This window comes from Bacteroidota bacterium (assembly GCA_016195025.1).
Classification (GTDB): Bacteria; Bacteroidota; Bacteroidia; order Palsa-948; family Palsa-948; genus Palsa-948.
In genome coordinates, this window is sequence record JACQAL010000041.1 from 1 (window position 1) to 57,671 (window position 57,671).

The 57,671-nt window shown below is 40.5% G+C and carries 46 protein-coding genes and 3 tRNA genes (1 of these 49 running past the window's edge); 24 read left to right on the top strand and 25 right to left on the bottom strand.

Features of this window, described 5'->3' with window-relative positions; translation table 11 throughout:
- Positions 1 to 89 precede the first annotated feature (89 nt).
- The 9 genes from cas4 to HY063_08370 form a co-directional block, all read right to left on the bottom strand.
- Complete coding sequence (cas4, locus tag HY063_08330; protein ID MBI3501788.1) at positions 90 to 896, bottom strand: CRISPR-associated protein Cas4; 807 nt, start codon at positions 894 to 896, stop codon at positions 90 to 92.
- Positions 897 to 900: 4 nt separating this feature from the next.
- Positions 901 to 2,304: a hypothetical protein gene (locus tag HY063_08335; protein MBI3501789.1), complete on the bottom strand. Its 1,404-nt coding sequence runs from the start codon at positions 2,302 to 2,304 to the stop codon at positions 901 to 903.
- Positions 2,305 to 2,544: 240 nt separating this feature from the next.
- Positions 2,545 to 3,471 carry a site-specific integrase gene (locus tag HY063_08340; GenBank protein ID MBI3501790.1) on the bottom strand — a complete coding sequence of 309 codons (927 nt, stop codon included), beginning with the start codon at positions 3,469 to 3,471 and terminating at the stop codon, positions 2,545 to 2,547.
- A gap of 218 nt (positions 3,472 to 3,689) precedes the next feature.
- Positions 3,690 to 4,004 (bottom strand): sigma-70 region 4 domain-containing protein, encoded by a 315-nt coding sequence (locus HY063_08345; GenBank protein MBI3501791.1) that lies wholly within the window; start codon positions 4,002 to 4,004, stop codon positions 3,690 to 3,692.
- Positions 4,001 to 4,573 (bottom strand): hypothetical protein, encoded by a 573-nt coding sequence (locus HY063_08350; protein MBI3501792.1) that lies wholly within the window; start codon positions 4,571 to 4,573, stop codon positions 4,001 to 4,003. The genes HY063_08345 and HY063_08350 overlap by 4 nt, the downstream gene beginning before the upstream one ends.
- A gap of 62 nt (positions 4,574 to 4,635) precedes the next feature.
- A complete protein-coding gene (locus HY063_08355) occupies positions 4,636 to 5,064 on the bottom strand; it encodes a hypothetical protein (protein ID MBI3501793.1) in 429 nt (142 codons plus the stop codon).
- A gap of 29 nt (positions 5,065 to 5,093) precedes the next feature.
- Positions 5,094 to 5,270: a hypothetical protein gene (locus HY063_08360; protein MBI3501794.1), complete on the bottom strand. Its 177-nt coding sequence runs from the start codon at positions 5,268 to 5,270 to the stop codon at positions 5,094 to 5,096.
- Positions 5,271 to 5,541: 271 nt separating this feature from the next.
- Positions 5,542 to 6,738 (bottom strand): site-specific integrase, encoded by a 1,197-nt coding sequence (locus HY063_08365; protein MBI3501795.1) that lies wholly within the window; start codon positions 6,736 to 6,738, stop codon positions 5,542 to 5,544.
- Positions 6,739 to 6,917: 179 nt separating this feature from the next.
- Positions 6,918 to 6,990, bottom strand: a tRNA-Gln gene (locus HY063_08370).
- Between the two features lie 104 nt (positions 6,991 to 7,094).
- On the opposite strand from HY063_08370, the gene HY063_08375 reads away from it, so the two are divergent.
- From HY063_08375 to HY063_08385, 3 genes are all read left to right on the top strand, one after another.
- A complete protein-coding gene (locus HY063_08375; protein MBI3501796.1) occupies positions 7,095 to 10,364 on the top strand; it encodes a DUF2723 domain-containing protein in 3,270 nt (1,089 codons plus the stop codon).
- 9 nt (positions 10,365 to 10,373) lie between these two features.
- Positions 10,374 to 11,036 (top strand): polysaccharide deacetylase family protein, encoded by a 663-nt coding sequence (locus tag HY063_08380; protein ID MBI3501797.1) that lies wholly within the window; start codon positions 10,374 to 10,376, stop codon positions 11,034 to 11,036.
- 79 nt (positions 11,037 to 11,115) lie between these two features.
- Positions 11,116 to 17,982 (top strand): gliding motility-associated C-terminal domain-containing protein, encoded by a 6,867-nt coding sequence (locus tag HY063_08385; protein ID MBI3501798.1) that lies wholly within the window; start codon positions 11,116 to 11,118, stop codon positions 17,980 to 17,982.
- Here the strand turns inward: HY063_08385 and HY063_08390 are convergent, their stop codons facing one another.
- Positions 17,983 to 19,257 carry an insulinase family protein gene (locus HY063_08390; protein MBI3501799.1) on the bottom strand — a complete coding sequence of 425 codons (1,275 nt, stop codon included), beginning with the start codon at positions 19,255 to 19,257 and terminating at the stop codon, positions 17,983 to 17,985.
- A 109-nt stretch (positions 19,258 to 19,366) separates the two neighbouring features.
- Between HY063_08390 and HY063_08395 the strand changes: the two genes are divergently transcribed.
- The 3 genes from HY063_08395 to HY063_08405 all read left to right on the top strand — a co-directional run bounded on the left by HY063_08395 (position 19,367) and on the right by HY063_08405 (position 24,796).
- Complete coding sequence (locus HY063_08395) at positions 19,367 to 21,742, top strand: 3-hydroxyacyl-CoA dehydrogenase/enoyl-CoA hydratase family protein (protein MBI3501800.1); 2,376 nt, start codon at positions 19,367 to 19,369, stop codon at positions 21,740 to 21,742.
- A 4-nt stretch (positions 21,743 to 21,746) separates the two neighbouring features.
- Entirely contained in the window at positions 21,747 to 22,925 is a 1,179-nt protein-coding gene (locus HY063_08400) for an acetyl-CoA C-acyltransferase (GenBank protein MBI3501801.1), read from the top strand.
- A gap of 77 nt (positions 22,926 to 23,002) precedes the next feature.
- Entirely contained in the window at positions 23,003 to 24,796 is a 1,794-nt protein-coding gene (locus HY063_08405; GenBank protein MBI3501802.1) for an acyl-CoA dehydrogenase family protein, read from the top strand.
- On the opposite strand, the gene HY063_08410 is transcribed toward HY063_08405, so the two are convergent.
- The gene (locus tag HY063_08410) at positions 24,793 to 25,092 is read right to left on the bottom strand and encodes a hypothetical protein (protein ID MBI3501803.1); all 300 of its coding nucleotides are present in this window, start codon (positions 25,090 to 25,092) and stop codon (positions 24,793 to 24,795) included. The genes HY063_08405 and HY063_08410 overlap by 4 nt on opposite strands.
- Before the next feature lie 163 nt (positions 25,093 to 25,255).
- Between HY063_08410 and HY063_08415 the strand changes: the two genes are divergently transcribed.
- The 4 genes from HY063_08415 to HY063_08430 all read left to right on the top strand — a co-directional run bounded on the left by HY063_08415 (position 25,256) and on the right by HY063_08430 (position 27,521).
- Positions 25,256 to 26,119: a PD40 domain-containing protein gene (locus HY063_08415; GenBank protein ID MBI3501804.1), complete on the top strand. Its 864-nt coding sequence runs from the start codon at positions 25,256 to 25,258 to the stop codon at positions 26,117 to 26,119.
- 6 nt (positions 26,120 to 26,125) lie between these two features.
- Positions 26,126 to 26,467 (top strand): hypothetical protein, encoded by a 342-nt coding sequence (locus tag HY063_08420; protein ID MBI3501805.1) that lies wholly within the window; start codon positions 26,126 to 26,128, stop codon positions 26,465 to 26,467.
- A 10-nt stretch (positions 26,468 to 26,477) separates the two neighbouring features.
- Positions 26,478 to 27,119 (top strand): O-methyltransferase, encoded by a 642-nt coding sequence (locus HY063_08425; protein MBI3501806.1) that lies wholly within the window; start codon positions 26,478 to 26,480, stop codon positions 27,117 to 27,119.
- A gap of 138 nt (positions 27,120 to 27,257) precedes the next feature.
- Entirely contained in the window at positions 27,258 to 27,521 is a 264-nt protein-coding gene (locus HY063_08430) for an SWIB/MDM2 domain-containing protein (GenBank protein MBI3501807.1), read from the top strand.
- A gap of 124 nt (positions 27,522 to 27,645) precedes the next feature.
- Here the strand turns inward: HY063_08430 and HY063_08435 are convergent, their stop codons facing one another.
- Positions 27,646 to 28,596: a T9SS type A sorting domain-containing protein gene (locus tag HY063_08435; protein ID MBI3501808.1), complete on the bottom strand. Its 951-nt coding sequence runs from the start codon at positions 28,594 to 28,596 to the stop codon at positions 27,646 to 27,648.
- A gap of 147 nt (positions 28,597 to 28,743) precedes the next feature.
- Between HY063_08435 and HY063_08440 the strand changes: the two genes are divergently transcribed.
- The 3 genes from HY063_08440 (at position 28,744) to HY063_08450 (ending at position 33,027) form a co-directional block, all read left to right on the top strand.
- The gene (locus HY063_08440) at positions 28,744 to 29,463 is read left to right on the top strand and encodes a hypothetical protein (GenBank protein ID MBI3501809.1); all 720 of its coding nucleotides are present in this window, start codon (positions 28,744 to 28,746) and stop codon (positions 29,461 to 29,463) included.
- A 142-nt stretch (positions 29,464 to 29,605) separates the two neighbouring features.
- Positions 29,606 to 32,296: a DNA translocase FtsK gene (locus HY063_08445; protein ID MBI3501810.1), complete on the top strand. Its 2,691-nt coding sequence runs from the start codon at positions 29,606 to 29,608 to the stop codon at positions 32,294 to 32,296.
- Between the two features lie 26 nt (positions 32,297 to 32,322).
- Positions 32,323 to 33,027 carry an outer membrane lipoprotein carrier protein LolA gene (locus tag HY063_08450; protein MBI3501811.1) on the top strand — a complete coding sequence of 235 codons (705 nt, stop codon included), beginning with the start codon at positions 32,323 to 32,325 and terminating at the stop codon, positions 33,025 to 33,027.
- Positions 33,028 to 33,126: 99 nt separating this feature from the next.
- On the opposite strand, the gene HY063_08455 is transcribed toward HY063_08450, so the two are convergent.
- The 5 genes from HY063_08455 to dnaG form a co-directional block, all read right to left on the bottom strand.
- A complete protein-coding gene (locus tag HY063_08455; protein MBI3501812.1) occupies positions 33,127 to 33,348 on the bottom strand; it encodes a DUF2795 domain-containing protein in 222 nt (73 codons plus the stop codon).
- A 111-nt stretch (positions 33,349 to 33,459) separates the two neighbouring features.
- Complete coding sequence (locus HY063_08460; GenBank protein MBI3501813.1) at positions 33,460 to 34,005, bottom strand: cob(I)yrinic acid a,c-diamide adenosyltransferase; 546 nt, start codon at positions 34,003 to 34,005, stop codon at positions 33,460 to 33,462.
- A 4-nt stretch (positions 34,006 to 34,009) separates the two neighbouring features.
- A tRNA-Val gene (locus HY063_08465) sits at positions 34,010 to 34,084 on the bottom strand.
- A gap of 51 nt (positions 34,085 to 34,135) precedes the next feature.
- Positions 34,136 to 35,359 (bottom strand): bifunctional folylpolyglutamate synthase/dihydrofolate synthase, encoded by a 1,224-nt coding sequence (locus HY063_08470; protein MBI3501814.1) that lies wholly within the window; start codon positions 35,357 to 35,359, stop codon positions 34,136 to 34,138.
- Positions 35,356 to 37,314, bottom strand: a complete 1,959-nt coding sequence (gene dnaG / locus HY063_08475) for a DNA primase (protein ID MBI3501815.1) — start codon at positions 37,312 to 37,314, stop codon at positions 35,356 to 35,358. Before dnaG ends, HY063_08470 begins: the two co-directional genes overlap by 4 nt.
- Positions 37,315 to 37,478: 164 nt before the next feature.
- On the opposite strand from dnaG, the gene HY063_08480 reads away from it, so the two are divergent.
- Positions 37,479 to 37,553, top strand: a tRNA-Val gene (locus HY063_08480).
- A gap of 17 nt (positions 37,554 to 37,570) precedes the next feature.
- Here HY063_08480 and HY063_08485 read toward each other — a convergent pair.
- Positions 37,571 to 38,623 (bottom strand): isoaspartyl peptidase/L-asparaginase, encoded by a 1,053-nt coding sequence (locus tag HY063_08485; protein ID MBI3501816.1) that lies wholly within the window; start codon positions 38,621 to 38,623, stop codon positions 37,571 to 37,573.
- Positions 38,624 to 38,686: 63 nt separating this feature from the next.
- Between HY063_08485 and HY063_08490 the strand changes: the two genes are divergently transcribed.
- Together HY063_08490 and HY063_08495 are read left to right on the top strand one after the other, a co-directional pair.
- Positions 38,687 to 39,466: a class I SAM-dependent methyltransferase gene (locus HY063_08490; protein MBI3501817.1), complete on the top strand. Its 780-nt coding sequence runs from the start codon at positions 38,687 to 38,689 to the stop codon at positions 39,464 to 39,466.
- 30 nt (positions 39,467 to 39,496) lie between these two features.
- Positions 39,497 to 40,216, top strand: coding sequence for an ABC transporter ATP-binding protein (locus HY063_08495; protein ID MBI3501818.1), 720 nt, complete (start codon positions 39,497 to 39,499; stop codon positions 40,214 to 40,216).
- On the opposite strand, the gene HY063_08500 is transcribed toward HY063_08495, so the two are convergent.
- The 3 genes from HY063_08500 to rlmN form a co-directional block, all read right to left on the bottom strand.
- Complete coding sequence (locus HY063_08500; GenBank protein MBI3501819.1) at positions 40,217 to 40,672, bottom strand: hypothetical protein; 456 nt, start codon at positions 40,670 to 40,672, stop codon at positions 40,217 to 40,219. It abuts the gene before it with no gap.
- A gap of 4 nt (positions 40,673 to 40,676) precedes the next feature.
- Positions 40,677 to 41,651 (bottom strand): polyprenyl synthetase family protein, encoded by a 975-nt coding sequence (locus tag HY063_08505; protein ID MBI3501820.1) that lies wholly within the window; start codon positions 41,649 to 41,651, stop codon positions 40,677 to 40,679.
- Between the two features lie 162 nt (positions 41,652 to 41,813).
- Positions 41,814 to 42,866, bottom strand: a complete 1,053-nt coding sequence (rlmN, locus tag HY063_08510; GenBank protein MBI3501821.1) for a 23S rRNA (adenine(2503)-C(2))-methyltransferase RlmN — start codon at positions 42,864 to 42,866, stop codon at positions 41,814 to 41,816.
- Between the two features lie 87 nt (positions 42,867 to 42,953).
- Here rlmN and HY063_08515 point away from each other — a divergent pair, with 87 nt between their 5' ends.
- Positions 42,954 to 44,117, top strand: coding sequence for an amidohydrolase family protein (locus HY063_08515; GenBank protein ID MBI3501822.1), 1,164 nt, complete (start codon positions 42,954 to 42,956; stop codon positions 44,115 to 44,117).
- Here the strand turns inward: HY063_08515 and HY063_08520 are convergent.
- The gene (locus HY063_08520; GenBank protein ID MBI3501823.1) at positions 44,114 to 44,875 is read right to left on the bottom strand and encodes a 2-C-methyl-D-erythritol 4-phosphate cytidylyltransferase; all 762 of its coding nucleotides are present in this window, start codon (positions 44,873 to 44,875) and stop codon (positions 44,114 to 44,116) included. The genes HY063_08515 and HY063_08520 overlap by 4 nt on opposite strands.
- A 142-nt stretch (positions 44,876 to 45,017) precedes the next feature.
- Entirely contained in the window at positions 45,018 to 46,778 is a 1,761-nt protein-coding gene (locus tag HY063_08525; GenBank protein MBI3501824.1) for a long-chain fatty acid--CoA ligase, read from the bottom strand.
- A gap of 81 nt (positions 46,779 to 46,859) precedes the next feature.
- On the opposite strand from HY063_08525, the gene HY063_08530 reads away from it, so the two are divergent.
- From HY063_08530 to HY063_08540, 3 genes are read left to right on the top strand one after another with little or no spacing between them, the layout of a single operon-like run.
- Entirely contained in the window at positions 46,860 to 47,294 is a 435-nt protein-coding gene (locus HY063_08530; protein ID MBI3501825.1) for a DUF1761 domain-containing protein, read from the top strand.
- A 49-nt stretch (positions 47,295 to 47,343) separates the two neighbouring features.
- Positions 47,344 to 48,186, top strand: a complete 843-nt coding sequence (locus tag HY063_08535; GenBank protein MBI3501826.1) for a hypothetical protein — start codon at positions 47,344 to 47,346, stop codon at positions 48,184 to 48,186.
- Between the two features lie 15 nt (positions 48,187 to 48,201).
- Positions 48,202 to 48,648 (top strand): hypothetical protein, encoded by a 447-nt coding sequence (locus tag HY063_08540; GenBank protein ID MBI3501827.1) that lies wholly within the window; start codon positions 48,202 to 48,204, stop codon positions 48,646 to 48,648.
- 27 nt (positions 48,649 to 48,675) lie between these two features.
- Here the strand turns inward: HY063_08540 and HY063_08545 are convergent, their stop codons facing one another.
- Together HY063_08545 and HY063_08550 are read right to left on the bottom strand one after the other, a co-directional pair.
- Positions 48,676 to 50,433 carry an arginine--tRNA ligase gene (locus HY063_08545; protein MBI3501828.1) on the bottom strand — a complete coding sequence of 586 codons (1,758 nt, stop codon included), beginning with the start codon at positions 50,431 to 50,433 and terminating at the stop codon, positions 48,676 to 48,678.
- 16 nt (positions 50,434 to 50,449) lie between these two features.
- A complete protein-coding gene (locus HY063_08550) occupies positions 50,450 to 51,403 on the bottom strand; it encodes an arginase (GenBank protein MBI3501829.1) in 954 nt (317 codons plus the stop codon).
- A 486-nt stretch (positions 51,404 to 51,889) separates the two neighbouring features.
- Between HY063_08550 and HY063_08555 the strand changes: the two genes are divergently transcribed.
- The 4 genes from HY063_08555 to HY063_08570 form a co-directional block, all read left to right on the top strand.
- Complete coding sequence (locus tag HY063_08555; GenBank protein ID MBI3501830.1) at positions 51,890 to 53,287, top strand: arginine decarboxylase; 1,398 nt, start codon at positions 51,890 to 51,892, stop codon at positions 53,285 to 53,287.
- A gap of 261 nt (positions 53,288 to 53,548) precedes the next feature.
- Positions 53,549 to 53,692, top strand: coding sequence for a hypothetical protein (locus tag HY063_08560; protein MBI3501831.1), 144 nt, complete (start codon positions 53,549 to 53,551; stop codon positions 53,690 to 53,692).
- 60 nt (positions 53,693 to 53,752) lie between these two features.
- Positions 53,753 to 57,373: a gliding motility-associated C-terminal domain-containing protein gene (locus HY063_08565; protein MBI3501832.1), complete on the top strand. Its 3,621-nt coding sequence runs from the start codon at positions 53,753 to 53,755 to the stop codon at positions 57,371 to 57,373.
- Positions 57,374 to 57,472: 99 nt separating this feature from the next.
- Positions 57,473 to 57,671, top strand: partial view of a T9SS type A sorting domain-containing protein gene (locus HY063_08570; protein ID MBI3501833.1) — the 5' end (the start) only. It continues 1,679 nt past the right edge of the window; only the first 199 of its 1,878 coding nucleotides appear in the window; it begins with the start codon at positions 57,473 to 57,475; its stop codon lies beyond the right edge, outside the window.

A 57,671-nucleotide genomic window follows, 5' to 3' on the forward strand; every position in this document is an offset into this window, starting at 1 on the left:
AATGATGATGTAGTGTTAATGTTCGGTAATAACTCGCCACGAGTTATTCTGAACATTAATACTGTTGCTCTAAAACAAAAAATGTAACTTTAAACTCTAAACCAAAAATCGCCTTGTTGCGCTAAGGCCTTGAATGCACCCCAGTTAATATTCTTCCTGGTTTGATTTTCATAAGCTAAAGCGTATCCTGCACACGTCAATTGATATTTCATTTCAAACTTTTCACCAGTTTTAATGTCACCCACTATTGCAAATTCTGGTATCATAAAATCAGGTGTGGTTTGCTCGCTAATACCAATCTCTAGGGTATTTGGTTTGAGAGCCTCCTCAATTTTGACATCCGAAACATCTATATACCGAGATTGATTTAATATTGAATGTATCAACCTTGCTGCCAATTCGGCTCTACCCGCACTATTCAGTATCTTTAACAGCCATTTTGTATCGCCCTCCTTAGAACGATAAGAAGTAAGTTCAAGCTTGAGCAGTTCTTCAATAGCGGATTTTTCAGCATTAAAATATTCCTCGCTAAATTTTTTGCCGTCAGTATTTACCCCCTCATACTTTTTTTTATTAAAATCCACTGCGTAATCGTTGAGCTTATAAAAAAATCCTTCTGCAAATGTTCCAGTACGCCTGCCCCAATTTGTTGTGTCTTTAGCTTTAACCGCATTTGACCCCTTTTTAAAGTATAAGTCTCTTCTAGTCGGACAAATCCTATCGGCTATATTGCCAACTGATAAGGATTTAACCTTTTTCTCTTTCAATATATTGCTAAATTCTCCCGTTAAAAAGGAAAATTCGCCACTATATCCCCGATGAGTGATTCCATCAATAAAATCTGTTATTGATTCATCCGGGCGCGACAGATTCCACTTTGTGATTACTTCAAGCAAGTAATTATTTTTTTAATATTATAATATACTCGTTCTTTATAAGACCTCCTGTCCCATGCCTATTACTCATCATGCTTCTTTGTCTAATCCTATCTTTTAAAGTAACCACTTCATTAAATCCTAAACTTTCAGCTAAATCAGTAAGCAGGCGATAAGTTTTTGTTTGTTTACCAAGAACAATATTGTCTCCCATAATAAATATTGCATAGCCGCCTTTTTTCAAAACTCTGAATAATTCAATCAGAACTAGTTTCATATTTTCAAAATACTTGCTAACCATCACTCCTCTTCTTGCAGATTTACCATGAGCATACTTAACCAATGCATCTATTGACCTGATTTTAAAATGATCTATTGCAATGCTTTCTCCAAACATTTCCGAACCAACGGTAGCTTTTTCAAATACTGACAACTCGTTGTTAGAATAACCAAGCCACAATAATTCCAATTTGGTTGACCGAATATATTTTTGTGCGGTGAGATAAGGCGGTGAAGTAAGCACTAAACCTATACTTCCATTTGGCATTTTCTTAGCTCTGTCACTCTTGATATGGACAGACCCATTAGTAGAATATCTTATTGCTCTCGCATCATCCCAAATAATTTTTGCTTTAAGGTCATCGTGTTTAATTTCATCGATGAAATTAAGAATAGTCAACTTACTATTTTCCGATACTATTCTTTCAAAAAGTTGCCATACATCCGGCTTCTCAATATAACGCAAATATTTTTTTAATTTTTTATACTGACTTACATTGCGTTTATATTTATAAAGCTTTAAAAATACAGGAGGCGGAATATTAGGGTCTGCCTTAGATACCTTTCTAATTACTTTTGAAAAACATAACAAGAAAAAATCCTTATAATCTTGAGAAATATCTACTTTATTAAGTACATGTTTTAGTTTTGATAATTGATAAATTGCACTTCTTGAAAACCATAATCTGCTATTAATAAAATTATGTGTTATAAAACTTCCAGGTTTAGTATTGTGGTAAATCCTATCAATCAATAAAAGTGATTCGTTTAATTTTCTATTATCCAGTGGCGTGGTTTTTACTTTTGATATTAACCTTGCTAGTGGATTTATTTCAACACCAACAGCTGACCTTCTAACGAAAGGATTTATTATTGATTCTAATAATATTGTTCCGCTTCCTGCAAAAGGGTCAAGAACATTTCCTTTGTGGGATTCAAAATCTTTTAATGATAAAAGATAAAATGCAATATGAGGAGAAACTCTTCCGGGATAAGCATGTATATAGTGTATAGATTTATCTCTATACGCATATCCATTTAACGATTGCCTTGTGTTTTTTCTAAAATCAAAATAAACAGGATTTTTTCCCTGTCTTATATATTGCTTCGATAAATTTTTTAACTGGTATTCTCTAACTATATCAGACATGATACAAACAATTAATATATTTCAGAAAATACACTTGATAAAAAGGGCAAATACATCCACCATAATCAGATGATATTTTGCCCGTCCGAGAGCGAAGTTAAGAGAAAAATGAAAACAGAAGATTTATACATATTCCCCCTAATATTTCTTTAAGTAGCATTAAAAATTCAACTCGTTTCATAATCCCGTAAACATTTTCACAGATTAAACACTTTCATCTTGACATTAAGCCCCCAAAACCTACGTAATTTTAAAAGAAGAAAATGTTTGATAATAGTTAGGGAGCTGCTTCTCCATTTCTATATCATCATTATATGTCTGAAGCATCTCAAGAGATTTATGGCGGGTAAAATTTGCAACTGTAAGTAAATTTCCATTATATGCTTTTATTAATTCAGTAGTGAAGAAATGACGGAAGCCGTGTGTAGATTTGCGTATGGCAAGTTCTTTCAACATGTTTCCGACAACGAAGCGAATACCGCGTGTACTGATTCCTTTGTTGAAATTGCTGAAGCTGTAGCTTAATATCAGCACACCGTCTTTTAATTTGTGCAATTGTAAATACTCTTTTGTTGCATGGACTGTGAATGGATGAAGGTGAATTTTATCTTTATCTTCTTGTCCCTTCCCAAGTATATATGCAATGGAATGTATTAAATCAATATCACCAATTTCAAGACGAGAAATTTCTATTTCCCGAAGACCTTGAATTGCAAGCAAGCAAAATAGAACTTTAAGACGGGAATTTTCTTTGTTAATAGGAAGAGATAACAGGTGTTTATGAATCACCATAGCTTCATCAGGGGAAATCCCAAATTTTTTATGCCTTTTCCCCTGCTTGAATCCTTTAATATTGGCTGTTATGTCTGTTGGTATTAATCCTCTCTTAAATAACTCACGCAAAAATATTCTTGCAACAGCAAGATATTTATTCTTTGTGGATAGTTTAATGTCTATCCTTTTTTCCAAATGACGTTTAAAATGCAAGAACGTATCAGGAGTTATTTCTTTACCACCCAAATATTCTAAAAACATTCCGATACGGGATTTATAATCCTTTCGGGTGTTTTCATCAGCATCAATAAGATCAAGTATTTCCTCTGCCTTTTTTTTCAATTCACCTGCTGGCAGAGAAACTGGAACTATGGTTGAATTATTAATTATCATTAACCTTCTATTGTCGTCTTTTTCAAGGACGATTGTCCAAATGCTTTTTTTGTATCGTTTATTCGGATCTATTGGACATTCGTTTTTGTCCTTTGTCCAATTGTTTTAATTGCGGCTAGTTATTTTTTAGTTTCAATACAATGAACAAGTATCAAAATTTGCTCGTCCCAGCGTCCCAGACGTACCATTTACTCTGATTTTTAAGTTTTGTCCAATCCTTACATAAATTGTCCCGCTTTCTTTGCAGGATAGCCAAATATGAAATAAAATAAAAAAATCAGAATTAAAATATTTACTGCAACTATGAGCCATTGTCCCGGGGAGTTTTTAGCAACATTATTTGCAGGATTAGCAAGTGATTTTTTATCATCTGAATAATTTTCTTCTTCAATAGTTTCCCGGCTGTCTTCCATTTCTTTTGCAAGAGATATTTTTCTTGCGACTGAAGATTTTGGAATGCCTGTTTTTTGGCTGATCTCCCGTAAAGAAAATCCATCCTCATGCAGTTTTACTATTTCCTCTTGTTCATTCATGCCGCTTTTCTTTTGCAAAATGGAAAGTGATTTTCATCAGAAAGATAATTGCCGCACGTGGCTTTTACCTCATCACTAGAAAGTTCTTTCCGCGATAATAATTTTAAAGCAACTTTAGCAGCAGCAGCGCAAATGTTTTTGTTGGTGCTGCCATCCGGTCGGGTAAACAACTCTTCTGCTTTCGTCAAAAAAAGTTTTCTGTATAACCGCTGTTGTTTGGGGCTTTCAGAAAGGATACTGATTAATTGAGTTGCCAAATCGAAGTCATATTGAGATCCTCTGCTATTCTCTGTACCGGTAAACTTTTTTTCCGCACAAAAGCCGGCATACAAAACGGTGAGAAAATTTTCCAATCTATTTTTTTGGAATGGAGTTGTAAGACATCTCTCCGGAGTTTTAATAAACCAAATTGAATTTGCAAACTGTTCAGAAATCCGAACTTCGCCATTAGAAAAATATTTTTTCTCTATATTAACAGAATCAAATGGGACATTTAACAAAAGAGAAGAAACAGCATGCCCGCTTTCATGAAACGCTGTGCTTACCGTACTCTTGTTTTCGCAAAACATTGAATGGCTTTTCTTTTAGAATTGAATGGATCGAAATAAAGGAACATTAAAAACTTGTTTTCTTACTCAAAGTCATTTTCGCGAACTTTTCGTTTCAATGACGTATATTCTCCAATGGGGTTTTTGAAAATTTGGTACAACGACATTTTACTTGTATTGTTAAATGTTTTTTTTACTTCATCAGCAGGACAAAAATAATGTAGTTTGTCTGTAAAAATGCATTCACGTCCGGCATTTCTTTCCCATTTATGATGATTGCCTGAAGAGCGAACGAAGCACTCTCCAATGAATGAGCTGAGTAAATTTATTGTCCCGTCAGATAATTGCCCATTTCTACTCGGACATTTTTGGAGAAAGGAGATGTAACTATCGGCAGTAAGAATTCCAGCACTATCAAAATCTACCGGACGCTCATAGAAATATTCTAATAGCTCTTTTCCTCGGGATGCCCAAGGTTCTTTTAATTTTTCTATCTGTAATAGTTTTTTCATGGTAAATAATTTTTAATTGTTATTGTTGTTTATTCGCTTTGTCCAGATTCAGAAATTGGATTATCTCTTTCGCCCCGTTCGGCAATTTGTTTGACTACTTCCTTGATGAAAGAAATATCTTCCACCAATTCCAGTAATGTTGTTTGAGGAATTAAGTAATACTTCTGATTAATTTTTACTTTAACTGCGGTGAATTTTTTTTTCATGGTTAAGCGTTTTTGGGATTAGTATTTTTCTTCAGCAACAAATGTCATGAACGGATTCCATTGGAAAATTCAAAAAGCCTAATTTGTTTGCTATTTATTTATCACACTTTTTTTGCATGCGATTTTGCCATGTACGGAGAGCAAAGAGATAAAATAAAGAAATATCTTAATAAATTAGAAACATATGATAGACATATCTGGATAGGGTGAAGATTTGTATATCCAGCATTTTACTTACAAAACGCTCAGCTAATATTTGGTGGGCTATATTTTATTCCCAGTCTATTTTTAGTAGCCCATGTTCCACCATTTCTTTGTTAAGGTGAACGTATCGCATTGTTGTTTTAATATCTGAATGCTGCATAAGTGCCATTAATTTAAATGGTGCAATTTTCCCTGCAAGTATCGTCCCGAATGTATGACGGGCATACTCAAAAGTTAAGTTCATTTTTAATCCGCACGACAACGCTATACCCTTCAAGTTTTCATTAATATAACTTTCTGATAATTTTGGAAAAACTAACTCTTTATTCACATCATAATATTTTATTAAAATTATTTCTGGTCTTGAATACTTTGTCTCTTTTTCTGGAAATAACTTACTGAGTGGAAGTAAGGCGTGTTTCTTGGGTTTGTAAGTAATAAAATCCAAAATGAAATTTTCACCGTCCTTTCTTACATCTTTTGGCGATAGACGAGTTGCATCAGAAATACGAAGTCCGGTATAACAAGCAAATAAAAACATATCTCGCACAATAGATATTTTACTCTCAACCATACTTAAATCCAAAGCTTCGACACTGCGAATATCTTCAATAGTTAAAACCTCCATCTTTCTAGCCGGTATCTTTATTTTGATCCCGTTGCATGGATTGGGTTTTAGATAAATCCCTTTTCGTATGGCAACATTAATATTTCGTCTGATGTTTCGCTTGCATTTGTCTATGGTCGCAGGAGCTTTAATATCTTTTCTCAAATAATTCATGAATCCATCCATAAATGAATAAGAAAGATCTGAAAACATAATCTCTTTGTCATTGTTATAACTTTTAAACTTTACCATCGTGTTTCTGTGACTTACTTTTGTTTTTTCAGAAATTGAAAAATCATTTTCCATTTCAGTTTTTACAAAACCGGAAAATGAAAGCATTACATCTTCATCGTTACGGTACAACTCATTCAATCGAGTAAGTGAAATTGTTTCGTTCCGTTTAAAAAAAAGAGTTGCAATTCCGTCAAGTTTTTTCCACTCGTTTTTTATTTTTTGATTCAGGGTTACACTCTCCGGATGAATATCTTTAACGGAATTATGCTTTCCATCCCAGTGATTCGGTTGAACAAGAACTCCAGTAGAAAAATATTTTCTCTTTCTATGGAAGTAAGCAACGATTTCAACAGGAGCTTCCTTTCTATCGTTAAGTGTTTTTTTTCTGTTGTGAATAATTGAAAGTTGTATTTCTTTTTTCATAGGGTAAAGTATTTTGTGTTCCTTATGAATTACAAGGAACACATTAGGAACAAAAATATAAGTAAAAAAGGTAAACTACCCTAGGAAGATACCAGCAACGTACTAACAAAATAGCTATGAGATTCTTTACTTCTCATAGCTAAATGTGGGATTTGGTTGGATTTGTTTTACTACTTATGTTGGCCCGCCTGGGGTCGAACCAGGACTCTTCTGAACCAAAATCAGACGTGTTGCCAGTTACACCACGGGCCAAAGGGACGCAAAAATAAAAATAATACTCAAAGTTAAAGTTTGTTAAAGCAATTCTCAGGGAAAAATATTTTATACATTCGCCCGTTCAATTCTAAAATTTCCCTGTGGAACAAAAATATCAGAAGTTCAATAACATTCTCGGCTGGCTAATTTTCATTGCTGCATCTATTGTTTATCTCTCCACTATTGAACCCACCGCGAGTTTTTGGGATTGCGGTGAATACATCGCGTGTTCCTATAAATTAGAAGTCGGTCATCCTCCGGGCGCTCCACTTTTTATTTTGCTCGGAAGAATTTTTTCTCTTCTCTCTTTTGGAGATGTAAGTAAAGTTCCCTACATGGTGAATACGATGTCCGGCTTAATGAGCGCTGGAACAATTTTATTTTTATTCTGGACAATTACGGCTTTTACAAAAAGAATTATTGCCAATACTGCTGAAGAAATAACCGATGGAAAAATATTTGCTATTCTCGGAAGCGGATTAGTTGGTGCAATGGCGTATTGCTTTTCCGATTCATTTTGGTTTTCAGCCGTGGAAGGTGAAGTATACGCCTCTTCTTCATTTTTCACAGCAGTAATTTTTTGGGCAGTGCTTAAATGGGAAACAGTTGCAGACGAACCGCGTTCTGACCGCTGGATAATTTTAGTTTTCTTTTTGCTCGGGCTTGCCATCGGAGTTCATCTTCTCGGAATTCTTGTAATTCCTCCGCTGGTTTTTGTTTACTATTTCAAAAAATATAAAGTCACAAGAAAAAGTTTCATCATTGCCGGAATTATTTCTGTCGGAGTTTTAGGAATAGTTCAAAGCATAATAATTCCCTGGGTGGTTGAACTTTCTGCCAAGTTTGAATTATTGTTTGTGAATTCATTCGGACTTCCTTTCAACTCGGGAACCATAATTTATTTCATTGCTCTCATCGGAGCAATTTATTGGGGATTGCGCTATACGCAGAAGAAGAAAAAAGTTTTTTGGAACACCATGATTCTTTGCTTCACCGCACTGCTCATTGGCTATTCTTCTTTCTTCGTTCTCATCATTCGTTCCAAAGCAAATCCTCCTATTGATGAAAATAATCCGGAGAATGCAATTTCACTTCTCTCGTATCTGAAGCGCGAGCAGTATGGCGACTGGCCCATTCTTTACGGACAATATTTCAATGCTCCGCTCTACTATGGAAAAGATGTTGACCCGAATGCCGAACCGCTTTATAGCATTGACCGCGATGACCCCACTCCGCATTATGTGGATGGCGACCCGGTTTATGACCGCGATGAGAAGGCGGGAAAATATGTGGTGGTGGATGACCGCAAAGATTCCAAACCGAATTATGATAAACGCTTCTGCACTTTTTTTCCGCGTATGTGGAGCCAGCAAAGCAACCATGAGCGCGCATACAAAACATGGGCGGATATAAAAGGAATTCCCATCGCAATCAGAAATCCAAGTACGGGTGAGCCGGAAACGCTGATGAAGCCAACCTTTTGGGAAAACCTAAAATATTTTTGGAGTTACCAGGTAGTGCACATGTATTTGCGATACTTCATGTGGAATTACGCGGGAAGGCAAAACGATGTGCAGGGCCACGGCATTGAATATTCCAGCCGCATAGAAGGCAACTGGATTAGCGGAATTTCTTTTCTGGATGAACTTCGTTTGGGTCCGCAGGATAAATTGCCTGAAAGCGTTTCGCAAAGCAAAGCCAATAACAAACTTTATTTTCTTCCGCTTCTTCTCGGATTAATCGGGTTGCTTTATCACTATAAAAAAGATAAAGAGAACTGGTTTGTTGTGATGTTATTATTTTTACTTACAGGAATTGCCATTGTAATTTATCTGAATCAATATCCGTATCAGCCGCGCGAACGTGATTACGCCTATGCGGGCTCTACGTATGCTTTCGCCATCTGGATTGGAATGGGAGTTGCCGCCATCTGGGAATTTCTCGGAAAGAAAATGCAGAATGAAAAATTGCGCGCAATACTTACAACTTCACTTTGTTTTCTTCTTGTTCCTGTTATCATGGGAAAGGAAGAATGGAATGACCATAGCCGCGCGAGAAGATATACATGCAGAGATTTTGCTGCCGACTATTTAAACTCCTGTGCGCCCAACGCAATTCTTTTCACCAATGGCGATAACGATACATTTCCGCTCTGGTACGTGCAGGAAGTGGAAGGCATCCGCACCGATGTGCGTGTAATAAATCTTTCGCTGGCAAACACCGATTGGTACATTGCGCAGTTGCGAAGAAAACAATACGATTCGGATGTGATTCCGCTTTTGCTTGACCAAAGCAAATACGCGCAGGGTAACCGCGATTTTGTTCCCATTCGTTCGCGCCCCGAACTCAAAGACCAGTTTGTGAATTTGAAAGAAATGGTAACGCTGGTGGGAAGCGAAGATGCGCGCGCAAAAATTTCGTGGGGAGAAAAACCAATTAATTATTTGCCGACTACAAAATTCCGTTTGCCCGTTGACTCTTCAAACTTTTTGAAAACGCTTCAGAAAAAAATTGATAATCCCGCTACGCAAAATCCGAAAAATGATTCTTCGCTCACAAAAGAAATTTCCGGTTCCACTATTGCCCGCCATCCAAAAATTCTTCCCGCCATTGAATGGGACATGGGCAAGAAAGGATATATAATGAAAAATGATTTGCTCGTGCTCGACATTCTTGCGGCAAACAATTGGACTCGTCCGGTTTATTTTGCAGTTACGGTTGGACCTGATGCCTTTGTCGGACTTGAAAAATATTTTCAGATTGAAGGGCTCGCTTATCGGATTGTTCCCTATGAATTGCCTTCGGGCGGACAGCCGCGCGTTGCCACCGATTTGATGTACGAAAATATTGTGGACAAATCAAAATGGGGTGGCCTTGATAAAAATGAAGTGTGGATGGATGAAAACAATATTCGCATGGCGCTCACTATGCGGATGCAAATGCGCACGCTCGCCTTGTCACTCGTTCAGGAAGGAAAAAAAGATGCAGCGCTCAAAGTTTTGAGAAAAGAATTAGAAGTTCTTCCCGAAAAGAATGTACCTTATTATTGGGACCCGATTACTTATACTTATTATTTGATTCAGGCATTTTACATGGCAGATGGAAAAGAAGATGCAATAAAACTTTCAAAAAGATTTTTTGACATCATGGAAGAAGATACTGAATATGCATTGTCTGTCCGCAAGAAAGAACCCACTGCATTGCAGCCCTACCTCGATGACCGGCTTGACATGATGCAGCAATTAATTTCAGATGCGCACCGCTTTACTGCCGATGCCCATGCGAAAGAACTGGAAGAGCGTTTCAAAAAATATGAATCGCTCATTACGCAAAGTCCCGAGCAAAAACAAATGCCGCACAGGCGCAGATAATTTTTCTGAATGTATTCTGTTCGTCCGAATTGGCTGATGAGAAAATTATATCCGTCAGCTGTTTGGCGCATTCCCACCAAAGAGAAAAAAATTTTTCTCACGTTTGATGATGGTCCCGTTCCTGAAATTACTCCATGGGTTCTTTCCACACTGAAACAATTTAATGCTAAAGCAACTTTTTTTTGCGTGGGAGAAAATGTTGAAAAGCATCCGGAAGTTTTCCGGCAAATAATTTCAGAAGGACATTCCATTGGTAATCATACTTACAATCATCTTAACGGCTGGAAAACAAAAAAAGAAAATTATTTAGAGAACATCGAAAGATGTAATAGAATTATCAAGTCCCAAATTCCAAGTACCAAGGCGCAAGAAAAAAAATTATTCAGACCACCGTATGGAAGAATAAAAAACTCTCAATTCTCAATCCTCAATTCTCAATACTCAGTAGTGATGTGGGATGTGCTGAGCGGTGATTTTGATGCAACTACTTCCGAAGAAAAATGTTTGAAGAATGTTTTAACTAAAACAAGAGAGGGTTCTATCGTAGTTTTTCACGACAGCATGAAGGCAAAGAGAAATTTATTTTACACTCTTCCAAAATTTCTAACATGCTTTTTTGAAAACGGATACCAATTCAAGCATCTAAATTCATCGGACTTTTGCCGGCAGTAATCGAAAATAGTTGCATTCAAATAAAATAAAGACATACATTTGCCCTTCTTATTTTGAAATTAATTTTTTGATGAACTTATTGAAAAAAATTTTACTGCTTGTTTTTTTTCTTCCCGGATTTCTTTTCTCCCAGATAAATTCATATCCTTTCCTCGACAAAAATCTTCAGCCGATTCACATTCAACCGCCAACTAAAAAGTGCGAATACAAAATGGATGCAGGCGCTGAAGAATGGTGGCAAATTAACAAGTTGGTGAAAGATTCACTTTCAACACTTGCCTGCATGCCTCCCAATCCAACCAGTATTAATTGCGGACAAGTTATCTCTTTTAATCTTACTGCAACCGGATATGTTGGAGGAAATCCTACGAGTGGAAATGCCGGTTGCAATCCATGCTGCTACACCGGCTCGGATTTGGATTGTGATGGAGTGCAGGACGTTCCTTTCTCGGTAGAAAATTCACAATGGTTTAAGTATTGCAATAATGTTTGCTCATCGCAGACAGTAACCGTTTGTGCCGATGAACCCGGCACTGGTAATCAATGCAACATTCAGGGCGCCTGCTGGGTTGGTTCCACTTTTAATTCTACTACGCTGGAGTGTAGTAATCCACAATATCAATATTACGATAGCAATCCCGGTGGCGCTGCTGATGGGTGGTGTTTTAGCGGTGTAGTGATTCCGCAAGGTCAATGTGTTTATTTTATGGTGGATGGATACGCAGGTTCTACTTGCAATTCGGTGAGTGTTTCTGTTACTTGTCAATGCCCTTGCGTTACTCCGACTGTTACTTCTACTCAGAATAATATTAACTGCAACGGACAATGCACCGGTACTGCAACTGCGAGTGGTTCCGGGGCAACGGCACCGTATACGTATTCATGGAGCAGCGGGCAAACTACTTCTGCGGTAACAGGGCTTTGTGCCGGAACTTTTTCCGTAACTGTTACCGATGCCAACGGATGTTCAAAAACACAAACCATTACCATCACGCAACCCGCAGTTCTCACCGCCTCGGTTACCGGAACAAATCCCAACTGCAACGGTGGAACAGGAAGTGCCTGTGTAACAGCAGGAGGCGGAACTCCGAATTACACGTATGCATGGAATCCCAGCGGAGGAAATTCTTCCTGCGCTACAAATCTCTCCGCTGGAAATTACACAGTCACTGTCACCGATTCGAAAGGGTGTACGAAAACCGCAACGGTCAGCATCACTGCGCCTCCATTGCTAACGGCAAGCATCGGTTCATCCACTTCTATTAATTGCAATGGCTCTTGTACAGGAAGTGCATCTGTTTCCGCAGGAGGCGGAACTCCTGCTTATACATATTCCTGGAATCCGAGCGGAGGAAATTCTTCTTCAGCCACCGGACTCTGCGCGGGAAATTATACTGTCACAGTTACAGATTCAAAAGGCTGTACGAAAACTGCAACCGTCAGCATTGCACAGCCAACTACTCTTACTGCAAGCATTGGTTCATCCACTTCAGTGAATTGCAACGGTGCCTGCACAGGAACTGCATCGGCTACGGCAGGCGGAGGAAGCCCCGCATACACTTATGCATGGAGCCCGAGCGGAGGAAATTCTTCTTCCGCCACAGGATTATGCGCAGGAAATTACACCGTCACAGTTACTGATTCAAAGGGCTGCACGAAAACAGCAAGCGTAAGCATCACGCAACCCGCTGCGCTTACTTCTACTGCCACTTCCACAAATCCAAACTGCAACGGAGGAACAGGAAGTGCAACCATCACTGCAGGCGGAGGAAACCCTTCTTATACTTATTCGTGGAATCCAAGCGGAGGAAGTTCATCCACTGCCACAGGACTTTCAGCAGGAAATTATACAGTGACAGTTACCGATTCGAAGGGATGTACAAAAACTGCAACCGTAAATATTACTGTACCTGCTGCACTCACTGCATCTTCAACTTCCACTAATCCGAATTGCAACGGAGGAACCGGAAGTGCCTGCGTAACTGCTGGCGGAGGAACTCCCGCCTATACTTATGCATGGAGCCCGAGCGGGGGAAATTCTTCCTGCGCCACGGGTTTGTCGGCAGGAAATTATACGGTGACGGTAACAGATTCGAAAGGATGTACAAAAACTTCTACCATCAGCGTAACGCAGCCCGCAATTCTTACCGCTTCCATTTCTTCTACCACAAACCCGAATTGCAATACCGGAACCGGAAGCGCCTGCGTTTCTGCCGGAGGCGGAACTCCGAATTATACTTACGCTTGGAACCCGAGCGGAGGAAATTCTTCCTGCGCCACAGGATTATCGGCAGGAAATTATACGGTGACGGTAACAGATGCAAACGGCTGCACAAAAACTTCCACCGTCAGCATTACCCAGCCGGCTGCACTCAGTGTTTCGGTTACAACCAGCACCGCCACCTGCGGAAATAATAACGGAAGCGCATCGGCAACTGTTTCGGGAGGAAATCCCACTTATACCTATTCATGGAGTAACGGGCAAACAACTACAAACGCAACAGGGCTCACTGCCGGAACTTACACACTCACCGTTACCGATGCAAGCGGCTGCACAAAAACTGCGCTTGCGAATATTTCAAACACCGGCTCGCCCACTGCTAATATTTCTCCGGTTGTAAATGTTTCGTGCAACGGAGGAAGCAACGGCTCGGCAACTGTAAATGTAACTTCTGGAACTTCGCCATTCACTTATTTGTGGAACAGCGGGCAAACTACTTCAACCGTTACAGGATTATCGGCAGGAAATTATCAGGTCACAGTTACAGATGGCTTAGGATGTGTTGTGATTGTGACGGTAACCATTACGCAGCCCGCAGCACTTTCAACTACAGTTACTCCCACGCAAGTAAGTTGCAACGGAGGCAATAACGGAAGCGCAACAATTAATGTAAGCGGTGGAACTCCTAATTATACATATTCGTGGAATCCGAGCGGGGGTAGTTCATCTACTGCTACGGGATTATTGGCAGGAAATTTTACAGTGACAATCACTGATGGAAACGGATGCACAACAACCGCAACCACTGCCGTCACGCAGCCGAATGCTTTGACCGCGACAATTTCTTCCGCATCCGTGATCTGCAATGGAGGAAACAACGGAAGCGCATCAGTTACTGCGGGCGGAGGAACTCCGAATTACACTTACGCATGGAATCCAAGCGGAGGAAGTTCTTCTTCTGCCACAGGATTATCTTCGGGAAATTATACGGTAACAATTACCGATGCAAACGGATGCACGAAAACTGCAACGGTAAATATTTCTCAGCCCGCAGCGCTCACGGTTTCTGTTTCAGCAACAACGAATGCCTGCAACAATGGCAATAATGGAAGCGCAACCGTGAATGGAAGCGGAGGAATTCCTTCTTATACATATGTGTGGAACAACGGGCAATCATCACAAACTGCTACCGGGCTTTCTCCGGGAAATTATACAGCCACCGTTACCGATGCAAACGGATGCACTTCATCAGTTGTCGCAACGGTTACCAACAGCGGCATCACAGCAAATATTTCAGGCGCAACAACTATTTGCAGCGGAACGAATGTAACGCTCACCGCATCGGGAGGAACAAATTATTCGTGGAGCACAACTGCTACAACTTCTTCTATTGTTGTAAGCCCGACCACTACTACAAATTATTCGGTGATTGCTTCGAGCGGAAGTTGTGCCGATACCACATCGGCAACAATTACGGTTGCTCCATCGGTTACCGCAACTGTCACTTCCAACGCTGCAATTTGTATCGGAGATACTATTACGCTTACGGCATCGGGTGGAGGAAATTATTCCTGGAGCAATGGCTCTACTAATTCTTCGATTATGGTTAATCCAACTTCCACAACAAATTATTCTGTGACTGTTTCAAGCGGAAGTTGTTCGGATAATGCTGCAACAACTGTAACAGTAAATCCGCTTCCGACAATAACTATTTCAGGAAACACAACTATTTGTTCAGGCACTTCAGCAACGCTCACTGCATCGGGAGGAAATAATTATTCGTGGAATACGGGAGCGACTACTTCTTCCATCACAATTTCACCCAGTGCAAACACAAGTTACACGGTGAATGTAACCGATGCAAACGGATGTTCGAATGTTGATTCCATAAATATTAAACTTGATTCTGTGACTGCCATTGCGCCTTCGCAGTTCATTTGCAAAGGAGGAACCGCAACGCTCACTGCTTCGGGAGGAAATTCATATTCGTGGAGCACGGGTGCAACCACTTCTTCCATCATCGTTTCGCCAACTATGAATACAAGTTATACTGTAAATGTTTCGGATGGAATTTGCAGCGATACTGCGCTGGTGAATGTGAATGTCATTTCAACTGTGGCTGCCGCTATCAGCGGGCAAGATACCATTTGCGATGGAAGTGTTGTAACTCTTACAGCAACCGGAGGAACAACTTATTCATGGAACACGGGCGCTACAACTTCCACCATTGTAATTTCTCCGAGTTCAACTACAACGTATTCAGTGATTGCATCCATCAGTTCGTGCTATGAAGACACTTCATTCACTGTAACTGTTCTTCCTTCGCCATTGGCATCGGCATCTTCTCCTTCTACAATTTGTTTGGGAGGAAGCGCAACGCTTACTGCATCGGGCGGAGGAACTTATTCCTGGAGCAACGGTTCGACAACTTCTTCCATTGTTGTCACTCCGACTACAACTACAAATTATACAGTAACTGTTGCGAGCGCGAACGGATGCACCGATACTGCGAGTGTTTTAGTCACTACCACTCCGAATATAAATCCAACCGTAACTCCATTGGCAATCTGCCAGGGCGACAGCGCGCTGCTCACTGCATCGGGCGGTGGAACTTATTCATGGAGCAATGGTGCGACCACTTCTTCTGTATATGTTTCTCCGACAACAACTACTTCTTACACGGTTATGGTTGTGAACGGAGTGTGCACGGCAAGCGCTGTGGCAACTGTTACGGTTACGAGCAGTATTACTGCAACTATCAGCGGGCAAATGTCTGTTTGTCCCGGAGGAAGTACCACTTTATCTGCAATGGGCGGTTCCTCGTTCACGTGGAGTACAGGTGCAACTACTACTTCGATTGTTGTAACTCCGAGCGCGTCTTCAACTTATTCTGTAATTACTTCGAGCAGTTCATGTGCGGATACGGCTTCTGCAACTGTAACGGTGAATCCGAAACCTACTATAAATATTTCAGGACCTGATACTCTTTGCGTGGGTCAACTTGATTCGCTGGTTGCAACCGGAGGAATCAGTTACAACTGGAGCACAGGCGATACGAATGATACCATTCTGATTGCGCCAACAGTTACCACAAATTATTCGTTGACGGTTACGGATGCAAACGGATGTTCGGATACGGCTTCATTCACTGTGATTACACTTCCGAATATTGTTGCCAATGTTACACCTTCTGCAATTTGCCCGGGCGACAGTGCGGTGCTTAGCGCAACAGGCGGGGGAAATTATGTATGGAGTACGGGCGCGACCACTTCTTCGATTGTGGTTTATCCGACTTCAACAACTTCTTATACGGTGAATGTTACGAATGGATTTTGCTCGGCAAGCGCGGTGGCGACCGTTACTGTTACATCGAGCATTGTTGCAATCGTGAGCGGACCAAATTCAATTTGCAGCGGAAGTAATGCAACACTTACTGCATCGGGCGGTTCAGGATTTTCCTGGAGTACGGGACAAACTACCGCTTCAATTTCAGTTTCTCCCACAGCGAACACATCTTATACGGTGACTGTTTTCAGCGGCTCGTGCTCGGATGATACAACAATTACCATAACTGTAAATCCGTTACCAACTGCTGCAATTGCAGGTGCAACCTCAATTTGCGCAGGACAATCAGTAACGCTTACTGCAAGCGGTGGAACAAATTATTCCTGGAGCAATGGACAGACAGGTTCTTCGATTGTGGTTTCTCCGAGTTCAACTTCAAATTATTCGGTGACGGTTACTGATGCGAGCGGTTGTTCAAACGCAACTTCGGCAAGTATTTCTGTTTCCTCTGTAACTGCAAGCATTTCAGGCGCAGCAACTATTTGCGCTGGGCAAAGCGCTACACTCAGTGTATCGGGCGGAACAAATTATTCGTGGAGTAATGGTTCGACAACTTCTTCCATTAATGTAAATCCAAACACCACAACAAATTATTCTGTGATTGTTTCAAACGGAAGCGGATGTTTGGATACAGCAACAACAACCGTAACTGTTTCTTCTCCTCCGGCAGCATCTACAAATGGAAATGCTACAATTTGTTCGGGCGATAATGTAACGCTCACTGCATCGGGAGGAGGAAATTATTCCTGGAGCAACGGGCAGACAACTTCTTCGATTGTTGTAAATCCGGCAGCAAGTTCTTCTTACACTGTATTTGTTTTCGTTGGAAATTGTTCTGACACTGCAACTGCCACTGTAAATGTAAATGCCGGACCAACTGCGAATGCAGGAGCAAGTGTTACTATTAATATAGGAAACAGCACTATGTTGAATGGTTCTGGAGGAGGAACTTATAGTTGGGACCCTGCAACGGGATTAAGTTGTTCGAACTGTCAGAATCCCGTAGCGAATCCGAGCGTAACAACTAATTATTGTTTGTTTGTTACTGATGCAAACGGATGCGATGATTCTGCCTGCGTGACGGTTTATGTGAACTATAGTTTATGCAAGCCGATTTATTTGCCGAATGCTTTTTCCCCGAATGGAGATTTGGCAAACGATGTGCTTTATGTTTACGGCAACTGCATCAAGGAAATGAAACTTATCATCTATGACCGCTGGGGAGAAAAAGTTTACGAAGGAACTGACCCTGCGGAAGGATGGAACGGAGTTTACAACGGAAAAATTGAGGACTCAGCCGTATTTACTTATTATCTTACGTATACGCTTACTAACAAGGAAAGCGGAAGCAAAAAAGGAAATATAAGTTTGGTTCGCTGATTATTTTTTTCCAACCACCAACTCAATCATCTCTTCCTTCTTCAAATATTTATTTGCTAAATGCTGAAGTTGCTGCGGTGTAATTGATTTTATGGTTTCCACATAGCGGTCGTAATAATCGTAGCCGAGGTTGTGAAAATAAATTCCTTTGAAGCGGTCGGCAAGTGCAAAGGGTCCGTCAATGCTCCGCAGAAAAGTTCCGAGCATGTAATTGCGCACTAATGAAAGTTCATCTTCGGGAATAAGTTCGTTTTGAATTCTGTTCAGTTCAAAATAAATTTCCTTGAGCGCATCCTTTGTTACTTCCGCGCCCACCTCGGTTGAAATGGTAAAATATCCTTCGTGAGTGAACGACACCACCGCAGAACCAATGCCGTAGGTATATCCTTTGTCTTCGCGGATGTTTGACATCAGTCGCGAACCAAAATATCCACCGAACACCGTATTCAGCACAAGCATTCCCAAATAATCCTCGTGAGGTTTTGTGAAAAGTATTTTGCCCATTCTAATTGCGGATTGAATTGCGCCTTCTTTTGTAATGACTGTTTCGCCTTTTTGTGTTTTCACTTTTGCAGTTTCCGGTTTCTCATTTCCGGTTTTCAGTATGAAATTGCCAAAATATTTTTCTATCAACTGAAAAGTTTTATCTGTAACATTTCCAGCAGCAACAATAAGTATATCATTTGCCGTATAGAATTTTTTGTAGAAGTTGTATGCATCTTCTCTTTTTAATTTGTTAAAATCTTCTTCGGTTACATTGTGTCCGTACGGAAAATTGTTTCCAAAAAGAAGTTCTGCAAACTTCTTGCGCGCAACCATGCTTACTTTCTGATTATTGACAATGAACTTTTGTTTTTTATTCTGCACATATACTTTCCATTCTTCTTCGGGAAAAATGGAATCGGAAATAATTTCTTCCACTACCGGCAAAACTTTTTCCAAATGTTTGTTGAGAGAATAAATTCCAACCTGCGCAAAGTCGTGCGTAATTTCAGTTTCCAAAAATGCTCCGTAATAATCCACCGTCTCCGCAATTGCTTTGGCGGAATGTTTTGAAGTTCCTTCCTGTAGCATTGAACTTGCAGCCGAGCCAACAAGCGGAGCGGGCTGTTGCCACATTCCTGCGGGAAAAAGAATTTCAATCTTCACCAAATTCTGCGTGCCAGCTTTGATATGATAAACGGGAATATTATTTTTCAAATGAAACTCGGATGCGCGAATGAGTTCGGCTTTTTTAATTTCGTTGATGGCGGGAGCGTGAATTCTATCAATCATTTTCGATACATAAAAATGAATACGAATATACCGAATTAGAAACATTCAGCGCATTTAGAGATTGCCATTTGTTTATCTTTGCTTTCTTTAATTGTGTAATATTTTTTCCATGAACAGAAAAATAAATAAAGTAGCTGTGCTCGGCTCAGGAGTAATGGGAAGCAGAATTGCTTGTCACTTTGCGAATGTTGGTGTTGAGGTTTTGCTTTTGGATATTGTTCCGAAAGACGCTACAGCAGATAAAAAGTCACGCAACAAAATTGTGAACGATGCGCTGGCGTTTGCGCTCAAATCAAATCCTTCTCCGATTTATAAAAAATCTTTTGCGAACCGAATTGCTACAGGTAATTTTGAAGACGACATGCAAAAAATTTCTTCGTGCGATTGGGTGATAGAAGTGGTTGTAGAAAGATTGGATATAAAAAAAATAATTTTCGATCAGGTTGAAAAATTCAGGGAACCTGGAACGCTTATTTCCTCCAACACTTCCGGCATTCCGATTCACTTGATGCTAGAAGGCAGAAGTGAAGATTTTCAGAAACATTTCTGCGGAACGCATTTCTTCAATCCACCGCGCTATTTAAAACTTCTCGAAATAATTCCTACTCCGAAAACGGATAAATCAGTAATTGATTTTTTGATGCACTACGGAGATTTATATCTCGGCAAGACAACTGTTCTCTGCAAAGACACGCCTGCTTTCATCGCCAACCGCGTTGGCGTTTTCGGAATCATGAGTTTGTTTCACCTCGTTGAAAAAATGGGATTGACGGTGGAGGAAGTGGATAAACTTACCGGCCCCGTTTTGGGAAGACCGAAGTCTGCAACATTCAGAACTTGTGATGTAGTTGGATTGGATACGCTCGTTCACGTTGCAAACGGGCTCGCGCAAAATCTTTCGAACGATGAAGCGAAAGAGTATTTCAAACTTCCGGCTTATGTTGCGAAAATGAACGAGAGCAAATGGTATGGAGATAAAACAGGACAAGGATTTTACAAGAAAGTAAAATCTCCAGAGGGAAAATCAGAAATACTTGCACTCGATTTGAAAACTCTCGAATACAAACCTTCGCAAAAAATAAAATTTGCAACGCTGGAGCAAACCAAGCCGATTGAAAATTTAAAAGACAGATTAAAAATTCTCATAGCAGGAAAAGATAAAGCAGGAGATTTTTACCGCGCGTCTTTCTTTGGATTGTTCCAATATGTTTCCAATCGTATTCCGGAAATTTCAGATGAACTCTATAGAATTGATGATGCAATGAAAGCCGGTTTCGGATGGGAATTTGGTCCGTTTGAATATTGGGATGCACTTGGCGTGAAAGAATCGGTGGACGCTATGGAGAAAGTAGGAGTGAAGTGTGCGCAATGGGTTTCTGATTTTATCAAAGCAGGAAACACTTCCTTTTATAAGGTAGAAGGCGGAGTGAAAAAATATTATGACATCCTTTCTAAATCTTTCAAAGCAATTCCTGGCACGGAAGAATATATTTCCCTGGAAATTATCCGATCGACAAAAACGGTTTGGAAAAACTCAGGCGCAACTGTTACAGATATTGGCGATGGAATAATAAATCTTGAATGGAACACAAAAATGAATTCCATAGGCGGAGAAGTGATCGAAGGAATCAACAAAGCAATTGAAATTGCAGAAAAAGATTTTTCCGGACTGGTGATTTCAAACGAAGGAGCAAATTTTTCCGCAGGCGCAAATGTGGGAATGATCTTCATGTTTGCCGTGGAGCAGGAATGGGACGAACTCAACTTCGCCATCAAGGCATTTCAGAATACGATGATGCACATCCGCTACTCGGCAATTCCTGTTGTGGTTGCTCCGCATAGCCTTGCGCTGGGCGGTGCGTGTGAAATGTCAATGCATTCCGATAAAGTTGTCGCGCATGCGGAAACATATATGGGGCTAGTGGAATTCGGAGTGGGATTAATTCCCGGAGGCGGAGGAACAAAAGAATTTGCACTTCGCCTTAGTGATGAGTTGCAAGATGGAGATGTGGAATTAAATAATTTCCGTGACAGATTTCTCACAATAGGACAAGCAAAGGTTGCGACATCTGCTCACGAAGCATTTGATTTAGGTTACCTGAGAAAAGGAAAAGATTTAGTTGTTGTTTCGCGCGCGCGATTGCTGGCAGAAGCAAAAGCAGAATGTTTGGAAATTGCGAAAGAAGGATATTCAAAACCTACCCTACGAAAAGATATCCGCGTGCTGGGAAAACAAGCGCTTGGTTTAGCGTATCTTGGAGCCAACTCCATGCTGAGCGGAAATTATATTTCAGAACACGATGTAAAAATTTCTCAGAAGTTAGCGCATGTGCTTTGCGGTGGAGATTTATCCGCTCCAACATTAGTGAGTGAACAATATTTATTAGATTTAGAGAGGGAAGCGTTTTTAAGTTTAGCAGGAGAAAAGAAAACTTTAGAGCGCATTCAAAGTATTTTAACCGGAGGAAAAGTTTTAAGAAATTAAAAATATGAACGCATACATCGTAGGAGGATTTCGCAGCGCAGTCGGAAAAGCCAACAAAGGCGGATTCCGTTTCACGCGCACAGATGATTTGGCGGCAGAAGTAATTCGTCATTTAATGAAAAGTGTTCCGAATATTTCTTCTGAACAAGTGGATGATGTGATTGTCGGCAACGCCATGCCTGAAGCAGAACAGGGTTTGAACATGGGAAGATTAATTTCTCTTCTCGCGCTGAACACGGATAAAGTTCCGGGCATGACGGTGAATCGTTATTGCGCGAGCGGATTGGAATCTATCGCGATTGCTTCTGCAAAAATAAATTCCGGTCTTGCTGAATGTATTATTGCCGGTGGCGCTGAGAGTATGAGTTTGATTCCGATGGGCGGCTGGCGCATTGTGCCGAATTACGAAGTGGCGAAAGTTCATCCCGATTATTACTGGGGAATGGGTTTGACTGCGGAAGCGGTGGCAAAAGAATATAAAGTTTCGCGCGAAGACCAGGATAAATTTTCTTTGAACTCTCACCTGAAAGCGATTTCCGCTATCAAGGATGGAAAATTCAAGGATGAAATTGTTCCGGTAAAAGTTTCTGAAAATTATTTGGATGAGAATGAAAAAAAGAAGACGAGAGATTTTGTTGTAAGTACAGATGAAGGTCCGCGCGCAGATACAAACATAGACGCGCTCGCAAAATTAAAACCTGTTTTCGCTGCGAACGGTGTGGTGACTGCGGGAAATTCTTCACAGACAAGTGATGGTGCTGCATTCGTAATGGTAGTGAGTGAAAAATTTCTGAAAGAAAATAATCTAAAACCGATTGCTCGTTTGATTTCGTTCGCTGCCGCCGGAGTTCCTCCGCGCGTTATGGGAATCGGACCGATTGCTGCAATTCCGAAAGCGCTGAAACTTGCCGGAATGAAACAGGAGCAAATTGATTTGATTGAACTCAACGAAGCGTTCGCTTCGCAATCGCTTGCTGTGATTCGTGAATTAAAAATAAATCCTGAAATTGTAAATGTGAACGGTGGCGCAATTGCACTCGGACATCCGCTCGGCTGCACAGGCACAAAACTTTCCGTACAGATTTTTAATGAACTTCGCAGGAGAAAAAAGAAATATGGAATGGTAACGATGTGCGTGGGAACAGGACAAGGCGCAGCAGGAATATTTGAATTATTGAATTAACTCCGCGCACTCTGCGCCTCTGCGTGAAATTTTTTCTCGCTGAGACGCTGAGAACGCAGAGAAAACAAAAAATAAAAATGACAACTACAACTAAAACATCAGCATTGAAAGGCGGAGAATTTCTCATCCGAGAAACTGACGCACAGGATATTTTTATTCCCGAACAATGGAACGAAGAGCAATTGATGATTGCGCAAACCTGCACGGATTTTCTTGCGCAGGAAGTTTGGCCTATCCTCGATAAAATTGATTCACAGGAAGAAGGCCTGAATGTGAAACTGATGAACAAAGCAGCCGAACTTGGTTTACTCGGGCTGAATGTTCCCGAAGAATACGGTGGCTTCGAAAAAGATTTCGTAACCGGAATGCTCGCCACGGAAAAACTCGGTGCCGGAAATTCTTTTGCGGTTTCTATTTCCGCGCATACAGGGATCGGTACGCTTCCCATTTTATACTACGGAAACGAAGCGCAGAAGAAAAAATATATTCCCAAACTTGCCAGCGGAGAATGGAAAGCGTGTTATTGTCTCACCGAACCGGGAAGCGGCTCTGATGCCAATTCAGGAAAAACAAAAGCAGTTCTTTCTGCCGATGGAAAACATTATGTGCTGAACGGACAGAAGATGTGGATTACCAACGGAGGATTTGCGGATGTGTTCACCGTGTTTGCAAAAATTGATAACGATGAAAATCTTTCTGCTTTCATAGTGGAAAAAAGTTTCGGAGGAATCACATTGAATCCAGAGGAACATAAAATGGGAATCAAGGGAAGTTCCACGCGCCAGGTTTTTTTCAACGACTGCAAAGTTCCGGTGGAAAATCTTTTATCGGAAAGACAAAACGGTTTTAAGATTGCAGTAAATATTTTGAATGTTGGCAGAGTGAAACTCGCTGCCGCTGCTGTCGGAGGTTCTAAAAAGGTTTCTGAAAAATCTGTTCAGTACGCGAATGAAAGAAATCAATTCGGCAGACCGATTGCAAAATACGGAGCCATCCGATATAAATTAGCGGAGCAGGCAATCCGGATTTACGCTGTGGAATCTGCGCTTTATCGCTGCACGCAAAATATCGAAGATGCAATCAACGCGCTTGTCGCAGGAGGAATGGAAAAAGGAAAAGCAGTTTTGAAAGGCGTGGAGCAGTTCGCGCCAGAAGCGGCAATTCTGAAAGTCGCAGGCAGCGAAGAATTGGATTATGTTGTTGACGAAGGCGTGCAGATTTATGGAGGCATGGGATATTCTGCAGATGCTCCTATGGAAAGAGCGTATAGAGATTCGCGCATCAATCGGATTTTCGAAGGGACAAATGAAATTAATAGAATGTTGATTGTGGATATGCTGTTGCGAAGAGCAATGAAAGGCGAATTGGATTTGATGGGACCCGCTATGAAAATTGCAGGAGAGTTAATGAGCATTCCGGATTTTTCTTCGGAGGAAAGCGGATTATTTTCCGCAGAGAAAAAATATTTAAAAAATTTCAAGAAAGCAGTTTTGATGGTAGCCGGAAGCGCAGCACAGAAACTGATGATGGAACTCGCCAAAGAACAGGAGGTGCTGATGAACATTGCCGATATGCTGATTGATTTATACGTGGCGGAATCAGTACAGCTGCGCGTAGAAAAATTAGTTTCCATGCGCGGAGAAGCTGCCTGCAAAGAGCAGATTGAAATCATGCGTATTTATATCAATGATGCTGCCGACCGAATAAATAAAAACGGAAAAGAAGCTATCAATTCTTTTTCTTCAGGCGATGAACAGCGAATGATGCTAATGGGTTTAAAACGATTCACGAAAATAGAACCGCTCAATGCAAAAGAATCGAGAAGAACTGTGGCAGCAAAATTAATTTCAGAAAATAAATATTGCTTCTAAGGAGTTTTTAAATCGGGGAGCTGTTTGAATTTTTTTATCCGGAACGAATTTTTTTTCTCTCCCTTTCTTCCGTAAATATTTATTCCCTTCGTCATGTTTTTTGGTTTTGGAATTGCATCAGGACATGTTTTGCATTTGGCGGGCGGTGAGAGCGCATACCCGAATGTGATTTGATAATTTCCGTTTTTCATTTTCATTGAGGCAAATCTTATTTCAGAAGCATCCGCAATAGTTTTCACAGAATCAATAATAATAGTATCTGTGTTTTTACTTTTGAATTCAATTATGTAATTCATAACCCCCCCCCCATTCCCGCGAAAGTTTTTTGCTGTGTAGCTTTTGTGATTTTTATCTGCGAGAAAGACACTCTACTTCCACTCAGAGCAACTAATAATATAAGAATAATTTTTTTCATTTCCTGTAGATTAACCAAAGTTAAAAATGTTGTACTTTGGCAACATGAAGCATTTGTATTTATTTGCCTGCTGCCTACTGCAAACTGCTTACTGTTTCTCTCAACTTCCTGATTGCGATATCTGGCTTCTTGACATTAAAGACAGTGCAGGACAAATTTCATTTCATAATCCTGTCAATATTACAAACAGAAAAGGTTATGACAACCAGCCGGCATTTTCTCCTGACGGAAAATATATTTTGTTTTCTTCTCAGAAGGATAGCGGAGGTCCAACAGATATTTATAAATATGATTTAACTACAAAACAAATTACTCAATTCACGAAAACTCCAACCAGTGAATATTCTCCGACTTTCATGTCTGACGGAAAAAATATTTCTGTGGTGATGGTCGAAAAAGATTCTACACAGCGGCTGTGGAAATTTCCTTTGGTTGGAGGGGAACCGATTTGCATTATGGATAAAGAGAAAGAAATCGGTTATCACTGCTGGATAAATACAGATAGTGTTGCTATAAATGTTTTAACAAAACCTGCATTCACTTTACAGATTGCAAATATTCATACACAAAAAACTTCTGTGATTGCTGACAGCATCGGAAGGTGCATGAAGATGAGAGATGGAAATTTGTGGTATACTACAAAAGCAGGCCATTTTAATAACGTTTACGAGTACTCACCAAAATCAAAAACCTCCTATATAAAAGGAATGACTGAGAGCGAGGATTTTTTACTTCGAGGCAAATTTGAAATCTGGTCTTTATCGGACAACTCCATTGTTTCAGGATATATGAATAGTAAAGCAGGCGCAACTGAAATTATAAATCTTGAAAAGTTTGGAATCACAAAACCTGCGAGAATCACTTTAAGTCCTGACGGAAAAAAATTAGCTGTTGTAAGCGTAAAATAATTTCTTATGTACGAACATCATTCTAAGCCTCTTCTTCCTAAAAAAGAATATTACAGCCGCCTGCTCAGAAATTTTTTCTGGGGCGGAGTTATTGTAGCAATTTCACTTCTGATTGGGATTCTCGGCTATCACTTTACAGAAAATTTAGGATGGCTTGATTCGCTGCTCAATGCTTCCATGATTCTTACGGGAATGGGACCGGTAGATCCGATGACAACTTCGGTTGGAAAATTATTTGCATCCTTCTATGCAATTTTCAGCGGGGTAGTTTTCCTCACAACAATTGCTTTTGTTCTTGCTCCTGTTGCTCACCGCTTCCTCCATAAATTTCATTTGCAGGATAAATAATTTTTTCTCTATGAATTTTCTTCCTCCAGAAATTGAAGAATACGCTCTGAAAAATTCAGACGCTGAATTAGATGTTCTGAAAAAATTAAATCGTGAAACGCATTTGAAGATGACAATGCCGCAAATGCTTTCGGGGCACATGCAGGGATTAATGCTTCAGATGTTCAGCAAAATGATTCGCCCGAAAAATATTCTGGAGATTGGAACTTTCACCGGCTATTCTGCAATTTGTTTAGCGCAAGGATTGCAGAATGGAGGAATGCTTCACACCATTGATGTGAACGAAGAGTTCAAGGAAATCATCATGCGTTATATAAAGGAAGCAGGCTTGCAGGGCAAAATCACCCTGCATATCGGCTCTGCTGTTAATATCTTGCCCTTGCTAAAAGAGGAGTTTGACCTCGTATTTATTGATGCCGACAAGGAGAATTACAGCACCTACTATGACCTTGTGTTCCCCAAGGTGAAACAGGGCGGTTACATCATAGCGGATAATGTGCTCTGGAGCGGTAAAATCCTCAATTCTCCTATGAAAATGGACATTGAGACCAAATCCCTCTATGAATATTCTCAGAAGATTCAAAGCGATTCACGGGTGGAAAATGTGCTTCTTCCCCTGCGGGACGGGCTTATTATTGCCAGAAAAAAGTGATTTCTCATAGGAGAATTTTCAGTTTTCCCTATGAAAAAGTTATTAACAATTGCATTTTCCCTATGGTATCATAGGGAAATAGTATATTTTCGCTATGAAAATTAAAACAAAGTTCTAACCTTTAAATCAAAAAACAAAATGGCAAAAAGAAAACCAAATGCGGCATTCATGGCTCCGCTGAATCCAAGCGCAGACCTCGCAAAAGTAACAGGCAGCAAAGCTCTTCCTCGCACGGAAGTGGCAAAAAAAATGTGGGCGTACATCAAGAAGCACAATCTTCAAGACAAAAAAAACAGACGCAACATTAATGCGGATGATACCTTGAAAGCTATTTTTGGTGGCAAAAAAACCGTGAGTATGTTTGAAATGACCAAATTGGTTAGCAAACATCTCAGGAAGTAATCTTTTTAAAAGTTTACTGATAAAGGCGGGTTAAGAAATTAATCCGCCTTTATTATTTTACAGTATGAAAAAAAACCCCTTTTCGGGAAATGAAAAGGGTTTGTAATAAGTTTCTCCGGAGAAATTATTTTATCACATTAAATTTTCCTTCGCACAAAGCATTTCCATTTTTATCAAGCACAGTGTAAGAATAAATTCCTGAAGGAAATTTAGAAGTGCTGATATGAGTTTCTTTTCTATTCATAGCATTCATTGACTGAGTAAAAATTGCCGAAGAAATTTTTCTGCCGGTCATGTCATAGGCATTTACTGAGTATGCTTCATTCACATCGGCAATAATAGTTACAATATCAGTTGCGGGATTCGGAAAAAGAGTTATATCATTTGATGCCGTATGTTCGTTAATGCCATTCCATCCGTTGAAAGAAATATCATCCACCCATAGAGTACTTCCAGCCATTCCGCAATTCATACACATAACATACGTGTTCCCGACTTTGTTAAATAATTTTGTAGAAGAAAATGTAAGCCCCATTGAATCGGGAAACTCTGTAGAGAATGCCGGATTGTAAATTAACGTGACAGTTTGATTGACATAATTAGTAACAGTTGTTCCTGTTGGCCAAAATCCTGAAGCAATGGTATCGTGTGTAGTGCTATTCCAAAGAGCAATTAAAAATTGCGCTGTGTCTCCTGCTGCAGGAGCATATTTATACCAGAACGAAACTGAAGCCGGCCGCGCAGTATATTGCATTCCGAATTTTGGAACAAAACTCACAAGTTTTCCGGGAGCGGCTAACCCGATCGGATTCGGCAATGAATTTCCCGGGTTATTCGTCATCGTTACAGAAAGAAGTTTCATTGCATAAGTTCCTCCGTGAACATCGGGGCTCGTTGCCTGAAAAACAGATTGAGGGTTTCCTAAAAGCGTGATTTCATTTTCACTTATCCAGCCCGATGGTTCAATACCAGTGCCAGAACCAGTCCATGCAGGCGTGTCAAAATCCCAGGTTACTGTTTGTGCTGAAGCATAAATTGCTCCTGAGAATAAAAATGAAAGTAAAATGTTTTTCATGAAAATGTTTTTTGATTATAGAATGTCAAAGGTATAAATAAACTAATCTTTTGCAAAAACACGGCTTAATTTTATTAGAAAAGATTTACCCTATTAATTAAATTATGCGCTTATATTTGTCGCTTATTAAAGAGAGGCATAGTTTTTATGCGAAGACGAATTTTCATAGTTGCTCTTCTTGTTTTAGCAGGCGCTTTTGCATTCCTGTATTTTTATAAAGGCGGAGAATTATTTAAAAAAATTCTTGGTGGGAAAAATATTTCCGAAGGAGTTATTGAATACGATATTACTTACCCAAAACTTGACCCGAACAACATGATGATTTCCGGATTGCCGAATAAAGCATACCTGCGCTTTAAGAATAATAATATGGTAAACGATATGTCCGGCATGATGGGCCTCATCAGCATTACGTATGTTTCAAAGCAGGCAGAAAAAAAAGTTGCGCAGACGCTCACCCTGATAAATAAAAAATATGTTGCCGATTTAAGCCCCGAAGAAATGAAAGCACTGAACGCTTCCTATTTAACTAAGTTAGAGCCGGGCAAAAACACTCAAACCATTGCCGGATTTAACTGCAAAGAATCAATTGTAACTCTCAAGAACGGAGAAACGCTTCACGTATTTTATACCAACGATATTGGAATTAATCATCCGAACTGGTCAAACCCCTATGAAAAAATTGATGGCGTGCTCATGGATTTTGAAATGGAACGTTACGGCTTAACCATGCATCTGAAAGCAAAACAAGTGCTGGCGCAAAAAGTTGAAGACAGCGCCTTTGAAGTTTCCCAGAACGATTACAAAAAAATTCCTTTCTCTGAATTAGAAAAAATTCTTCAGGAACTTAATCCTGCTTCCAACTAAACAATATTCTCCCTTCTTCTTCGTTTCTCATTTATTGATTTTTCTCTACCTGTCTTTTTAACATCAATCCGTTAACAAGTTATGCGCTATGAAAAGGTTCATTCGCGTGTTCATACCTATTTTTGAGAACCTACACTTTGTTATGGCAGAAGAAGAAATAGAAATATCTTCCGAAAATAAATTCAAGAAAGCGCGCAATGAATTTAAAAAAACGCGCAAGGAAGAAGAATTGGAAGAGGAAGAAAGCGAAGATAATTTGATTGAAGATGTGAATGAAGAGGAAGAAGAAGTAAAGCCGAAAAAAAATATTCGCAAAGAGAAGCAGGAAGAAAACAAAGAAGTTAAGACGGAGGAAACCCCGAAAAGAAAAAAAAGAGTTCCAAAAGAAAAAATAAATCCGCTTCAGCCCGTAATAAATTTTGTGAAAGACGAACGCCTGCACAGAGTTATCGGGCTTGCGCTCATTCTTGCTTCCGTTTATTTGCTCGTGGCATTCACTTCTTTTCTTTTCACGTGGAAAGCCGACCAGGATAAAGTAATGGGTTCGTGGAGAGAATTATTTTTCTCCAGCGATGAGGTGGCAATTCTTCCTGCCGTTCAAACAGGAGTGGAAAACTGGCTGGGAAAATTCGGAGCGGTGATTTCACATTTATTCATTCACAAAGGATTTGGAGTTGCATCGTATTTTTTTGTGGCTTTTACTTTTCTTTCCGGTTTCAGAATTCTTTTCAAAACCTCTTTACTTCCGCTCAGAAATTTTTTTAAGCGCTCGGCTTTTGTTTTAATCTGGAGTTCCATCGGGCTCGGATATATTTTTCACGACAATTATTTTTTTCTTGGCGGAACTTTCGGTTACCAAACAAGTTTATGGCTCAACCAAACGCTTGGAATCATCGGCACAGGATTTTTAATGGTGTTTACTTTCTTCGGCTTCATGGTGATTTCATTCAACTATGCCTTCGACTGGTTCAGAAGCAAGCAGGCAGAAGCGCTGATGGAATCGCTCGATACAATGGCGGAAGAAGAAATCCTTCCTGCTAAAAATATTCCGATGGAAGTTGTTTCTGTAGAACCAGTCGCTGAGAAAAAAGAAGAGGTTGAACTGCCAGTTGTAGAATCTATTCACCAGGAAGAAAAAGTTGAAGAGAAACCAATGATGTTCGAAATGGTTCCCGAAGTTCAGCAGGAAGAAGTGAAAGCAGAAGATGAAAATGTTCAGTTCACTGTTGCGAAAACTTCAGAGGAAGCAGTGGTGGAAGAAGGCGAAGAAGACCTTTCTTCCTTCGGAGAATTTGATCCTACGCTCGAACTTTCAGATTATCAAAAACCATCTATTGATTTGCTGAAAGATTACGGGCAAAGCGAAGCAACCGTTAACCAGGCAGAACTCATAGCGAACAAAGACAAAATTGTTAACACGCTGAAAAACTTTGGAATTGAAATTGCAAAAATAAAGGCAACGATTGGCCCAACCGTTACGCTCTATGAAATTGTTCCGGCAGAAGGTGTACGCATTTCTAAAATAAAAAATCTGGAAGACGATATTGCTCTTTCGCTTGCAGCGCTGGGAATAAGAATCATCGCGCCCATGCCTGGCAAAGGAACAATAGGCATTGAAGTTCCCAATCAAAATCCCGAATTGGTTTCCATGCGTTCAATCATTGCTTCGGAAAGATTTCAGAATACAAATTTTGAATTGCCGTTCGGTTTGGGAAAAACAATTGCGAACGAAACTTTCATAGCGGATTTAACCAAAATGCCTCACTTGCTCGTTGCAGGAACAACCGGGCAGGGAAAATCCGTAGGGCTGAATGTGATTCTCACGTCGCTTCTCTATAAAAAACATCCTGCACAGATAAAATTTGTTTTGATAGATCCGAAGCGCGTGGAGTTAACGCTCTTCAATAAAATTGAAAGACATTTTCTTGCCAAACTTCCCAACTCGGAAGACGCAATCATAAAAGATACTACAAAAGTGATTCATACGTTGAAATCACTCTGCATGGAAATGGATGACCGTTTGAATTTATTTAATCTCTCTATGGTGAGAAACATCAAAGAGTATAACGCAAAATTCATAGACAGAAAACTGAATCCGAAAAAGGGACACAAGTTTCTTCCTTATATAGTAGTGGTGGTGGATGAGTTTGGCGATTTGATTGCGCAGGCGGGAAAAGAAATTGAAACACCGCTCACGCGCCTTGCGGCAGTTGCGCGCGCTACGGGAATTCATCTCATCATTGCAACACAGCGTCCGTCTGTAAATGTTGTGACAGGATTAATCAAAGCAAACTTTCCCGCGCGAATTGCTTTCCGTGTTCAATCAAAAATTGATTCAAGAACTATTTTAGATGCAGGCGGTGCAGACCAACTCATTGGAAAAGGCGATATGCTTTTTTCTATGGGAAGTGATTTGATTCGTTTGCAATGCCCGTTTGTAGATACGCCTGAAGTGGAAGCGGTAACTGATTTCATCGGCAACCAGCGCGCGTATCCTGAAGCATTCAAACTTCCTGAATATATTGATGAAGATGCGGATGAGTTAGGAGAATTTGATCCTTCGGACAAAGATGATTTCTTCGAAGAAGCCGCACGAATTGTTGTCGCGCATCAGCAGGGTTCGGCTTCGCTTCTTCAGCGGAAATTAAAACTCGGCTACAACCGTGCGGGAAGAATTGTTGACCAATTGGAAGCAGCAGGAATTATCGGTCCGTTCAAGGGAAGCAAAGCACGCGAGGTGCTTGTAAAAGATCCCGTATCTTTGGAACAGTTATTGTCTAAAGCAAATGGAAACGGTTCGGACAATCTGGGAGAAAATAAACCCGCTGTCTGAAAAGTTCCAAAGAAAAAATTCTCATTATGAAAATGATTAAATTATTTTTCACAGCGGTATTTTTATTTGTCTTTATCATCTTGAGCGTAGTTGAAGGATTTGCACAAATGCCGAAAGAAGTTGTTGATGCAAAAGCAAAGGCAATTTTGGATGAAGTCGCCAAGCAAACAAAAACTTATTCCACCATCAAAGCAGATTTTACCGCTGTAACAGAAAAAAAAGAAACCAATACAAAATCTTCCGTTACAGATACGCAAACAGGCACTCTGCAATTAAAAGGAACAAAATATAAATTGGAATTCAAAGGACAAACAATTTTCTGCGATGGAAAAACGCAGTGGACTTATATAAAGGAATCAAACGAAGTTCAAATCAACAATGCTCCCGATCCGAATGCAACTGACAATATTAATCCGGTAAATATTTTTACGCTCTATGAAAAGGGCTATAAATACAAATATGAAAAAGAAGATGTGTTGAATGGAGCGAAAGTAGATGCGATTAATTTATATCCGCTCGACCCCGATAAAAAATCTTTCCATACGATTCAGCTTTTCATTGATAAAGCGAAAAAACAAATTACCTCTGCTAAAATCATGAACAAAAACGGAACGAGCAACACTATCACTGTAAAAAATTTCACTACCAATTCAGAGATGGCAGATGCCATGTTCACATTCAATAAAGCGGACTATAAAGGAGTGGAAGTTGTTGACCTGCGGGATAATTAAATCCCAAAATCCAAATTTCAAAGCAAAATAATTTCCCAAATTTGAAATTTGGGTTTTGGGATTTTGTTGGAACTTGGAAATTGAGGTTTGGTACTTCTCTCAATATTCATCTTCGTTGAAAAAGAAATCCTCTTTGGTAGGATAATCAGGCCAGATGTCATCAATATTCTCAAACACCTCTTCATCGTCTTCAATCTCCTGAAGATTTTCAATCACTTCCATGGGCGCGCCTGTTCGCAAGGCGAAATCAATCAATTCGTCTTTAGTCGCAGGCCACGGAGCGTCTTCTAGATAAGAGGCAAGTTCGAGTGTCCAGTACATGGTTGGGCGATTTTAGTTTTTAGATTTTTTCAAATCGTGCGCGAAGATAAAAATTTCCGTTACCAACAAAAGAAAATGTGAAAATATTTTATGGGAATTTTTTACCCTTAATTACTCGTGCTTCCACGGGATTTCTTCTGCATGAAGGTCGTGCGAAAATTTCCGTGCCAGAATAAAAAGATAATCGGATAGACGGTTGAGATATTTGATAATGATGTCTTCTACTTTTTCTTCTCTGGAAAGATGAACAATATTTCTTTCTGCTCTTCGGCAAACACAGCGTGCAATGTGGCAATAGGAAACGGTTGTGTGCCCTCCGGGAAGAACAAATGATTTCATTTCAGGAATAGTTTCATTCATCTTGTCAATTTCTTTTTCAAGCGCGGTAACATTTTCTTCCGTTATATCCGGAATTTTTGGTTTTGGCCTTTGCGGATCTGTGGCAAGATGAGAACCAATTGTAAATAATCTACCCTGAATGTGAACGAGAAATTTTTTTGTATCGGCAGAAATATTCTGGTCGCGGATTAAACCGAGCCACGAGTTGAGTTCATCCACCGTTCCGTAAGATTCAATGCGAATGTTTGACTTCTTAACTTTTGTTCCGCCAAGAAGTGAAGTTTCGCCTTTGTCGCCTTTCTTCGTGTAGATTTTCAATGTGTGGGAGCTGAGGGGTTCGAACCCCCGACCCATTGCTTGTAAGGCAATTGCTCTGAACCAGCTGAGCTAAGCTCCCATGTTAAAAAGGATTGCAAATATAAAAGAAATCTCATAGACAAAAGATTCTCTAAATTGCTTCTGCCACCACAAACGCACTGCCGGTTATGAGAATAAAATCTTTTGAAGAAGAATTTTTTTTAGCGAAAGATAATGCTTGTTGCACGCTCGAATAAATTTCCCCATTCAATCCAAATTTTTTTCCTTCTTCAGCAAGAATTTTTTCATCCAACGCTCTCGGAATATCTGCTTTGCAGAAATAGTAGTTTGCTTTCTTCGGAAGAAGAGAAAGAATTTTTCGGATGTCTTTATCATTCACCGCTCCGAAAACAATGTGAAGTTTTTTATGCGGAATAGTTTTGGCTTGTTTGAAAACTTCTTTAAGACCTGCTTTATTGTGCGCAATGTCTGCGATGATTAATGGTTCTTTGGAAAGAATCTCCCATCTTCCTCGCAGTCCTGTGAGTTTGATTACATCTTCCAGTCCTTTCTTTATATCGTTTGGTTTTATTTCAAATCCTAACTGATGAAGAATTTCAGAAGCAAGAATAACTGTTGGAATATTTTTCTGCTGGTAGTTTCCTTTTAATCCGCAATTAATATTTTTTGTTCCTAAAATAAAATCTTCTGTGAAGAGAAGCAAAGCATTTTCTTTTTTCGCTTTACCTTCAAAAACATTTTTTACTTCTTTTTGTTTTTCTCCTATGATAATAATTCCATTCTTTTTTATTATTCCTGCTTTCTCGTCTGCAATTTTTTTCAATGTATCTCCCAATAAATTCTGATGGTCGTAACTTATGTTGGTGATGATGGAAAGTAACGGAGTAATCACATTCGTGGAATCCAATCTTCCGCCAAGACCTGTTTCGATTATTGCAATATCCACTTTTTCTTTTGCGAAATAATCAAACGCCAGCCCGACTGTCCATTCAAAGAAGGAAGATTTTATTTCTTGGAAATCTTTTTTGTATTTCTCTACAAACTCCACCACATAATTTTCGGGAATCATCTTCCCATTTATTTTTATTCTTTCCCGGAAATCTTTTAAGTGCGGAGAAGTATACAATCCAACTTTATATTCCGCGCATTGCAAAACCGAAGCAAGCATGTGCGAAACTGAACCTTTTCCGTTCGTCCCTGCAATATGCACCGACTGGATTTTTTTTTCCGGATTGCCGAGGAGTTTGCAAATCGCAATCGTATTATTCAAATCGGTATTGTAAGCGGAAGCGCCAATGCGTTGGTACATCGGTAAACGTGAATAGAGATAAGAAAGTGTTTCGGAATATGTCATCGGAGAACTACCCAGCCCAACTCTTTTGAGAAAGTATTTTTTGCTTGGTCGAGCATTTTCTTTTTGGCAACGAGCGCGAGGATGTCTTCTTCGGATTCTGCATGTTCAATTTCTTTCTGCGTTGCCGTAATCATCTGAATGAGTTTTTTCACTTTGAGCGAATAGATTGCATGCTCCACGGCAATCTTTAAAACATCTTCTTCTTTTTGCACCTGTATGCCGTGCTTTGCCATCCAATCTGAAATTGTATAGGGAAATGTGGTAAGGTCAATGGCAGTGCGCGCGATTTCAGAATCTTCGTGATGGATGAAATATTCCTGGGAAGGAGTTTCTTCTTTGCTGAACTCAGAAAATATTTTTCCGTAGAGTTCGTGTTCGAAATTTATATTGTCAACTAAAAGATGTTCTACAATAAATCGTGTAACAGAAATATTTTCAACTTCAGTTTTTACATTTCCTTCTTCATCTTTTACTTCTGTCTGCATTTGTAAAATTTTATCTCCATAATTCAAAAGAAGACGGATAATTTCTTTTTCGTGATGTTCGGCAGTATCTCTATTAAAGTCTATTGGTTGCGGAACGGATGAATTTTCAATGTCAATGATTTCTTCTATAGGAAGTTCGTCCATTCTCTTAGCATATCTTTTTCTCAGCGCTTTATTCAATTCATTAAATAAAATCTGTTCATCTACTTTCATAATCTTGCCACATGTCTGGATGTATTCGCTTCTAGTAATAGAGTTTGGCATTGATACAATACTTCCAATAATTTGATTAATAAGTTCCGATTTTTTTATCGGATCATTTTTTACATCTTCATACAGCAATTGCGTTTTGAAGCGAATGAAATCGGTTTTATTTTCGTCTATGAAATTCCGCACTTCCGTTTCGCTGTGCTTGCGTGAAAAAGAATCGGGGTCATGACCTTCGGGAAATAAAACTACGCGCACATTTAATCCTTCTTCCAAAATCATATCTATCCCGCGGAAACTCGCTTTGATTCCTGCCGCATCGCCATCGTACATAATCGTAATATTATTTGTATAGCGCTTGATTAACCGAATTTGTTCAACGGTAAGAGAAGTTCCGGAAGAAGCAACCACATTTTCAATTCCTGCAACGTGCATGGAGATTACATCCATGTAACCTTCCACCAAAAAACAATTATCATCATTTGCAATCGCTTTGCGCGCCACATTCATTCCGTAAAGTACATTGCTCTTGTGGTAGATTTCACTCTCGGGAGAGTTCACATATTTTGCCTTCGCATCTTTTCTCAACGCGCGTCCGCCAAAACCAATCACGCGTCCGGTAATGTTGTGAATGGGGAACATTACTCTTCCTGCGAAGCGGTCGTAAATCCGTTCAGGATTATCTTCGTGACGAATCGTCAATCCAGCTTTCACAAGGTAATCCAAATTATATCCTTCCTTCAGCGCAGCATCGGTAAAAATATTTTTTCCTTCGTGTGCGTAGCCGAGTTGAAACTTCTGAATGATTTCATCCGACAATCCGCGCTCTTTAAAATAACTCAGTCCAATCGATTTTCCTTCATCGGTATTTAAAAGTGTTTCGGTAAAATATTTCTGCGCGTATCCGTTTACCACATACAAACTTTCGCGCTCGCTTTCTAATTTTTTTTCTTCCTCAATATTTCTATCATAAATTTCTTCTATCTCGATATTATATTTTTTTGCGAGGTAGCGGAGCGCTTCTGGATAATTCATTTTCTCGTGCTCCATCACAAAACTCACCGAGTCGCCACCTTTTCCGCAGCCGAAACATTTATAAATATTAAGTGAAGGTGTTATAGTAAATGAGGGAGTTTTTTCATTATGAAATGGACAACAAGCTACAAAACGAGAACCGCGCTTTTTCAGCGTTAGAAAATCTCCGACAACTTCCTCGATGCGTGCTGACTCAATAATGCGTGCTATGGTTGGTTTTGATATCATGTGTGCGAATCGCGAATTTCTACGAATATCCGAATTTACGAAAATGGGAAGCGAAAATAAAAATCATTGTGAGAAATCCTGTTTGTAGTTATGCACATTCATTCTGTTGAGCGATTGTGGAAAAGTGTTTGCGGAAATTAGATTGATACATTTGCAAACTTTTCGGGTTGTTAGCTCAGCTGGTTTAGAGCGCTACCTTGACAAGGTAGAGGTCACCGGTTCAAATCCAGTACAACCCACAAATTTTTTTGAAAAATTATTTTTCGTCTTTGTAGATTTTCACTTCTGATTTCCCGTCACTTTTTTTGTATGCGCGATACATTCCTGCCGAATTGAACGGCATGGCAATATTTCCTTTCGCGTCAATGGCAATGAGCCCGCCTTCTGCTCCCTGAGCGACAAGTTTTTTCATCACCACTTCATTCGCTGCCTGTACGAGCGTCATTCCTTTATATTCCATCAGCGCGGAAACATCATACGCCACCACGTTGCGAATGAAAAATTCTCCATGGCCGGTGCAGCTCACCGCGCAGGTTTTGTTGTTCGCATACGTGCCCGCACCAATAATCGGAGAATCGCCCACGCGCCCGAATTTTTTGTTGGTCATTCCGCCCGTGGAAGTTCCTGCGGAAATATTTCCGTATTTATCCAGCGCAACACAACCGACAGTTCCGAATTTTTTGTCTGGCATAAACTCTGCATCTTTCGGATGAACATAACCGGATGTGTCGGAAGAATTATGGTCGAGTTTTATTTCATCCTGCTTTTTTATTTTTTGAAGTTGCTGCCAGCGTTTCTCATCGTAAAAATATTTCGGGTCTTCAATTTTTAATCCCTGTTCCTTTGCGAATTTATCCGCGCCTTCTCCTGATAATAATACGTGCGGAGATTTTTCCATCACCGCTCTCGCGCCTTCAATCGGATTTTTTATGGTGTGAACTCCGGCAACTGCACCGGCTTTCAAATTTTTTCCGTCCATTACGCTTGCATCCATTTCATTTTTTCCATCGTGATTAAACACCGAACCCTTGCCCGCGTTGAAGAGTGGAGAATCTTCCATCACTTTTATGGATGCAATCACCGCATCCATCGAAGTGCCGCCTTTGGCGAGCACATCGTAACCAGCATTGAGCGCTTCGTTGAGTTTGTCTTTGTATTGCTGTTCGAGTTGCGGACTCATGCTGTCTTTGAGAATGGTTCCCGCTCCTCCATGAATTACAATGGCGAAATTTTCCATAGAAGTTTTTTGTGAAAAGAGATTTGTTCCTGCTGTGAGAATAATTGCTGAAAGGATGATTTTATTTTTCATCTGACGAATGTAGAAAATTTCAGTCATGTTTTTGCGAATTGCTACTTTCGCCCTGTGAAGCAACTGATTTTTCTTCTGAAATATTTTAAGTATTGGTTTTTCGCCAAGAACGCTCACGGAATTCATTCTCCGTTTGTATTTCAGTTATACAATGAAGCGATAAATAAAAAAGGCAGTTATTATTCCTTCGATAAAATTGAACATCTCCGAAAAAAACTTCTCATTTCAAAAAAAGAAATTGAAGTTGCAGATTTCGGAACGGGAAAATCAGGAAAGCGGAGCATTGCTGCAATTGTTCAGCGCTCGGCAAAAAATGAAAAGTATTGCCAGCTGCTTTTCCGCCTGGCATATCATTTCCATCCCGAAACAATTCTTGAACTCGGAACTTCGTTGGGAATAAGCACGCTCTATCTTGCGTCTGCAAATAAAAAAACAACTGTGATAACCATAGAAGGTTCGCCTGAAGTGGCAGAGTGCGCGCAGAAAAATTTCAGAACGGAAAATGCCGGAAACATCAAACTTGTAACCGGGAATTTTGATGTTGTTCTTCCCGATGTGCTGAATCAAAAAATAAAACTTGCAAAACGAAAACTTGATTTTTGTTTCTTCGATGGCAATCACCACAAGCAACCCACCCTGAAATATTTTTCCCAGTGTCTTGAATATGCGCACAACGATTCTGTTTTTATTTTCGATGATATTCACTGGTCAAATGAAATGGAAGAAGCGTGGGAGGAAATAAAATCTCATCCGAAAGTTTCAGTGACTGTAGATTTATTTTTTCTGGGATTAGTTTTCTTTCGAACCGAACAAGTCAAAGAGAATTTTACCCTTAGATTCTAAATTCATTTACCTTTATGCCTAATGCAATCCATCATCTCTCTCAATGATATTGGTCGTTCTTATAAAGTAGGAACAGAAATTATTCACGCGCTTCGTTCTGTTACGCTCGATATTTACAAGAATGAATATGTGGCGCTAATGGGACCATCCGGTTCCGGAAAATCCACTCTGATGAATGTGCTAGGATGTTTGGATACGCCTTCGAAAGGAGAATATATTCTGAACGGGCATTCCGTTGCGCACATGAGCGATAATCAACTCGCGGAAGTCCGCAATAAGGAAATCGGTTTTGTGTTTCAAACTTTTAATCTGATGCCGCGGCTTTCTGCGCTGGAAAATGTAACTGTTCCGCTTGTTTATTCCGGAATAAATAAAAAAGAAAGAATCAATCTTGCTATGGAATCGCTCGAACACGTAGGTCTTGGCGATAGAATGAAACATAAACCGAATGAACTTTCGGGCGGACAAAAACAACGTGTGGCAGTTGCACGCGCGCTGGTGAACAAGCCATCCATCATTCTTGCCGATGAGCCAACCGGAAATCTTGATTCAAAAACTTCGGAAGAAATTATGGGACTCTTCGAAGAAATTCACAGGCAAGGCAACACAATTATTTTAGTAACGCATGAAGAAGATATTGCGCAGCACGCACACAGAATTGTCCGCCTGAAGGACGGCTTGATTGAATCGGACAGAAAAAATGAAAATGTAATTACTGTCGGGAAAATAAAAATGGAAGCAATCGGTTAATCAGGAATTCGGCTTATCGTAATCTTTCTCCTGAATTTTATTTCCCTGCTCATCGTAAAAAATCCATTTGCCGGTTTCTTTTCCATCCTTGTAATATCCTTCGTAATAAAGTTTTTCGCTCTCGTAATACACTTTTGCACTTCCATCACGAAAACCATCTTTAAAAAAACCTTCGCTCTGAACATTTCCGTTTTCAAAAAAACTTGTCCACTGCCCGTTGCGCTTTCCGTTTATGTAATACCCGCGCATTTTTATAACACCATTCGAATATTTTAAAATATAATCTCCCTGCTGAACGGGAGGATTTTTTTCAATCACTCCAACTTTTCCGCGAAGTGTTGTGTCAATTGTTATGGAATCTTTTTTTGAATCGTTTGCATTTTTTTCCTTATCAGATGAGCAGGAAAAAAAACAGGAAGTAGAAATCAGTAAATAAAAAAATATTTTTGTTTTCATATTTCTAATTTTTTCTTTCTATCGTATAAACTACCAATTGTTCCAGCGCATTTTTTGCATCCGAATTTTTAAATTCCGAAAGAAGCTGAAGTGCTTTGTCTTTATGTTCGTGCATTTTTTGTGTTGCATATTCAATTCCTCCGCTGCTCAAAACAAAATCCGTAACCTTTGCAATTTTTTCTTCGTCTTCGTGATTATTTTTTATTGTGTTGATCATTTTTCGTTTGTCGAAGTAAGAAGCATTTTTCAATGCGTAAATTAACGGAAGCGTAAATTTTTTTTCCTTAATGTCATTTCCTGTCGGTTTGCCAATCCCATTGCCTGTTCCAAAATCAAATAAATCATCTTTAATCTGGAAAGCAATTCCCGTCTGCTCACCGAACAATCGCATCTGCTCAATTATTTTTTCATCACTTCCCACCGAAGCTGCGCCACAAGAACAGCACGAAGCAATCAGCACCGCGGTTTTCTGGCGGATGATTTCAAAATAAACGGGTTCGTCCACATCTAATCGTCTTGCTTTTTCAATCTGCAAAAGTTCGCCTTCACTCATTTCTTTCACTGCGTTGGAAACAATTCCAAGCAATCGAAAATCTTTATTGTCGGTAGACAGCAATAATCCGCGCGATAAAAGATAATCTCCAACCAGCACGGCAATTTTATTTTTCCATAGTGCGTTCAGGGAAAAAAATCCTCTGCGCATGTGCGCGTCATCCACCACATCATCGTGCACCAGCGTGGCAGTATGAAGCAATTCAATCAACGAAGCAGCGCGGTAAGTTGATTCATTCATCTCCCCGCAGGTTTTAGCAGAAAGAAACACAAACATCGGGCGCAGTTGCTTGCCTTTGCGCTTCACAATGTACTGCATGATTTTATCGAGCAGCGGAACGTGGCTCCGCATCGCATCGCGGAACTTCTGCTCGAATTCTTCCATCTCTTTTCGGACGGGCGCTTTTATTTCTTCTACGGAAACCATTTTGGGATGGTAAATGTAAGATGTATTTTTATTCGGGCTTTCCCGCGAAACGCGGTCGGGCTTTCCGCTTCAATCTTTGGCGTTTGTAATTCTGAACGAAGTGAAGAATCTATTTCGCCAAAGGATTTCCGCTGCAATCCCTAACGCAAACAGCCGCATAAATTAATTTATAAGAATTGCTTTATTCTTATTCGCCAACTGTCCGCAGGCGGCATCAATATCTTTTCCCCGACTTCTGCGGACATTCACAATGACTCTTTTGCTTTCAAGATAGCCGACAAATTTTTTCAATCGTGCATCTGTTGTCTGTCGGAATTCAGAATTGTCGATGGGATTATATTCTATAATGTTCACTTTGCACGGAACCACTCTGCAAAATTTTTCCAACTCCACCGCATCTGCAATATCATCGTTGAAATCTTTGAAGACGATGTATTCATAAGTAACGCGAGTTCCTGTTTTCTCATAAAAATATTTCAGCGCATCGGCAAGAGCTTCCAGGGAATTCTGTTCGTTAATGGGCATGATTTTATTTCTCTTCTCATCGTTTGCTGCGTGAAGCGAAAGCGCGAAATTAAATTTCACATTATCATCTCCGAGTTTTTTAATCATCTTGGCTATTCCCGCAGTGGAAACGGTGATTCTTTGAGGAGACATTCCCAAACCATCGGGCGAAGTAATTTTCTCTATTGATTCCAAAACATTTTTATAATTCAAAAGCGGTTCGCCCATTCCCATATAAACAATGTTTGAAAGAGGAATGCCATATTTCTCTTCCGACTGCTTCCTTATTATAGCAACCTGATCGTACATTTCATCTGCATCAAGATTGCGCAAGCGTTCCAATCTTCCTGTGGCGCAGAAAGAGCAGGTGAGCGAACATCCAACTTGTGAAGAAATACAGGCAGTCATTCTGTTTTCAGTGGGAATGAGAACTCCTTCTACAATATTTCCGTCATATAATCTGAAAGCATTTTTAATTGTCCTGTCTTTGCTTGTTTGAGATTCAGCAATCGTAACAGCGTGAATGGAAAAACTTTCATCCAGCATTTTGCGCGTTGTCTTCGGAAGGTTTGTCATCTCCTCAAACGAGCGGGCAGATTTTTTCCAGAGCCATTCATACACTTGCTTCGCGCGGAAAGATTTATCACCCTTCTTTTCAAAAAAAGATTTAATCTCCTCCAGCGGAAGAGCGCGTATGTTTTTTTTATTCATCTACTAATGTACTAATCCTTTACTAATTTACGAATAATGCAAAACTCTCTAATTAGTACATTCGTACCTATTAGTAAATTAGTAGATGTGAGAAAGATCTCTGCCGATTATATTTTTCCTGTTTCATCTGCCCCGATTAAAAACGGAGTTGTTACGGTTAATGAAGAAGGAATTATTTTGGAAGTCTCGAGCAATAAGTCAGAAGATGCTGAAGTTCATTCAGGAATTATCGTTCCGGGTTTTGTAAACACGCACTGCCATCTCGAACTTTCCCATCTCAAAGGACAAATTTCTGAACGCAAAGGTCTCACGGGATTTATTTCAGAACTCGTGCCGAAACGCAATACATTTTCTCCGGAACAAATAAAATCTGCGATTATATCTGCAGAAGAAGAAATGATTCGAAACGGCATTGTGGCAGTAGGGGATATTTCCAACACGGAATATTCCTTTGAGCAAAAGAAAAAAGGAAATATCTTCTATCATACATTTATAGAAATTTTTGATTTAGTTTCTGAAAAGGCGGAAGAAAAAATTTCAGAAGCGAAAACTTTAATTTCAAAATTAAAATCTCCAAATGCTTCAATTACTCCTCATGCGCCTTACAGTGTTTCCAGTAAACTAATGGAGCGGATTGACAATCTGAAACAACCTTTCCTCTCCATTCACAATCAGGAATCTTTATTAGAGAATGAATTATTTTTTTCCGGTACCGGTCCGCTTGCTGAACTTATGCAGAAAGCCGGGGTGGATGTAGATTCAAAACGCAGAGCGAAAAACTCTTTACTTTTTATTCTCGGAGGATTAATTGAAACAAAAAAAGTTTTGCTCGTTCACAACACTTACACTTCCAAAGAAGATATTAAAATCATAAAACATTATTCTGAAGGAGGAGGATGCGAAGTAGTACTTTGCTTATGTCCAAACGCGAATTTATATATAGAAAATAAACTTCCTGGCATTTCCATGTTTCTTGAACAAGGAATGAAAATGACAATCGGAACTGACAGTTTAGCATCTAACGATTCGCTTTCTGTTCTGGATGAACTGAAAACTATTTCAAATCAATATACGAAAATTCCTTTTGAAATTTTAATTACGTGGGCAACAAAAAACGGAGCGGAGTTTCTCGGAATGGAAAATGAATTCGGAACAATTGAAAAAGGAAAAAGGCCCGGTTTAAATTTGATCAAAGGAATGAATGAGAAATTTGAGCTTTCTGAAAAAATTTCCGTTCAGAAATTAATTTAAGCCACCTGCGAATTTCCTCCCAAAAGATTTAATTCTTCTGCCGGCTTCAATTTATTTCCTGACGTAACTACTGGACGATACTTCATCAGCGCTTCCGCTAAAAGGAAATCGCGCGGAGTGGTAATTTTAATATTGTCGGGATTGCCGTCAACGAGGTGAATTTTTTCTCCGCTGGCTTCCACCACCGAAGCGTCATCGGTAAAATGAATTTTATATTCAGCCACTGAATATGCTTTTTTCAGAATGCTTGCGAGAAAACATTGCGGAGTTTGGATTACGCAGTAGCGCGTGCGATCCACCGCAATACTTTTTGATGAATCAATCTGGCGGATAGAATCTGTGAGCGGAATCGCAGGCACGGCATTGCCATACATTTCTGCCGCTTTGAAAGAAGTTACAATTGTTTTTGCACTTACGAGCGGGCGCACCGCATCGTGCACCGCCACAATTCCTTCTTCGCTAACCAATGCCAATCCATTTTTCACCGACTCAAATCGGTTTTCACCGCCTTCCACTACTTTTACTTCTGTGTAAAAATTATTTTCCTTGCAGAGTTCCTGCCAGAAATTAATTTGTTCCTTGTTCAGCACCAAAATAATTTCAATACTCAATCCCGCTTCCGCAAATTTTGTGATGGTGTGCATGATGACGGGCTTGCCGTCAAGTTTCATGAATTGTTTTGGAACCGGAGTGTTTGCGCGGGTGCCGTTTCCGCCAGCAACAATGATGGCGTACTTCTTGAGAGGGATGTCTGTCATACTTTTTTCTTGTCTTTACCTAAAAATGTTTTTTGTTTTTGTTTCAGAAAAATTTCTGAATACAAAATAAAATAAAAATTTGTTTCAAGCCAACATTTTCACAAAGAATTTTTCAGAAAAGTTTTTGACAAACGTTATAAAATTATTTCTCCAAATAAATTTTTTCAACCAAATTTTTATTTGCTTCAAGAATTACTTTTCTTTTCAGGGAAAGTTTCGGAGTCATTTCGCCTCCGTCAATACTCCAGTCTTTTGAAAGGAGTTCAAACTTTTTGATGGATTCATATTGAGCAAGGGATTTGTTCATCCGCTCTATGTGGTCGTGAATAATTTTTTTCAGTTCAATATTTTTAATTGCTTCTTCGTTTCCCGGATAAGGTTTCCCTTCTTTTTCATATTTCATTTTCAGTTTTATAAATGAAGGAACAATTAATGCGGAAGCAAACTTCTGATTTTCTCCAATCACCATCACTTGTTCCACCAGCGGACATTCCTTGATTTTGTTTTCAATCATCTGCGGAGCGATGTATTTTCCTCCTGATGTTTTGAACATTTCTTTTTTCCTGTCCGTAATCTTTAAATATTTTCCTTCCTCCAAAATTCCGATATCACCTGTGTGAAACCAGTCGTCTTTGTCAATCGCTTCAGCAGTGGCGTCAGGACGCTTGTAATAGCCGAGCATAATGTTCGGGCCTTTGCAAAGAATTTCCCCATCCTCGGCAATTTTCACAGTTACGCCTTCAATCACTTTTCCCACCGTTCCGAATTTCATTCCATCAGGTTCAAGTGTGTTCACAGCAATAACAGGAGAAGTTTCTGTCAAGCCGTATCCTTCAAGAACAGGAATCTGCGCAGCCCAGAAAATTTTTGCGAGGCGAGGATTCAGCGCAGCGCCTCCTGAAACTGCCGCGCGCACATTTCCGCCAAGAGCTTCGCGCCATTTGGAAAAAATAAATTTGTTGGCAAGTTTCAATTGGAAATTATACCACCAACTTCCTTTTCCTACTCCTTCAAATTTTTCTCCGAGCGCGAGCGCCCAGAAAAATAATTTTCGTTTTATGCCGGTGAGTTCATTTCCTTTCGAAACAATTCTGTCATAAACTTTTTCCAGCAAACGTGGCACACAGGAAAAAACATTTGGTTTTATTTCGCGCAAATTATCTCCTATGGTTTCCAAACTCTCAGCATAATAAATCGAAACCCCGAGATACATATATAAAGAAACCAACATTCGCTCGTAAATATGATTGAGCGGAAGAAAGCTCAAACATTTATCGTTGTGGTCGCATGGCGGAAGATGGCGCACGGCATACACATTCGAAAAAATATTATTGTGGGAGAGCATCACCCCTTTCGGAGTACCTGTCGTTCCCGAAGTATAAAGTATGGTTGCCAAATCATTTTCCTTTATAGAATCCTTGATAGATTTTAGTTTCGCTTCATCTTTATTTTTTTTTCCGAGTTCAACTAAATCGGTGAAATGTTTTGCAGCAGGAAAACTATTGAAGGTGTAAATATCTTTCATGCCCGGCACATTTGCCGAAACTGTTTTTACCTTATTATATATATCCTCGGCAGAAACAAAAATATATTTCACCTGCGCATCTTTTAGAATAAATTCCAAATCATGCTCGCTCACCGTAGGATAAATGGGAATGAGAATGCAGCCGCTCATCTGAATTCCCATATCTGCAAAATTCCATTCGGGACGATTGTTGGCGAGAATTGCAATCTTATCTTCGCGCTGAACTCCGAGCGCGAGCAAACCGCAGGCAAGATTTTCGGAATAGTCAATAAAATCTTTTGTGGAATAAGAAATCCATTTTCCGTTTTCTTTTTTTGAAAGCGCGTCTGCTTTCGGGTATTTTTCGTGAAACTGGTATAAAATATCAAACAATCTCATGTGAACAAAATTAGAGATTTATTAGTAGCCAACTATAAAATATTCGATAACTTCGATGTATAAAATATAAACTCATCACAAATGATTATTCAACATCTCAACTGGCTCGCGGTTGCCGCTGGAGCAATTGCGTATTTCGTTCTCGGAGCAATTTGGTTCGGTCCCATTTTCGGAAAAATGTGGATGGCAGGGCATAAAATAAATCCGCCATCTCCTGAAGAAAAAGAAAAAATGAAAAAAGAAATGTGGAAGTTTATGCTCCCCACTCTTGTTCTTTGTTTTGTCGGCACAGTTGCGCTGGCATATTTCATTCACGTTTTCAGTTTTTACAATGTGAACTGGCGCTGGTACAGCGGAGTGAAAGTTGCGCTTGTTGGCGGAGTTGGTTTCACGAGCGTTGCAATTATAATGAACTATATATATCTGCAGAAGCCATTGAAGATTATGATTATTGATTCTGCATTTCACGTAGCAGGATTAACCATTGCGAGCATTATTTTATCGGTTTGGATGTAAGTAAAAAGTTTCTGTATCTTCGCAATCTATTCGTTTCATTCAAATAAACATGAGAAAATTTTTTCACTTAACCGGAGTATTTTTAGCCGGAATTATTATTTCTTCCTGCGGAACTGCTAAAGAAGATGAAACCCAGCCCGCACAGGATACAGTTGCAGTTGCTGCAACAAAAGATACAGGCAATTTGGCAAAAGATTTTTTCTATTCCCTGCCATCGCCTCTTATAATGGCAAAAATTTTTAAAAAGACCGGATTAAAATATGTAGATGGAGTTGCAAATTCTCCAGATAACATTTCAAAATATTCTTCCGTTAACAGCAAAACGCTGAACCTTGGCATTTACAGCGCTGACCTTGCTTACACGGTGCTTAACAAACAAACACAGCAGGCAAGTAAATACATGGAGTCAGTAAAAAAACTTTCGGATGATTTGGGAATGTCCAGTTTATTTGATTCAGATGATTATCTCAAGCGATTTAAAAATAATCTTAACAACGAAGATTCACTCATCAAAGTGGTGTGCGATTTGAAAAGCGAGATGGATGTTTTCATGAAAGACAATGAAAAAGAAAAACAAACGCTGATGATTTTCATAGGAGCATGGATTGAAAACATGTACATAGCCACGCAACTCACGAAAGAAGCGAACAAAGAAAAAGTTGCCACCCGCATTGCAGAGCAAAAATATATTCTGAACAGTTTGATGAACGTAAGCGCAAATTTTCAAAGCGATCCGGAATTCAAAGACCTGTATAATAAACTTAATGAACTGAAAACTTTGTTTGATAATTTAACTGTTCAAGGAGACAATGAAAAAATAATCATGGATGAATTACAATTGAAAGCCATCACGGAAAAAACCCGCGATCTCAGAAAAGAAATTGTTGGATAAAAAAATTATTTACACATGAAAAAATTTTTATTTGCTTTCTTTTTTTCTTTCTTAGCCGTATTTTCTTTTGCTCAGCAATGCAAGGTGAAACCCATTGTGAAAAATTGCATGGATGCAATGCCGCCCTATCAATATGACAGTTATGCAGTGAAGGAAATTGTTTACGGCCCAAAACCCAAAAAAGAATTTATAGAATTTGAAGTTTACTCCGGTGAAGAATACAAACTTGTTTTTGGAAAAACTGTTTTGCCGCAGGAAGTTGGAATTAATATTTATGACAAACGCCCAAGCAGTGCGGATAAAAAAATTCTTTTCTTTGACGAAAGCGGAAAGAAAGATAATTTTGTTTGCAACTTTACTCCTACAAAAACCGGTTCTTATTATATAGAATACGAAATTCCTGCTGCGTCCGCGCCAAACCAGAAAGGATGTTTTGTGGTGCTGATTGGAATCAAGGAATAAGTTCCCCCTGCCCTCAAGGGAATTTCATTACATTCTTTCAGGAACCGCAATGCCTAAAAGTTCAAGCGAAGATTTAATTACTGCTGAAGTTTTTTCAGAAAGCAGTAATCTGAAATTTTTCTCTTCTTCTTTTTCCGCTTTTAGAATCGGAATTTCCTGATAGAATTGGTTGAACTCCTTTGCTAAATCAAAAACATAATTTGCAACATGTCCGGGATTATATTGCTCTGCTGATTCAGAAATAATTTTTGGATAATCATGAATGAGTTTGATTACATTTTTTTCTTTTGGAAGAATATTTTGGATTTCTTGTGATTTGTGATTTGTGATTTGTGATTTTCTTAACACCGAACGAATTCTCGCGTACGTATATTGAATGAATGGGCCCGTGTTTCCGTTAAAGTCAATAGATTCTTCAGGATTGAAAAGCATTCTTTTCTTCGGGTCAACTTTAAGAATGAAATATTTCAGCGCTGACATTCCAATCATCTTATAAAGTTTTTCTGCTTCTTCGGAAGAAAGTTCATCTGCTTTTCCTAACTCCTGAGTTTTTGCTTTGGCGGTTTGAATCATTTCCGCAATTAAATCATCTGCATCCACTACTGTTCCTTCACGCGATTTCATTTTGCCGGATGGAAGATCAACCATTCCGTAAGAAAGATGAAAAAGGTTCTCTGCCCATTCGTAACCAAGTTTTTTCAGAACGAGAAATAAAACTTTGAAGTGATACTCTTGTTCATTTCCTACCACATAAATTTTTCTGTCGAAGTGAAATTCTTTTTGCCGCTCAATCGCAGTTCCCAAATCCTGCGTGATGTAAACAGATGTTCCATCCGAGCGCAGAAGAAGTTTTTCATCCAAACCGTCTTTCGTTAAATCAATCCAAACGGAACCGTCATCTTTTTTATAAAAAATATTTTTCTGCAATCCTTCTTCTACAGTTTTTTTTCCGAGTAAATATGTTTCAGATTCATAATAAGTTTTTTCAAATTCCACCCCTAAATCTTTATAGGTTTTTTCAAAGCCGTCATGTACCCAGCCGTTCATTTTTTTCCAGAGAGCGATTGTTTCCGAATCTCCCGCCTCCCATTTCCTTAATAGTTCCTGAACTTCCTTCATCAATGGTGCATTTTGTATTTCTTCTTGGGACTTGGCGCTTGGGACTTGGGACTTGAGATTTTGGTCAAAGAGAACATAATATTTCCCCACCAGATGATCTCCCTTCATTCCGCTCGATTGCGGAGTTTCTCCGTTCCCCCATTTTTTCCAAGCGAGCATTGATTTGCAAATATGAATTCCTCTGTCGTTCACAAGATTTACTCGAACAACTTTTTTTCCGCTTGCTTTTAGAATATTTGAAATGGAACTTCCGAGCAAATTATTTCTGATGTGACCGAGGTGAAGAGGTTTGTTTGTGTTCGGAGAAGAAAATTCAACCATAACGGTTTCCGAAATGGTTGATGGTTGATGGTTGATGGTTGATGTTAAATATTTTATCCAGTATTCATCTGCAACGACAAGATTCAAAAATCCTTTTACAACATTAAATGATTTTACTTCAGGAATATTCTGCTTGAGATATTCTCCGATTTTGTTTGCGGTTTCTTCGGGAGATTTTTTTGAAACCTTCGTCAGCGGAAAAACTAACAGCGTAATATCTCCCTCAAATTCCTGCTTGGTTTTCTGAAAAGTGATTTGATTGGGAGAAACGGATTGGTCGAAAAGAAATTTTATTCCTTCAACTACTTTCCCTTTCAGTAATTCTTCAATTCGTAATTCGCCCATTCGTAATTCGTAAGAGTTAGAAATCGTTTATCAATTGATTGGTCGCCTTCAGCAAAATCTCAAATGCATTTTCTGCCATCAGGTTTTCTTTGTCGAGTGTAGGATTTATTTCCACCACTTCGAGGCAGCAAACTTTTTTGCTTCGCAGCAAATAATAAATAAGATTGCCTGCTTCTTTTTCGGTGAGTCCTCCCGGAACAGGAGTGCCGGTGCCTTTGGAAATTTCCGGATCCATTGCGTCTACATCAAAAGAAATATAAATCAAATCGCAGGTATCAAGCGAAGCAAGCATGAGCGCAGCAACTCTTTCCACTCCGCGATTTCTAATTTCTGCAACAGAAGTATTTTTCACGCTGTGTTTCTTCAAAAGATATTCTTCCTGCCTTTCAAAGTCGCGGACAGAAACCATCACGATGTCTTCATAATGAGCCTTCGGAGAAATATTTCCAATGTGTTTTAATTTTTCCCACCACTGAATTGTTTCTTCATCGGGTTTGTTCACCTGCATTTCCTTGTTGTCTTCTCCGAGAATTGTTGCAATCGGCATTCCGTGCATATTGCCCGATGGAGTTGTGTAAGGCGAATGAATATCCGCGTGCGCGTCAATCCAGATGATGCCGAGTTTTTTTTCTGGGAACGCCATTTTAATTCCTGTTGTAACTCCGATGGCAGAAGTGTGGTCGCCCGCGAGTACGATGGGAAATGTTCCTTCCTCTTTGCAAAATTCTGAAACTTGTTTTGCAAGGCGCTCGGTGAATGAATAAACTCCTTTTATTCTTTTCGCAAAATCATTTTCAACGGGCTCGAGCAGCAAGCGGTTCTCATTGGGAACTTCCACCGATTCGTGGCGCTTGAAAAAAGAACTTCCGAAATCAAGCGCAGCGGTTTTGATTGCATCAACGCCCAATCCTGCCCCGCGTGTGCCCGCACCGATTTCGGATTTTACTTCTATGAGTTTTATTTTTTTCACTTGGCAAATATAATTAAGAACTCACCCCCTTGCCCCCTCTCTTTTAAAAAGAGAGGGGGAATAATTTCTGATTTCATTATTCCCCGACCTAAAGGTCGGGGCTATTAACATTTCACTCTTACAGAGTGAAGAAAAAATCAGAGACAAAATTTTATGGCTCTGTTTTCCCGTAGGGAAAAATATTAATATCCCCGCGCTTCAGCGCGGGGATGAGAAATGCCACACACAATCTCCCCTCTCCTTTTTTAGGAGAGGGGTTGGGGGTGAGGTCTTGCGTGAGCGATTGAGCCTCCCGATAGCTATCGGGATGTTTGAACTCTTTTTTGCGCTTCGCAAAAAAAGTGAGTGGCGAAAGCGCAACTGCGAGCTTCGCGCGGACACGCCCAAATCCGACTCACTTACTTCATCAAAAAAAAGTTGAAGTAAACCACTTACTTTGATAAATTATTAGCAACTTCGCGAACTTAAATTTTTGGAGAACATTTTATGAAAAATAAATATCGGGATTTGATTCAGCAAACATTTCACTTTCCGCAGGAGGGTTTCAATGTGGTTGACGGTGAACTGCATTTTTGCGATGTGCCGCTGATGGACATCATCAAGCAATATGGCACGCCTCTTAAAATAACTTACCTGCCGAAAATCGGGCAGCAGATTCAGAAAGCAAAAAAACTTTTTAACGTGGCGATGGCGAAAGCGGATTACAAAGGAAGTTATACGTATTGCTACTGCACCAAGAGTTCGCATTTTTCTTTTGTGGTGGATGAAGTGCTGAAGAACGATGTGCACATTGAAACTTCTTCCGCTTATGATATTCCGATTGTGAAAGAATTATATCGCCAGGGAAAGATTGACAAAAACACCTGGGTGGTTTGCAACGGATACAAACGTAAACCGTATCCGCAGTTTATTGTTGACCTGATTAATAACGGTTTCAAAAATGTAATTCCCGTTTTGGATAATAAAAGCGAATTAGAATATTACAAGCGCTATGTGAAAGGAAAATGTAATCTCGGAATCAGAATTGCTTCGGAAGAAGAACCGACCTATGATTATTATACTTCGCGTTTGGGAATCCGCTACAAAGAGATTGTTCCTTTTTATAAGGAAAGAATAAAAGGAAATAAAAAGTTGAAATTAAAAATGCTTCACTTCTTTGTGAGTGCGGGAATCAAGGATACAATTTATTACTGGACGGAACTTGCAAAATGTCTGAACGTGTATGCCGAGCTGAAAAGAATTTGTCCTGAACTCGATTCGCTGAACGTGGGCGGTGGTTTGCCAATCCGCACTTCGCTCGGCTTTGAATACGATTACGAGTACATCATCGAAGAAATTATTTCGCAGATAAAAACTTTCTGCAAGCAGAACAAAGTGAAAGAGCCGAACATCTTCACCGAATTCGGTTCGTTCACCGTTGGCGAAAGCGGTGCCGCACTTTATTCCGTTGCCGACCAGAAACAGCAGAACGACCGCGAACTCTGGTATATGATTGATTCGTCATTCATCACCACGCTTCCTGACACTTGGGGAATTAATCAGCGATTCATTTTACTTTCCGTGAATCACTGGGACAAAGAATATCAGCGCGTGAATCTCGGAGGATTGAGTTGTGATGGCTTGGATTATTACAACACCGAAGCGCACACCGAGCAAATTTTTCTTCCGAAGATTGGTCACGGAAGCGATGGTCCTTTATATATAGGATTCTTTCACACGGGCGCTTACCAGGAATCGCTCGCTGGCTATGGCGGAATTCAGCATTGCCTCATTCCATCACCCAAACACGTTTTGATAGACCGCGATGAGAACGGAGAAATCACCACAAAACTTTTTGCGAAGGAGCAAACATTTAAATCAATGCTGAAGACGCTGGGATATTGAAAACCTACTAAATAAGTAGTATTTATGCAACTTACCAACACATTAAAAAATAATTGCCAAAAAACTTGACAATTTAAAATTAATTGTTAAACATTTGCACCGCAATGAGCAGAACTCTCGCACATAATCCTGATAAGGTGCATCACCCGCTTCCATGTTTTATTGGTTTAAGTTAGCGGGAGAGGTCTGCCTGTTGGAAAAGGAAAAATAAATCTGCAGGGCTCTTCCGTAAAAAGGAGAGCCCTCATTTTTTTAGGAGCAATGAAAAAAATAAACAGAACAAGATACAATGCTTTCGTCCATCTTCTCGTGAAAGATAAGGGCGGGCTTTCCGCCATTGCAAATTTTTTTTCTCACACGCATCGCTCTTACGAAAAAACCGGAAGGGCTTTTTTATTTTTATGACAACACCAAACCAATATATATCCGATGCAACACCTCTATTCTTCCTCTTGTTTTTCAAGAATGGCAGTCCTTCTTGGGATTACATTCAGAATATTTTTTGCTGAAGCGCAAACAACCCCCGTACCCGGACCCACTGCAGCATTAAGCACCTGGCAGATGTTTCGTGGCGGGCAGCAGCACCACGCGCAGCAGTTGCAGAAGGGAGCATTCACCGCTGCGCCCAAGTTGAAGTGGCAATACATTGCTCCTCCCGGAAACGGTGGAGGTGGCGAAGGCGAACCTGCCATCGGAGATGTTAACGGCAATGGAATTACCGATGTGGTTTCCGCCTTCAAGCAAACAGTGAATGCAATAGTCGGCTCAAGCGGCACACTCATCTGGAACTATACAACAGGCGCGCAAATCAACGGAAGCCCGGTGATTGCCGATGTGGACAACAACGGAACAATGGACGTGGTGGTGTGCAGCAATAAAGTGTATGCCCTCAATGGAAATAACGGAAGCGTAATCTGGACATTTACTCCCGCTCCTCTTAAAGATTTCAATGCTTCCCCGGTGGTTGCCGATGTTGTTCTCGGAGGAACCCCCGAAGTAATCGTTACCTGCGACAACGGAAAAGTATATTGCCTCAACGGAGGTACAGGTGCCATGATTTGGTCGTACACGATTATTAACACCAATGAAAATTTCTGGGCATCGCCTGCGGTGGGCGATGTTGACAAAAACGGTCAGCCCGATGTTGTCATTATTTCTCCTTCCGATGTATTTGGAAATGGAGCACAGGTTATAGCATTGACTGGAAATAACGGAACCGTTATCTGGACATATACAAACGCTGCTTTCAAGTTCGATCCAATTCCGCAGTCGCCCGTAATCTGCGATGTGAACCAGGATTGCATCGTGGATGTGCTTGCTCCGCAGGGCGGAAATTTATACAACATTGCCGGCAACACCGGTTTGCTTCAGTGGAGCAAAACAAATTTTGGCTCAGGCACTCCTGCCGTTGCCGATATTGACGGAAACTGTGATTTGGAAATTGTTTGCGGAGGACCAAAAGTATTAGACAAAAATGGAAATCAAATGTGGGCAATCGCTGGCGGAACTGCCGGATGGAATGCGCCCGCTCCGCGCGTGGGAGATTTTAATCCGAGCAGCGCGGGATTGGAAATTGTGGTGGGCACTGCCTATGACACCACCGGCACGAAAGATATTGTTCAGATGTATTCTTCCACCGGCACCCTGCTATGGGGATACAAGCAAGTCGGGCATACGTGTGAAGGAATTGCGGTGGGAGACATTGACAATGACGGCTGCGTGGAAGTGGTGGTGAATCCCGATTGCTGCAACGGAACCTCCAGCGTGATTGCGCTCGATGATGTTGCGGGCGCTGCCAACTGCGGCATCACCAACTATCCGTCCAATGCCGGGTTTTCTGCCAGCGCCACCACCATTTGCATTAACGGCTGCATCAACTTCACCAATTTAAGTTCGCTCTGTGCCACCGCGTGGACGTGGAGTTTTCCCGGTGGAAATCCTTCTTCGTATGTGGGGCAAAATCCTCCGCAGGTTTGTTACACCACCGCAGGAACCTATACCGCTTCGCTCATTGCAACTTTCGGAAACTGTTCTCCGGCAGGGCATGATACGGCAAATCTTGTCATCACTGTTCAGAATTGCAATACGGTTGCTGTGGCAACCACCGGAGCAAATCTTTGTTCGGGAAGTTGCGCGAATATTTCTGCCGGCATTTCCGGAGGAACTTCTCCTTTTACTTACGCATGGAATCCTTCGGGGCAAACCGCTTCGGCAATCACTGTGTGCCCGACTGCCACCACCACTTACACTGTTTTGATTACCGATGCAACAGGAGCAACTGCAACCGATACGGCAATCGTGACAATAAATTCTTCGCCCGCGGCAACCGTTTCTTCTCCCGCCACTATTTGCGCTGGAAGCAATTACACGCTCACTGCAGGAGGCGGAGGAAATTATTCGTGGAACACAGGCGCCACCACTTCTTCCATAACAATTACTCCCACTACTACTGCAACTTATTCGGTGATTGTTACCAACGGAAGCGGGTGCAAGGATACTGCGGCAACAACTATCACAGTTACTCCCATGATTAATCCTACTGTGAGCCCTTCGGTGATTTGCGCAGGCGACAGCGCAGTGATTATTGCTTCGGGCGGAAACACTTATTCGTGGAACACGGGCGCCACCACTTCTTCCATCACCGTTTCGCCAACGGTTACTACTTCTTATAGTGTAGTTGTTACTGCGGGAAGTTGCACTGCCACTGCCGTTGCAACGGTTACGGTTACCACCAGCATCACCGCGAATGTGAGCGGCAGCACTTCCATTTGCGTGGGAAGCACAACAACGTTGACTGCATCGGGCGGAACAACTTTTACATGGAGTACGGGTGCAACTTCCGCTTCCATCACAGTGAGTCCGACTTCCAGCGCAACCTATTCTGTAATTGTTTCCAGCGGAACGTGCATGGATTCCACGAGCGTGAATGTAACAGTGAATCCTCCGCCTGTGCCGGCTATTTCGCCCAATCAAACCATTTGCAGCGGAACATCGGCAACGCTTACGGCTTCGGGCGGAACTTCTTTCTCGTGGAACACCGGGGCGAATTTTCCTTCCATCACTGTGAACCCGAATGTCACCACAAGTTATACGGTTACTGTTACCGATGCCAACGGATGCACTGCCACGGCAAGTGCCACGGTGTTTGTCAATCCATCGCCCGCGGCAGCCATCAGCGGAAACACGCTGCTCTGCACAGGCGATGCCACCACTCTTACCGGAAGCGGGGGAGGAAATTATTCGTGGAGCAATGGCGCCACCACTTCGGCCCTTACGCTGAATCCTGCTTCCACCGGCTCCACCACCTATACCTTAATTGTTACGAATGCCAGCGGCTGCAGCAGCGCTGCCACCGCAACGGTAACGGTTTCTCCTCCGCCAAGCGCGCTCATCAGCGGCTTCAATAATATTTGCCAGGGGCAGGTTGCTACGCTGAATGCTTCGGGAGGTGCAACGTATTCATGGAACACAGGTGCAACCACTGCAACCATTCATCCTCCGGCAGGAGGAAATTATTACGTGGTGGTTACCAACGGAAGTTGTTCCGACACGGCTTACGCAACAGTAATTGTGAACCCCGTTCCCATTGCCAATGCAGGTCCCAGCGTAGTCATCAACATTGGCGACCAGACCACGCTTTCTGCCAATGGCGGAGTAAGTTTTTCGTGGGCGCCTTCCGATGGATTGAGTTGCACGCTATGCCAGAACCCGGTTGCCAATCCCACTTCCACCACCGATTACTGCGTGTATGTGAAAGATGCTGCGGGCTGCATGGATTCCGCCTGCGTGCGCGTGACGGTTGAAATAAACTGCAAACCCGTTTACGTGCCTAATGCATTTTCTCCGAATGGCGATGGCGAGAACGATGTGTTTTATGTATATGGAAATTGCATAAAGGAAATGAAACTGGTAATTTACGACCGATGGGGAGAAAAAGTATTTCAAACCACCGACCCGAAAGAAGGATGGAACGGGGAATACAAAGGAGAAGTGCAGGGCTGCGCTGTGTTTGCATATTATTTGCAATACACGCTTTTCAACAGCGAAACGGGAAGCAAAAAAGGAAATATAAGTTTAATGAAATAACATTTAAGAAAAATGAAACAAATTTCCTCAACCTCACCCCGTCCTACCGACACCTCTCTCCTTGTGCAAGGAGAGGGGAAGAGAGTGAGGTTTTTTCCAATGCAAACCAAAATCTTCTTCTCACTGATTGTTTTTCTCATTACTGCGCAACTTCTTTTTGCGCAAAGCCAGTTTGAAGTCGAGTACGGCTCAGGCGTTCCCATTCCCGACCCTGAATCAAATGTGATGGATACGCTCAACAGCGGGGGCTTCATCATTGGCGGAACGTGGTACGCAAGCAGTGTTCCCGATATTGCCC

Bases quoted from the DNA above. Each gene is read 5' to 3' on its own strand.
- HY063_08335 (MBI3501789.1), bottom strand. From the start codon at position 2,304: ATGTCTGATATAGTTAGAGAATACCAGTTAAAAAATTTATCGAAGCAA.
- HY063_08340 (MBI3501790.1), bottom strand. From the start codon at position 3,471: ATGATAATTAATAATTCAACCATAGTTCCAGTTTCTCTGCCAGCAGGT.
- HY063_08345 (MBI3501791.1), bottom strand. From the start codon at position 4,004: ATGAATGAACAAGAGGAAATAGTAAAACTGCATGAGGATGGATTTTCT.
- HY063_08350 (MBI3501792.1), bottom strand. From the start codon at position 4,573: ATGTTTTGCGAAAACAAGAGTACGGTAAGCACAGCGTTTCATGAAAGC.
- HY063_08355 (MBI3501793.1), bottom strand. From the start codon at position 5,064: ATGAAAAAACTATTACAGATAGAAAAATTAAAAGAACCTTGGGCATCC.
- HY063_08360 (MBI3501794.1), bottom strand. From the start codon at position 5,270: ATGAAAAAAAAATTCACCGCAGTTAAAGTAAAAATTAATCAGAAGTAT.
- HY063_08365 (MBI3501795.1), bottom strand. From the start codon at position 6,738: ATGAAAAAAGAAATACAACTTTCAATTATTCACAACAGAAAAAAAACA.
- HY063_08380 (MBI3501797.1), top strand. From the start codon at position 10,374: ATGTATTCTGTTCGTCCGAATTGGCTGATGAGAAAATTATATCCGTCA.
- HY063_08390 (MBI3501799.1), bottom strand. From the start codon at position 19,257: ATGATTGATAGAATTCACGCTCCCGCCATCAACGAAATTAAAAAAGCC.
- HY063_08395 (MBI3501800.1), top strand. From the start codon at position 19,367: ATGAACAGAAAAATAAATAAAGTAGCTGTGCTCGGCTCAGGAGTAATG.
- HY063_08400 (MBI3501801.1), top strand. From the start codon at position 21,747: ATGAACGCATACATCGTAGGAGGATTTCGCAGCGCAGTCGGAAAAGCC.
- HY063_08405 (MBI3501802.1), top strand. From the start codon at position 23,003: ATGACAACTACAACTAAAACATCAGCATTGAAAGGCGGAGAATTTCTC.
- HY063_08410 (MBI3501803.1), bottom strand. From the start codon at position 25,092: ATGAATTACATAATTGAATTCAAAAGTAAAAACACAGATACTATTATT.
- HY063_08415 (MBI3501804.1), top strand. From the start codon at position 25,256: ATGAAGCATTTGTATTTATTTGCCTGCTGCCTACTGCAAACTGCTTAC.
- HY063_08420 (MBI3501805.1), top strand. From the start codon at position 26,126: ATGTACGAACATCATTCTAAGCCTCTTCTTCCTAAAAAAGAATATTAC.
- HY063_08425 (MBI3501806.1), top strand. From the start codon at position 26,478: ATGAATTTTCTTCCTCCAGAAATTGAAGAATACGCTCTGAAAAATTCA.
- HY063_08430 (MBI3501807.1), top strand. From the start codon at position 27,258: ATGGCAAAAAGAAAACCAAATGCGGCATTCATGGCTCCGCTGAATCCA.
- HY063_08435 (MBI3501808.1), bottom strand. From the start codon at position 28,596: ATGAAAAACATTTTACTTTCATTTTTATTCTCAGGAGCAATTTATGCT.
- HY063_08440 (MBI3501809.1), top strand. From the start codon at position 28,744: ATGCGAAGACGAATTTTCATAGTTGCTCTTCTTGTTTTAGCAGGCGCT.
- HY063_08445 (MBI3501810.1), top strand. From the start codon at position 29,606: ATGGCAGAAGAAGAAATAGAAATATCTTCCGAAAATAAATTCAAGAAA.
- HY063_08450 (MBI3501811.1), top strand. From the start codon at position 32,323: ATGAAAATGATTAAATTATTTTTCACAGCGGTATTTTTATTTGTCTTT.
- HY063_08455 (MBI3501812.1), bottom strand. From the start codon at position 33,348: ATGTACTGGACACTCGAACTTGCCTCTTATCTAGAAGACGCTCCGTGG.
- HY063_08470 (MBI3501814.1), bottom strand. From the start codon at position 35,359: ATGACATATTCCGAAACACTTTCTTATCTCTATTCACGTTTACCGATG.
- dnaG (MBI3501815.1), bottom strand. From the start codon at position 37,314: ATGATATCAAAACCAACCATAGCACGCATTATTGAGTCAGCACGCATC.
- HY063_08485 (MBI3501816.1), bottom strand. From the start codon at position 38,623: ATGAAAAATAAAATCATCCTTTCAGCAATTATTCTCACAGCAGGAACA.
- HY063_08500 (MBI3501819.1), bottom strand. From the start codon at position 40,672: ATGAAAACAAAAATATTTTTTTATTTACTGATTTCTACTTCCTGTTTT.
- HY063_08505 (MBI3501820.1), bottom strand. From the start codon at position 41,651: ATGGTTTCCGTAGAAGAAATAAAAGCGCCCGTCCGAAAAGAGATGGAA.
- rlmN (MBI3501821.1), bottom strand. From the start codon at position 42,866: ATGAATAAAAAAAACATACGCGCTCTTCCGCTGGAGGAGATTAAATCT.
- HY063_08520 (MBI3501823.1), bottom strand. From the start codon at position 44,875: ATGACAGACATCCCTCTCAAGAAGTACGCCATCATTGTTGCTGGCGGA.
- HY063_08525 (MBI3501824.1), bottom strand. From the start codon at position 46,778: ATGAGATTGTTTGATATTTTATACCAGTTTCACGAAAAATACCCGAAA.
- HY063_08530 (MBI3501825.1), top strand. From the start codon at position 46,860: ATGATTATTCAACATCTCAACTGGCTCGCGGTTGCCGCTGGAGCAATT.
- HY063_08535 (MBI3501826.1), top strand. From the start codon at position 47,344: ATGAGAAAATTTTTTCACTTAACCGGAGTATTTTTAGCCGGAATTATT.
- HY063_08540 (MBI3501827.1), top strand. From the start codon at position 48,202: ATGAAAAAATTTTTATTTGCTTTCTTTTTTTCTTTCTTAGCCGTATTT.
- HY063_08545 (MBI3501828.1), bottom strand. From the start codon at position 50,433: ATGGGCGAATTACGAATTGAAGAATTACTGAAAGGGAAAGTAGTTGAA.
- HY063_08555 (MBI3501830.1), top strand. From the start codon at position 51,890: ATGAAAAATAAATATCGGGATTTGATTCAGCAAACATTTCACTTTCCG.
- HY063_08560 (MBI3501831.1), top strand. From the start codon at position 53,549: ATGAAAAAAATAAACAGAACAAGATACAATGCTTTCGTCCATCTTCTC.
- HY063_08565 (MBI3501832.1), top strand. From the start codon at position 53,753: ATGGCAGTCCTTCTTGGGATTACATTCAGAATATTTTTTGCTGAAGCG.